53 protein-coding genes (1 of these 53 cut by a window edge) are annotated in these 56032 nt (G+C 67.0%); 33 read left to right on the top strand and 20 right to left on the bottom strand.

Annotation, left to right across the window (positions count from 1 at the left end; genetic code table 11):
* From rpsP to AB4Z37_RS27875, 3 genes are all read right to left on the bottom strand, one after another.
* Positions 1–124: the start of a 30S ribosomal protein S16 gene (gene rpsP, locus AB4Z37_RS27885; RefSeq protein ID WP_441519968.1), read on the bottom strand. 194 nt of this gene lie to the left of the window's left edge; 124 of the gene's 318 nt are visible here — the first part of the coding sequence; it begins with the start codon at positions 122–124; its stop codon lies off the left edge, out of view.
* 47 nt (positions 125–171) lie between these two features.
* On the bottom strand, positions 172–1707 hold the full coding sequence (ffh, locus tag AB4Z37_RS27880; protein ID WP_441519967.1) for a signal recognition particle protein: 1536 nt from the start codon (positions 1705–1707) through the stop codon (positions 172–174).
* Positions 1708–1986: 279 nt separating this feature from the next.
* The gene (locus AB4Z37_RS27875) at positions 1987–2337 is read right to left on the bottom strand and encodes a DUF6614 family protein (RefSeq protein WP_441519966.1); all 351 of its coding nucleotides are present in this window, start codon (positions 2335–2337) and stop codon (positions 1987–1989) included.
* A gap of 90 nt (positions 2338–2427) precedes the next feature.
* Here AB4Z37_RS27875 and AB4Z37_RS27870 point away from each other — a divergent pair, with 90 nt between their 5' ends.
* Positions 2428–3402, top strand: a complete 975-nt coding sequence (locus AB4Z37_RS27870; protein WP_441519965.1) for an MBL fold metallo-hydrolase — start codon at positions 2428–2430, stop codon at positions 3400–3402.
* A gap of 41 nt (positions 3403–3443) precedes the next feature.
* On the opposite strand, the gene AB4Z37_RS27865 is transcribed toward AB4Z37_RS27870, so the two are convergent.
* Both AB4Z37_RS27865 and AB4Z37_RS27860 read right to left on the bottom strand, forming a co-directional pair.
* A complete protein-coding gene (locus AB4Z37_RS27865) occupies positions 3444–4169 on the bottom strand; it encodes an SIMPL domain-containing protein (RefSeq protein WP_441519964.1) in 726 nt (241 codons plus the stop codon).
* Positions 4170–4180: 11 nt separating this feature from the next.
* Entirely contained in the window at positions 4181–5020 is an 840-nt protein-coding gene (locus AB4Z37_RS27860; RefSeq protein ID WP_441519963.1) for a GyrI-like domain-containing protein, read from the bottom strand.
* Between the two features lie 214 nt (positions 5021–5234).
* Between AB4Z37_RS27860 and dapF the strand changes: the two genes are divergently transcribed.
* From dapF to AB4Z37_RS27845, 3 genes are read left to right on the top strand one after another with little or no spacing between them, the layout of a single operon-like run.
* A complete protein-coding gene (gene dapF / locus AB4Z37_RS27855; RefSeq protein ID WP_441519962.1) occupies positions 5235–6107 on the top strand; it encodes a diaminopimelate epimerase in 873 nt (290 codons plus the stop codon).
* Positions 6108–6120: 13 nt separating this feature from the next.
* Positions 6121–7392 (top strand): tRNA (N(6)-L-threonylcarbamoyladenosine(37)-C(2))-methylthiotransferase MtaB, encoded by a 1272-nt coding sequence (mtaB, locus tag AB4Z37_RS27850; RefSeq protein ID WP_441519961.1) that lies wholly within the window; start codon positions 6121–6123, stop codon positions 7390–7392.
* An 11-nt stretch (positions 7393–7403) separates the two neighbouring features.
* On the top strand, positions 7404–7949 hold the full coding sequence (locus AB4Z37_RS27845; RefSeq protein WP_441519960.1) for a 2'-5' RNA ligase family protein: 546 nt from the start codon (positions 7404–7406) through the stop codon (positions 7947–7949).
* Here the strand turns inward: AB4Z37_RS27845 and AB4Z37_RS27840 are convergent.
* Entirely contained in the window at positions 7900–8619 is a 720-nt protein-coding gene (locus AB4Z37_RS27840; protein WP_441519959.1) for an RluA family pseudouridine synthase, read from the bottom strand. The two genes, AB4Z37_RS27845 and AB4Z37_RS27840, sit on opposite strands and share 50 nt — an antisense overlap.
* Before the next feature lie 52 nt (positions 8620–8671).
* On the opposite strand from AB4Z37_RS27840, the gene ftsY reads away from it, so the two are divergent.
* From ftsY to AB4Z37_RS27820, 4 genes are all read left to right on the top strand, one after another.
* Positions 8672–9613 (top strand): signal recognition particle-docking protein FtsY, encoded by a 942-nt coding sequence (gene ftsY / locus AB4Z37_RS27835; RefSeq protein WP_441519958.1) that lies wholly within the window; start codon positions 8672–8674, stop codon positions 9611–9613.
* Positions 9614–9683: 70 nt separating this feature from the next.
* On the top strand, positions 9684–10286 hold the full coding sequence (locus tag AB4Z37_RS27830) for a septation protein A (RefSeq protein WP_441519957.1): 603 nt from the start codon (positions 9684–9686) through the stop codon (positions 10284–10286).
* A 38-nt stretch (positions 10287–10324) separates the two neighbouring features.
* The gene (locus AB4Z37_RS27825; RefSeq protein WP_441519956.1) at positions 10325–11581 is read left to right on the top strand and encodes an aminopeptidase; all 1257 of its coding nucleotides are present in this window, start codon (positions 10325–10327) and stop codon (positions 11579–11581) included.
* 119 nt (positions 11582–11700) lie between these two features.
* The gene (locus AB4Z37_RS27820; RefSeq protein ID WP_441519955.1) at positions 11701–12600 is read left to right on the top strand and encodes a sterol desaturase family protein; all 900 of its coding nucleotides are present in this window, start codon (positions 11701–11703) and stop codon (positions 12598–12600) included.
* Between the two features lie 46 nt (positions 12601–12646).
* Here the strand turns inward: AB4Z37_RS27820 and AB4Z37_RS27815 are convergent, their stop codons facing one another.
* Positions 12647–13000: a ComEA family DNA-binding protein gene (locus AB4Z37_RS27815; RefSeq protein ID WP_441519954.1), complete on the bottom strand. Its 354-nt coding sequence runs from the start codon at positions 12998–13000 to the stop codon at positions 12647–12649.
* 486 nt (positions 13001–13486) lie between these two features.
* Between AB4Z37_RS27815 and AB4Z37_RS27810 the strand changes: the two genes are divergently transcribed.
* Entirely contained in the window at positions 13487–14419 is a 933-nt protein-coding gene (locus AB4Z37_RS27810; protein ID WP_441519953.1) for a phosphatase PAP2 family protein, read from the top strand.
* A gap of 27 nt (positions 14420–14446) precedes the next feature.
* On the opposite strand, the gene AB4Z37_RS27805 is transcribed toward AB4Z37_RS27810, so the two are convergent.
* The 6 genes from AB4Z37_RS27805 to ccmA all read right to left on the bottom strand — a co-directional run bounded on the left by AB4Z37_RS27805 (position 14447) and on the right by ccmA (position 18576).
* The gene (locus tag AB4Z37_RS27805) at positions 14447–15064 is read right to left on the bottom strand and encodes a DsbE family thiol:disulfide interchange protein (protein ID WP_441519952.1); all 618 of its coding nucleotides are present in this window, start codon (positions 15062–15064) and stop codon (positions 14447–14449) included.
* The gene (ccmD, locus tag AB4Z37_RS27800; RefSeq protein ID WP_441519951.1) at positions 15061–15228 is read right to left on the bottom strand and encodes a heme exporter protein CcmD; all 168 of its coding nucleotides are present in this window, start codon (positions 15226–15228) and stop codon (positions 15061–15063) included. Before ccmD ends, AB4Z37_RS27805 begins: the two co-directional genes overlap by 4 nt.
* Positions 15229–15236: 8 nt before the next feature.
* Positions 15237–15968 carry a heme ABC transporter permease gene (locus tag AB4Z37_RS27795; RefSeq protein WP_441519950.1) on the bottom strand — a complete coding sequence of 244 codons (732 nt, stop codon included), beginning with the start codon at positions 15966–15968 and terminating at the stop codon, positions 15237–15239.
* 114 nt (positions 15969–16082) lie between these two features.
* Positions 16083–17150, bottom strand: coding sequence for an amidohydrolase family protein (locus AB4Z37_RS27790; protein WP_441519949.1), 1068 nt, complete (start codon positions 17148–17150; stop codon positions 16083–16085).
* Positions 17151–17305: 155 nt separating this feature from the next.
* On the bottom strand, positions 17306–17965 hold the full coding sequence (gene ccmB, locus AB4Z37_RS27785) for a heme exporter protein CcmB (protein ID WP_441519948.1): 660 nt from the start codon (positions 17963–17965) through the stop codon (positions 17306–17308).
* Positions 17962–18576 carry a heme ABC exporter ATP-binding protein CcmA gene (ccmA, locus tag AB4Z37_RS27780; protein ID WP_441519947.1) on the bottom strand — a complete coding sequence of 205 codons (615 nt, stop codon included), beginning with the start codon at positions 18574–18576 and terminating at the stop codon, positions 17962–17964. Before ccmA ends, ccmB begins: the two co-directional genes overlap by 4 nt.
* A gap of 364 nt (positions 18577–18940) precedes the next feature.
* Here ccmA and acnA point away from each other — a divergent pair, with 364 nt between their 5' ends.
* From acnA to AB4Z37_RS27765, 3 genes are all read left to right on the top strand, one after another.
* Positions 18941–21661: an aconitate hydratase AcnA gene (acnA, locus tag AB4Z37_RS27775; RefSeq protein ID WP_441519946.1), complete on the top strand. Its 2721-nt coding sequence runs from the start codon at positions 18941–18943 to the stop codon at positions 21659–21661.
* Between the two features lie 129 nt (positions 21662–21790).
* Complete coding sequence (locus tag AB4Z37_RS27770; protein WP_441519945.1) at positions 21791–22573, top strand: DUF1223 domain-containing protein; 783 nt, start codon at positions 21791–21793, stop codon at positions 22571–22573.
* A gap of 596 nt (positions 22574–23169) precedes the next feature.
* The gene (locus AB4Z37_RS27765) at positions 23170–23541 is read left to right on the top strand and encodes a DUF2794 domain-containing protein (protein ID WP_441519944.1); all 372 of its coding nucleotides are present in this window, start codon (positions 23170–23172) and stop codon (positions 23539–23541) included.
* Positions 23542–23553: 12 nt separating this feature from the next.
* Here the strand turns inward: AB4Z37_RS27765 and AB4Z37_RS27760 are convergent, their stop codons facing one another.
* A complete protein-coding gene (locus AB4Z37_RS27760) occupies positions 23554–24078 on the bottom strand; it encodes a GNAT family N-acetyltransferase (protein ID WP_441519943.1) in 525 nt (174 codons plus the stop codon).
* 99 nt (positions 24079–24177) lie between these two features.
* Positions 24178–24969 carry a Bax inhibitor-1/YccA family protein gene (locus tag AB4Z37_RS27755; RefSeq protein ID WP_441519942.1) on the bottom strand — a complete coding sequence of 264 codons (792 nt, stop codon included), beginning with the start codon at positions 24967–24969 and terminating at the stop codon, positions 24178–24180.
* 429 nt (positions 24970–25398) lie between these two features.
* On the opposite strand from AB4Z37_RS27755, the gene AB4Z37_RS27750 reads away from it, so the two are divergent.
* On the top strand, positions 25399–26442 hold the full coding sequence (locus tag AB4Z37_RS27750; RefSeq protein WP_441519941.1) for an esterase: 1044 nt from the start codon (positions 25399–25401) through the stop codon (positions 26440–26442).
* Between the two features lie 33 nt (positions 26443–26475).
* On the opposite strand, the gene AB4Z37_RS27745 is transcribed toward AB4Z37_RS27750, so the two are convergent.
* Both AB4Z37_RS27745 and AB4Z37_RS27740 read right to left on the bottom strand, forming a co-directional pair.
* Positions 26476–29061: an ABC transporter permease gene (locus AB4Z37_RS27745; RefSeq protein WP_441519940.1), complete on the bottom strand. Its 2586-nt coding sequence runs from the start codon at positions 29059–29061 to the stop codon at positions 26476–26478.
* On the bottom strand, positions 29058–29798 hold the full coding sequence (locus AB4Z37_RS27740) for an ABC transporter ATP-binding protein (protein WP_441519939.1): 741 nt from the start codon (positions 29796–29798) through the stop codon (positions 29058–29060). The genes AB4Z37_RS27745 and AB4Z37_RS27740 overlap by 4 nt, the downstream gene beginning before the upstream one ends.
* Here AB4Z37_RS27740 and AB4Z37_RS27735 point away from each other — a divergent pair.
* The 12 genes from AB4Z37_RS27735 (at position 29797) to AB4Z37_RS27680 (ending at position 44230) form a co-directional block, all read left to right on the top strand.
* Positions 29797–30510, top strand: coding sequence for an arylesterase (locus tag AB4Z37_RS27735; RefSeq protein ID WP_441519938.1), 714 nt, complete (start codon positions 29797–29799; stop codon positions 30508–30510). The two genes, AB4Z37_RS27740 and AB4Z37_RS27735, sit on opposite strands and share 2 nt — an antisense overlap.
* Before the next feature lie 256 nt (positions 30511–30766).
* Entirely contained in the window at positions 30767–31303 is a 537-nt protein-coding gene (gene thpR, locus AB4Z37_RS27730; protein WP_441519937.1) for an RNA 2',3'-cyclic phosphodiesterase, read from the top strand.
* 246 nt (positions 31304–31549) lie between these two features.
* Positions 31550–32749, top strand: a complete 1200-nt coding sequence (zapE, locus tag AB4Z37_RS27725) for a cell division protein ZapE (protein WP_441519936.1) — start codon at positions 31550–31552, stop codon at positions 32747–32749.
* 166 nt (positions 32750–32915) lie between these two features.
* Positions 32916–33884 (top strand): malate dehydrogenase, encoded by a 969-nt coding sequence (mdh, locus tag AB4Z37_RS27720; protein ID WP_441519935.1) that lies wholly within the window; start codon positions 32916–32918, stop codon positions 33882–33884.
* Positions 33885–33933: 49 nt separating this feature from the next.
* A complete protein-coding gene (gene sucC, locus AB4Z37_RS27715; protein ID WP_441519934.1) occupies positions 33934–35130 on the top strand; it encodes an ADP-forming succinate--CoA ligase subunit beta in 1197 nt (398 codons plus the stop codon).
* 4 nt (positions 35131–35134) lie between these two features.
* Positions 35135–36019 carry a succinate--CoA ligase subunit alpha gene (gene sucD, locus AB4Z37_RS27710; RefSeq protein WP_441519933.1) on the top strand — a complete coding sequence of 295 codons (885 nt, stop codon included), beginning with the start codon at positions 35135–35137 and terminating at the stop codon, positions 36017–36019.
* A gap of 300 nt (positions 36020–36319) precedes the next feature.
* Entirely contained in the window at positions 36320–39271 is a 2952-nt protein-coding gene (locus AB4Z37_RS27705) for a 2-oxoglutarate dehydrogenase E1 component (protein WP_441519932.1), read from the top strand.
* A 180-nt stretch (positions 39272–39451) separates the two neighbouring features.
* A complete protein-coding gene (odhB, locus tag AB4Z37_RS27700; RefSeq protein ID WP_441519931.1) occupies positions 39452–40693 on the top strand; it encodes a 2-oxoglutarate dehydrogenase complex dihydrolipoyllysine-residue succinyltransferase in 1242 nt (413 codons plus the stop codon).
* A gap of 4 nt (positions 40694–40697) precedes the next feature.
* Positions 40698–41342, top strand: a complete 645-nt coding sequence (locus tag AB4Z37_RS27695) for a LysE family translocator (protein ID WP_441519930.1) — start codon at positions 40698–40700, stop codon at positions 41340–41342.
* 10 nt (positions 41343–41352) lie between these two features.
* On the top strand, positions 41353–42099 hold the full coding sequence (locus AB4Z37_RS27690) for an SDR family oxidoreductase (RefSeq protein ID WP_441519929.1): 747 nt from the start codon (positions 41353–41355) through the stop codon (positions 42097–42099).
* Positions 42100–42135: 36 nt separating this feature from the next.
* A complete protein-coding gene (lpdA, locus tag AB4Z37_RS27685; protein WP_441519928.1) occupies positions 42136–43539 on the top strand; it encodes a dihydrolipoyl dehydrogenase in 1404 nt (467 codons plus the stop codon).
* Positions 43540–43696: 157 nt separating this feature from the next.
* Positions 43697–44230 (top strand): hypothetical protein, encoded by a 534-nt coding sequence (locus tag AB4Z37_RS27680; RefSeq protein WP_441519927.1) that lies wholly within the window; start codon positions 43697–43699, stop codon positions 44228–44230.
* Positions 44231–44436: 206 nt separating this feature from the next.
* On the opposite strand, the gene AB4Z37_RS27675 is transcribed toward AB4Z37_RS27680, so the two are convergent.
* Together AB4Z37_RS27675 and AB4Z37_RS27670 are read right to left on the bottom strand one after the other, a co-directional pair.
* Entirely contained in the window at positions 44437–45027 is a 591-nt protein-coding gene (locus AB4Z37_RS27675; RefSeq protein ID WP_441519926.1) for a DUF4337 domain-containing protein, read from the bottom strand.
* A 119-nt stretch (positions 45028–45146) separates the two neighbouring features.
* Positions 45147–46163, bottom strand: a complete 1017-nt coding sequence (locus tag AB4Z37_RS27670; protein ID WP_441519925.1) for a tyrosine recombinase XerC — start codon at positions 46161–46163, stop codon at positions 45147–45149.
* A gap of 113 nt (positions 46164–46276) precedes the next feature.
* Between AB4Z37_RS27670 and AB4Z37_RS27665 the strand changes: the two genes are divergently transcribed.
* From AB4Z37_RS27665 to AB4Z37_RS27655, 3 genes are all read left to right on the top strand, one after another.
* Positions 46277–48466, top strand: a complete 2190-nt coding sequence (locus AB4Z37_RS27665) for a primosomal protein N' (RefSeq protein ID WP_441519924.1) — start codon at positions 46277–46279, stop codon at positions 48464–48466.
* 68 nt (positions 48467–48534) lie between these two features.
* Positions 48535–49014 carry a hypothetical protein gene (locus AB4Z37_RS27660; RefSeq protein ID WP_441519923.1) on the top strand — a complete coding sequence of 160 codons (480 nt, stop codon included), beginning with the start codon at positions 48535–48537 and terminating at the stop codon, positions 49012–49014.
* The gene (locus AB4Z37_RS27655; RefSeq protein ID WP_441519922.1) at positions 49011–49457 is read left to right on the top strand and encodes a hypothetical protein; all 447 of its coding nucleotides are present in this window, start codon (positions 49011–49013) and stop codon (positions 49455–49457) included. The genes AB4Z37_RS27660 and AB4Z37_RS27655 overlap by 4 nt, the downstream gene beginning before the upstream one ends.
* Positions 49458–49634: 177 nt before the next feature.
* Here AB4Z37_RS27655 and AB4Z37_RS27650 read toward each other — a convergent pair whose 3' ends face one another.
* Complete coding sequence (locus tag AB4Z37_RS27650; protein ID WP_441519921.1) at positions 49635–50006, bottom strand: septal ring lytic transglycosylase RlpA family protein; 372 nt, start codon at positions 50004–50006, stop codon at positions 49635–49637.
* Positions 50007–50916: 910 nt separating this feature from the next.
* Between AB4Z37_RS27650 and AB4Z37_RS27645 the strand changes: the two genes are divergently transcribed.
* The 5 genes from AB4Z37_RS27645 (at position 50917) to AB4Z37_RS27625 (ending at position 55829) form a co-directional block, all read left to right on the top strand.
* Complete coding sequence (locus AB4Z37_RS27645) at positions 50917–51477, top strand: F0F1 ATP synthase subunit delta (protein ID WP_441519920.1); 561 nt, start codon at positions 50917–50919, stop codon at positions 51475–51477.
* Complete coding sequence (gene atpA / locus AB4Z37_RS27640) at positions 51477–53006, top strand: F0F1 ATP synthase subunit alpha (RefSeq protein WP_211967809.1); 1530 nt, start codon at positions 51477–51479, stop codon at positions 53004–53006. Before AB4Z37_RS27645 ends, atpA begins: the two co-directional genes overlap by 1 nt.
* A 32-nt stretch (positions 53007–53038) precedes the next feature.
* Positions 53039–53914: a F0F1 ATP synthase subunit gamma gene (locus AB4Z37_RS27635; RefSeq protein WP_441519919.1), complete on the top strand. Its 876-nt coding sequence runs from the start codon at positions 53039–53041 to the stop codon at positions 53912–53914.
* A gap of 70 nt (positions 53915–53984) precedes the next feature.
* Complete coding sequence (atpD, locus tag AB4Z37_RS27630; protein ID WP_441519918.1) at positions 53985–55412, top strand: F0F1 ATP synthase subunit beta; 1428 nt, start codon at positions 53985–53987, stop codon at positions 55410–55412.
* Between the two features lie 6 nt (positions 55413–55418).
* Positions 55419–55829 carry a F0F1 ATP synthase subunit epsilon gene (locus tag AB4Z37_RS27625; RefSeq protein WP_441519917.1) on the top strand — a complete coding sequence of 137 codons (411 nt, stop codon included), beginning with the start codon at positions 55419–55421 and terminating at the stop codon, positions 55827–55829.
* The last annotated feature ends 203 nt before the right edge of the window (positions 55830–56032 follow it).

Here is a 56032-nt window from a genome sequence, read left to right as displayed (position 1 = left end):
GGTTGAAGTGGCCAAGACGCTCGATGAAGCGGCCATCGCGCGGGAAACGCGAGTCGGCGACGACGACGTGGTAGACGGGACGCTTCTTGGTGCCTGCGCGGGCGAGGCGGATCACGACGGACATGGGTCTCTCCTTAAGTGTCTGTTCGATGAATGGGTGTGAAACGGCAGTTACTTCTTCTTGCCAATGCCCGGAAAACCTCCGAGGCCCGGCAATGTCGGTTTTCCGAGCCCCGGGAGGCCCGGCAGTCCGGTCGGCGAACCGCCCGGAAAATCCTTCGGCAGCGACGGCATGCCCTGCGGCAATCCGCCCGGCATCTTCTCCGCCATCGCCTTGAGCTGGTCGGGCGACGGCATGCCGCCGCCAAAGCCCATCGCCTGCGCGAGGCCGGCGAGCGGGCCGCGCTTGGCGCCGCCCATGGCCTTCATCATGTCGGCCATGTTCCGGTGCATCTTGAGCAGCTTGTTGACGTCCTCGACCTTGGTGCCGGCGCCGGCGGCGATGCGCTTCTTGCGGCTGGCCTTGAGGATGTCGGGATTCTTGCGCTCCCCGCGGGTCATCGAATCGATGATCGCGACCTGGCGCTTCACCACCTTGTCGTCGAGATTGGCGGCGGCGAGCTGGTTCTTCATCTTGGCGATGCCGGGCATCAGCCCCATCAGGCCGCCGAGGCCGCCCATGTTCTGCATCTGCAGCAACTGGTCGCGCAGGTCGGCGAGGTCGAACTGGCCCTTGCGCATCTTCTCGGCGGCGCGGGCGGCCTTCTCGGCGTCGATGTTGGCGGCGGCCTTCTCGACCAGCGACACCACGTCGCCCATGCCGAGAATGCGGCCGGCGATGCGGCTGGGATGGAAGTCTTCCAGCGCGTCGGTCTTTTCGCCGACACCGATCAGCTTGATCGGCCGGCCGGTGACCGCGCGCATCGACAGCGCGGCGCCGCCGCGGCCATCGCCGTCGACGCGGGTCAGCACGATGCCGGTGAGGCCGACGCGCTCGTTGAAGGCGCGGGCGACGTTGACGGCGTCCTGGCCGGTCAGGGAGTCGGCGACCAGCAGCACCTCGTGCGGCTGGCCGGCGGCCTTCACCTGCGCGGCCTCGACCATCATCTCTTCATCGAGCGTGGTGCGGCCGGCGGTGTCGAGCAGCACGACATCATAGCCGCCGAGCTTGGCGGCCTGCAGCGCACGGGTCGCGATCTGCGGCGGCTGCTGGCCGGCGACGATCGGCAGGGTGTCGACGCCGACGTCGCGGCCGAGCACGGCGAGCTGCTCCATCGCGGCCGGACGGCGTACGTCGAGCGAGGCCATCAGCACCTTGCGCTTGTCGCGCTGGGTGAGGCGGCGGGCGAGTTTCGCGGTGGTGGTGGTCTTACCCGAGCCCTGCAGACCCACCATCATGATGGCGACCGGGGCCGGGGCGTTGAGGTCGATGGTCTGGCTGTCGGATCCCAGCGTCTCGACCAGCTGGTCGTGGACGATCTTGACCACCATCTGGCCGGGGGTCACCGACTTGACGACGGTGGCGCCGATCGCCTGCTCGCGGACCTTGTCCGTGAAGCTGCGCACGACGTCGAGCGCGACGTCGGCCTCGAGCAGCGCGCGACGAACCTCGCGCATGGCCGCGTCGACGTCAGCCTCCGTCAGCGCACCGCGCCGCGTCAGCCGGTCGAGAATGCCGCCAAGCTTTTCCGACAGATTGTCGAACACGTCTGCCTTCCCGCTGCCTCGACCCGTGGAGCGTCAGGCCCCGACGGATACATGATTGAAGATCCCGTCTCGCCCCGCCGCGTGTCGTCGCACAAAACACGTTGACGCCCGAGGGCGCACAGCGCTGTCGGGCGTTGACCTCCGGCCTCATGGACCGGGCGGCGGGTCGAAAAGAAGATCTTTCCGAAAGTGGGCGGACTTAAAGCGGCTATGGGGCGGAAAGTCAATGCCCGGTGTGCCGCCGTCGTCGCCCGGCATCCAATTAAGGGATTGATCGGATTAGAATTTTTCCTCACCACGGTGCCGGATCGGATCCGGAAAGTCGCGGTAGAGGGCAAATTTCACGTTCTGGACCAGGGCGTTGACGCCAAAGTGCAGGCTTTCGACCGGCTCCCGGCGGGACCCGACAAGCGCAAAGGCGCGGTCGAGCTGGTCCAGGCTGTCGAACTCCATCATCAGGTGAAACTCGCCGACATCGGCGCCGCTGAGGCCGAGCTTGCGGCGCATCAGCCGCCAGCCCACCAGCAGCCCCTCGGCCTGCAGCCGGCCGAGATAGGCGGCAAGGTTGTCGCTGAAGGTCGTGTCGCTCACCCCCGGCTTGAGATCGAACCAGGCGTTGTAAATCGTCATCGGCGGCACCATGTCGGAACGGGACCCGTCACCTTAGAGGTGGGCGGGCTCACTGATCCACCCGTTTCCCGCCTCGCTTCGGACGTCTCGATGCCGCGTTACCAGGGCCCCGTCACCGACCATTTCAACGGCAGGCATTTCTTCGATCCCCACGGCAGTCCGCCGAAACGGCTGCGCGAGGTCTGGCAATGGCAGCGCACCCGCAAGCCGGCGCCATGGCCGGCCTGGCATCCGTCGCCATTCAGCGATACGCCGCCGGCGCGGATCAATGGCGCGGCGGCGCGGTTTTCGTTCGTCGGCCACGCGTCGTGGCTGATCCAGGCCGGTGGGCTCAACATCCTCGTCGATCCGGTGTGGTCGGAGCGCGCCTCGCCGTTCAAGTCGCTGGGGCCGAAGCGGGTCAATGATCCGGGTATCGCGTTTACAGCACTGCCGCCGATCGACGTGGTGCTGGTGTCGCACGGCCACTACGACCATCTCGATCTCGTCACGCTGTCGCGGCTGAACGCCGCGCATGCGCCGCGGGTGATCACGCCGCTCGGCAACGACCTGACCATGCGCGCGCATGACCGGGCGATCCGCGCCGAGGCCTATGACTGGGGCGATCGGGTGCATCTCGGTGCCGGCGTCGCGGTGCATCTCGTGGCGACACGGCACTGGACCGCGCGCGGCCTGTTCGACCGCAACCGCGCGCTGTGGGCGAGTTTCGTGCTGGAGACGCCGGCGGGCAAGGTCTATGCGGTCGGCGATTCCGGCTATGGCGACGGCGTGCATTTCCGCCGCGTGCGCGAGCGCCACGGATCCTTGCGCATCGCGCTGCTACCGATCGGCGCCTATGAGCCGCGCTGGTTCATGCGCGACCAGCACATGAACCCGGAAGATGCGGTCAGGGCGCTGGCTGATTGCGGCGCCGAACAGGCGCTCGCCCATCACCACGGCACGTTCCAGCTCACCGACGAGCCGATCGTCGAGCCGGCCGAGCAGCTCGACCTCGCGCTCGACGCGGCTGGCGTGCCGCGCGAGCGGTTTCGTGCGCTGAAGCCGGGCGAGGTGGTCATGATCTGACGCGCCGGCCGCGGCCGGCGCGCTGTCGTGGCGGGCAGGCCTTACTGCGGCTTGATGGCGTAGGAGACGCTGACGGCGATGCGCAGCGTCTCGGAGCCCGGCGCCACCGGGGTCGCGGCGACATCGGCCGCCATCTTGCGCGCGTACATCGGCACCGGCCCGGGCGCGCCTTCCTCGGCAATGCTGAGCGGTTCGCCCAGCGTGACATTGGCCGCCTTGGCGTAGATCTCGGCCTTGCGGCGGGCATCGGCGATCGCACGGGCGCGGGCGTCGTCGAGCAGCTTGGAGGCCTGCGACACCGAGAAGCTGATGCCGCTGATCTCGTTGGCGCCGGCGCCGACCAGCGCATCGATGGCGCCGGCCACCTTGGTGACGTCGCGCAGCGTCAGCGTTACGCGGTTGGTGGCGCGGTAGCCGGTGATCTGTACCGGGCCATTGCCGTTGCGGTTCGCCGTGCTCTGCGGCTGCAGCGACAGGCGCGAGGTCTGGATGTCGTTGTCGGCGATGCCGGACGCCTTCAGCGCCGCCAGCACACCGGCCATCGCCTTGTTGTTGGCGTCCGCCGCCTCGCGCGCGGTCTTCGCCTCGGTGGTCACGCCGCCGTCGATCTCCGCACGGTCGGGCACCACCGACAGCGTGGCGTCGCCGCTGACCGTGATCGAGGGCGGCGGCACGCTGTCCGCGCGGGCGGCGGTCGCAAATCCCGTCGCGCCGGACAGGGCCGCGGCGCAGAGCAGGGCGAGCGGGAGGGAGGTCGAACGCGTCATGTGTGGGGCACTCACTTCAGGGGGACGAAAACGTTGATGACGAGCTTGTCTTCCGCCGTCTTCAGCGGATCGGTGACATACTCTTCAATGAAGGTGTCCTTGGCTTCCAGCCGCTTGTCGTCGAGGTGGTTGGTGATCGCCTCGTAGGTGTTGTCCATGTTGTCGTAGGAACCGCGATGGACGAACTTCAGCACCTTGCCGTCCGGCGATTTGCCGACGGTGACGTCCTTCGGCAGGCCCTTCGGCTCCTGGTCGACCGGAAGCTCGGCAAGGAAGGAGAAGCCGGTGTCGTCGGTTGAGGTGTAGACGATCAGCGCCGAGCCGGTCGGCTTGACGCCCTGCTTGTCGAGGGTGGAGGTCAGCGACTTCAGCGAGTCGATCAGGGTGTCGAAGGCGGAATCCCAGTTCGCCTTGCCCTTGATCATCACCACGGTCTTCGGCGTCAGCGTCGTTTCCTCGCCGAACGGATCGGCGACCTGCACCTTCTCGGCGGGCGACGGAGCAGGAATCTGGACGGTGGCCGGCGGCGATGCGGGGGCCTGGGCGGCGGGTGGTGTGGCCGGTGTCGGGGCAGGCGCGGATGCGGCAGGGGCCGGCGGCGCGGTCCCGGCTGCCGGCGCTGCGGGCGGGGTCGCAGGGGCGGCTGGTGTGGCGGCAGCGCCGGCCGCAGGCGTGGCAGGCTTGTCCGCCGGGGGCGTCACGGCAGGTGTGGCGGGCGCGGGGGTTGCGGCCGGCGGGGAGGCCGGCGTCGCGGGCGGCGACTGGGCCCAGCCCGCGGTCAGACTGAGGGATATCGCCGCGGCCGGCACCAGCGTGGTGAGTGCAAGATGACGTAGGCGGGCGCGGTTCATTCCATGTCTCCCCAGATGGCGTGCCGAATGGCGGCGGACCCTATCATGTGAACTGCGCCCTCGTCCCATGACAGATATGTCATGACAACATGGCGGCAAAAAGCAGGCCGTCGCCGCGAGCCCGCGGCGGAATCCGCCGGGACTGGCCAAGTGCGGCCGTCTTCGCCATATAGAGGCCCAGCAGCGCCTGATTGCGGGCGCCCCAAGGGATGTCATGAGCGCGCTCGCCAACCACAGCTTCGTCAAGATGAACGGCATCGGCAACGAGATCGTCGTCCTCGACCTGCGCGATTCGGCTGTTGCGGTCAGCGCGGCGGAGGCGCGGGCGATCGCGGCGCCGGCCGGCGTGCCCTACGACCAGTTGATGGTGCTGATGCCGCCGCAGCTGCAGGGCACGGAAGCGTTCATCCGCATCTACAACAACGACGGCTCGGAGGCGGCGGCGTGCGGCAATGGCATGCGCTGTGTCGCGCGGCGCGTGTTCGAGGCGACCGGCAAGAGCGCGCTGACGTTCCAGACCCGGGCGGGCCTGCTGAACTGCTGGCAAGGGCCGGCCCCGGGCACCTACACCGTCGACATGGGAGCGCCGCGGCTCGGCTGGAAGGACATTCCGCTCGCCGAGGAGTTCCGCGACACCCGCGCCATCGAGCTGCAGATCGGCCCGATCGATGCGCCGGTGCTGCACACCCCGTCGGTGGTCAGCATGGGTAATCCCCATGCCATCTTCTGGGTCGAGGACGTCAACGCCTATGACCTCGGCCGTTTCGGGCCGCTGCTGGAAAACCACCCGATCTTTCCCGAGCGGGCCAACATCACGCTCGCCGATGTCGTCGATCGCGACCATATCGTGATCCGCACCTGGGAGCGCGGCGTCGGCCTCACCAAGGCCTGCGGCTCCGCCGCCTGCGCCACCGCTGTCGCGGCCGCGCGGCTGCGGCGTGCCAACCGCAAGGTGAGGATCACGCTGCCGGGCGGCGACCTCGTGATCGAATGGCGCGAGGGCGACGATCACGTGCTGATGACCGGCGCTGCCGATTTCGAGTTCGAGGGCCGGTTCGATCCGGCGCTGTTCGCCAACCTGGCGTGAAATCTGGCATGAGATGACCATCGACGTCGTCACGTTCGGCTGCCGCCTCAACGCGTTCGAATCCGAGGTGATTCGCCGCGAGGCGGCCGGTGCGGGCCTCGCCGACACCATCGTGGTCAATACCTGTGCCGTGACCAACGAGGCGGTGGCGCAGGCGCGCCAGCACATCCGCAAGCTCAAGCGCGCGCGGCCGCAGGCCCGCATCGTCGTCACCGGTTGCGCCGCACAGACGCAAGGGCCGATGTTCGCCGCCATGGCCGAGGTCGACCGGGTACTCGGCAACGACGACAAGATGCAAGCGTCCGCCTGGCGCGCGACCCGCGCAGCGTTCGCAGCGCCCGCATTCGGTGTCGCGGCGGCGCCGAAGATCGCGGTGTCCGACATCATGGCGGTGCGCGAGATGGCGCCGCATCTCGTCGACGGTTTTGGCGCCGGCCAGCCGCGCGCCTTCGTGCAGGTGCAGAACGGCTGCGACCATCGCTGCACATTCTGCATCATTCCGTTCGGCCGCGGCAATTCGCGCTCGGTGCCGATGGGCGCGGTGGTCGATCAGGTGCGCACGCTGGTCGCGGCCGGCCATGCCGAGATCGTGCTCACCGGGGTCGACCTCACGAGCTATGGCGCGGACCTGCCGGGCACGCCGAAGCTCGGCTCGCTGACGAAGCAGATCCTGCGCCACGTGCCGGAGCTGCGGCGGCTGCGCATCTCCTCGATCGATTCGATCGAGGCCGACCGCGACCTGCTCGACGCCATTGCCGACGACGCGCGGCTGATGCCGCACCTGCACCTGTCGCTGCAGGCGGGCGATGATCTGATCCTCAAGCGCATGAAGCGGCGGCACTCCCATGCCGATGCGGTCGCGTTCTGCGCCCAGGTGCGGCGGCTGCGGCCCGACATGGTGTTCGGCGCCGACATCATCGCAGGCTTCCCGACCGAGACCGAGGCGATGTTCGCGCGCTCGCTCGACCTCGTCGACGCCTGCGACCTCACCTTCCTGCATGTGTTTCCCTACTCGCCGCGTCCGGGCACCCCGGCGGCGCGGATGCCGCAGGTCGAGGGTCGCGCCATCCGCGACCGCGCGCGGCGGCTGCGCGAGGCGGGCGATCATGCGCTCGGCCGCCGGCTCGCCGCCGATGTCGGCATGACCCGTACCGTGCTGATCGAGAGCGCGAGCCAGGGCCGCACCGAGCACTTCCTGCCGGTCGCGATCACCGGCGCGACACCCGGCACGATCCGGCCGCTGACCATCTCCGGGCATGACGGCGCCCGGCTGCGCGCCGCCTGAAGGTCTGAAGGATGGCTTACGCGATCAGCCTGCTGCTCGACGACAACGCCGCGGACAGGATTCGCTGGCATTGGCAATTGCTCGCCGCCACCGGGTTGTCGCGTTCGATGCTCGAACTCGGCTATGCGCCGCACCTCACGCTCGCGGTCTGTGATCAGCTCGATGTCGCCGCGGCCGAGCATGCGCTGGAGCAGCTGTTCGCCGGCCGGTCGGTGATCGACGTCGCGCTGACCGTCGTTGAGACCTTCGCGGCGAGCGGCGTGATCTTCGCCGCACTCGCCGAATCCGCCGAGCTGCGGCAGCTGCAGGCCGAGGTGGTGGCGGCCCTGCCTGGCGCGGTGCGGCCGGACTACCAGCCGCATGCCTTTACACCGCATGTCACGCTGGCGACGGGGCTCTCGCCGACCTCGCTGCAATTGGCGCGGCAGCTGTTCGAGCAGTACTGGGGTTCGTTCGCTGGACGTTGTGAGATTGCCGAGCTTGCTGAGTTCGTGCCGGTGACGTCGCTCAGGCGCTGGGTGCTGGCTCCAGCGCGTCCGTCCAGCCGCACGCCTTGAGCCGTTCCTGCAGATGGGCCGGCACCGGCGCGACGACTTCGACCGGCGGCTTGTTCTTCGACAGCGGGATGACAATGGCGCGGGCATGCAGGTGCAGCGACGGCTCGCCGAAGCGCGGGCCGTTGCCATAAATATTGTCGCCGACGATCGGCCAGCCCATCGCCGCACAATGCACGCGCAACTGATGGGTGCGGCCGGTGATCGGTTCGAGCTCCAGCCATGTCAGATTGTCGCTGCGGCCGCGCACCCGCCAGGTCGTCTGCGACGGCAGGCCGGCGGGATCCGGTTTCTGCCACCAGCCGCGCTCCTCGCTGCGCGGCGCCAGCGCGATGTCGATCTCGCCGGCATCATCGGTCGGGCCGCCCTCGACCACGGCCCAATAAGTTTTCGTCACCTTGCTGTGCTTGAACAGCAGGCCGAGCGACGCCGTGGCTTTGCGATGCCGCCCCAAAACCAGGCAGCCCGAGGTGTCGCGGTCGAGCCGGTGCGCCAGCACCGGCGGGCGTGGCAGGCCGAAACGCAGGGCATCGAACGACGCTTCCAGGTTCGGCCCGCCCTTGGGGCCGCGATGCACCGGAATTCCCGCCGGCTTGTCGATCACCAGCATGAGGCCGTCGCGATGAAGCACGCGGGCCTGGATCTGTTCCGGGGTGAGCTGCGGTGTATCCATGGAGGAATGGTGACTTTCGTTTGGTCCGGGAAACGGCTAACACGGCGGGATCATGAGCGATAGCACAGAGCAACCCAAGCAGAGCTGGTGGCGGCGGCTGTCCAGCGGCCTGAAGCGGACGTCGAATTCGATCGGCAGCGCGGTCGCCGACCTCGTCACCAAGCGCAAGCTCGACCGCGCCATGGTCGAGGACATCGAGGACGTGCTGTTGCGCGCCGATCTCGGAACCGAGGTGGCGGCGCGGATCGCGGGTGCGGTCGGTCATGGCCGCTACGACAAGGCGATCTCGGCCGACGAGGTCACGACGGTGGTCGCCGCCGAGGTCGAGAAGGTGCTGGCGCCGGTGGCGAAGCCGCTCGAGATCGATGGGGCGCACAGGCCGTTCGTCATTCTGGTGGTCGGCGTCAACGGTTCGGGCAAGACCACCACCATCGGCAAGCTCGCGGCGAAGTTCGCACAGGAAGGCCGCAAGGTGATGCTCGCCGCCGGCGACACCTTCCGCGCCGCGGCGATCGAGCAGCTCAAGATCTGGGGCGAGCGCACCGGCGCGCCGGTGGTGGCGCGCGAGCACGGCGCGGACGCCGCGGGGCTGGCGTTCGACGCGCTGACCGCGGCGAAGACCGACGGCCGCGATATCCTGCTGATCGATACCGCCGGCCGGCTGCAGAACAAGGCCGAGCTGATGAACGAGCTCGAGAAGGTGGTGCGGGTGCTGCGCAAGGTCGACGCCACAGCGCCACACGCGGTGCTGCTGGTGCTCGACGCCACCGTCGGCCAGAACGCGCTGTCGCAGGTCGATGCCTTCCAGAAGACGGCCGGTGTCACCGGTCTCGTCATGACCAAGCTGGACGGCACGGCGCGTGGCGGCATCCTGGTGGCGCTCGCCGAGAAGTACAAGCTGCCGGTCCATTTCATCGGGGTCGGCGAGGGCGTCGACGATCTCGCTCCGTTCACCGCGGCGGATTTTGCCCGCGCGGTCGCGGGACGGGACTGACCGGCGCGACCGGCGGCGGGCACACCGCGGCCGGTGACCAAACCATGCTCATGACAGGCGCAATCGATCAATGAACAAGAACGTCCCGCATCCGCTGTTCAAGCTCGCCACCGAACTCGGTCCGCTGGTGGTGTTCTTCATCGCCAACGCCAAGGGAAACCTGTTCATCGCCACCGGCGCCTTCATGGTTGCCTTCGTTGTGGCGATGGCGGCGTCGTACATCGTCACGCGGCATGTGCCGCTGATGACCCTCGTGTCCGGTGCCATCGTGCTGGTGTTCGGCACGCTGACGCTGGTGTTCCACGACGAGACCTTCATCAAGGTCAAGCCGACCATCATCTACGGCCTGTTTGCGGTGACGCTCGGGGGCGGCCTGCTGTTCGGTCGCTCCTTCATCGCCATCATGTTCGACCAGGTGTTCAACCTGACCCCGGAGGGCTGGCGTCAGCTGACGCTGCGCTGGGCACTGTTCTTCCTGTTCATGGCGGTGCTCAACGAGGTGATCTGGCGGACCCAGAGCACGGACTTCTGGGTCAGCTTCAAGGCGTTCGGCGTGGTGCCGCTGACCATGATCTTCGCCATGCTGCAGATGCCGCTGGTCAAGCGCTATCATCTGGAACCCGCCACCGCCGAGGCCAGTGACACCGAGCGCGGCAAGACCGGCAAATCCTGAATCGCTTCAACCGCTCATTCAAGGTCGAGAGAACGTCCATGACCATCGAAGCCGCCCGCACGCCTCTGCTCTCTCACGACGAACGCCTCGATCGCCTCGCCGAAGTCGCCATCCGGGTCGGGCTGCAGCTGCGCGCCGGCCAGGAGCTGGTGATGACCGCGCCGGTCGATGCGCTGCCGCTGGTGCGGCGGATCACCGCGCAGGCCTACAAGGCCGGTGCGTCGCTGGTCACGACGCTGTTCTCGGACGACGAGGCGACGCTGTCGCGCTTCCGCTATGCGCCGGACGGCAGCTTCGACAAGGCGAGCAACTGGCTTTACGACGGCATGGCCACGGCGTTCCGTAACGGCGCCGCGCGGCTCGCGGTGGTTGGCGAGGATCCCTCGCTGCTGTCGGAGCAGGATGCGCAGCGGGTGGCGCGCGCCAATCGCGCGCGCTCGGCCGCGTACAAGCCGGCGCTCGAGCTGATCGTCAATTTCGACATCAACTGGAGCATCGTGTCCTATGCGACGCCGGCCTGGGCGCAGGCGGTGTTCCCGAACGATCCGCCGGAGGTCGCGCTGGCGCGGCTGTGGGATGCGATCTTCGCCGCCTCGCGTGTCGATGGCACTGACCCGGTCGCGGAGTGGGCGCGGCACAACGCCGCGCTCGACAAGCGCACCGGCTATCTCAACGGCAAGCGCTATGCGGCGCTGCATTTCCGCGGGCCGGGCACCGACCTGACGGTCGGCCTCGCCGACGACCACTGGTGGGAGGGCGGCGCCTCCACCGCGAGGAACGGCATCGTCTGCAACGCCAACATCCCGACCGAGGAGGTGTTCACCACGCCGCACCGGCTGCGGGTGGACGGCATTGTGCGCAGCACCAAGCCGCTGTCGTATCAGGGCACGCTGATCCAGGATATCGCGGTGCGGTTCGAGGGCGGTGCTATCGTCGAGTCGCAGGCGCGCACCGGCGCCGACGTGCTGGCGAAGGTGCTCGCGACCGACGAGGGCGCGCGGCGGCTCGGCGAGGTGGCGCTGGTGCCGCATTCGTCGCCGATCTCGAACAGCGGCATCCTGTTCTACAACACGTTGTTCGACGAGAACGCGGCGAGCCACATCGCGCTCGGGCAGGCCTACACCAAGTGCATCCGTGACGGCGACAAGCTGTCGCCGCCGGAACTCGCGGAGAAGGGCGCCAACACCAGCCTGATCCACATCGACTGGATGATCGGTTCCGGCGAGATCGACGTCGACGGCATCGCCGCCGATGGCCAGCGCGAGCCGCTGATGCGCGGCGGCGAGTGGGCGTGATCCCAATCTGTCGCGAAGGCTAATGCTTTCTTAATCGCCGCCGGGGCAATCTGCCGCCGCGCCTGCCCGACGCGGGCGCTGGCGCGCCCCTTCGGCTGCGCGCCCCGGAGGCCCGGCCGATGTCGATCACTGCCTATCTCCAGCCGCTGCTCTGGGCCGTGGTCTTCACGCCGGCCGAATACCTGTTCTGCGCCTATCCGCTGGTGCTGTTCAGCCGCGAGCGCCGCCAGAACATCCTGCTGCTGCTGTTCAACCTGACCGTCACCGCACTGCTCGGCGGCGCCGTTGCGGGGCTGGTCTATCTCGCCGTCGATGCCGTGGTGCCGGCCGGGTTCAGTACGCCGGTGGCGGCGTGGCCGTTCTGGCTGCAGGTGGTCGCGTGCGTCGTGCTGGCGGATTTCGGCATCTATGTCAGCCACCGCCTGATGCACACCCCGCTGCTGTGGCGCTTCCATGAGGTGCATCACAGCGCCGAGGAGATGAACTGGATGGTGGCTTATCGCTTCCATCCGGTCGACCTGACCATCACCGGCATCTTCACCTCGGTGCCGCTGCTGGTTGTCGGCCTGCCCCTGGAGGCGATCGCGGCCGCCAAGGCCGTGCACGGCGTGCAGGCGATGCTGAGCCACGCCAATGTCAGCTGGGGGTTCGGCCCGCTGCGGCGGATCGTCGTCGATCCGCGCTTCCATCACTGGCATCACGCCAACGAGCGCGACGCTTATGATCGCAATTTCAGTGCGCTGCTCGTGGTCTGGGACTGGCTGTTCGGCACGCTGTACGTGTCGGAGCGGCCGCGGGCCGCGGTGTTCGGTGCCGGCGACATGGCCCGGCGCGGCTTCTTCCATCTGCTGGTCGATCCGTTCAGGCCGCCCGCTGCACCACCCGCCGGCGACGCGGCGCCTGTGCTGGCGAACGCGCCGGCACTGGCGCCGACTGAAACCGTCATGACGGATAGCGCCACGGCGACGAGCGAGGCGCGACAAACGGCTGGCCCGGCGGTGGTGACCGCCGGGCATTGACGTTCACGGGCGTGGCGCGCTGCTGCGACGCCATCCCTGTCGGTCATCAGCTCTTCTGCTTGGCGATGATCTTGTCCTTGATGCCGTCATAGGTCTTCTGGGGCAGAATGTTCTTCTGCACCAGCTCGTCCTTGCCCTTGTAGGGCCGGCCCTTGATGATCGCGGCCGAGTAGGCCTTGCCGATGCCGGGCAGGGCATCGAGTTCATCGGCGGTCGCCGCGTTGATGTCCAGCAGGTCGGTCTTGGCCGCTGCCGCCGGAGCCATCTTGCTTGCGGGGGCCGGTGCGGGCGCAGGCGCCATTTTCGACGTGCCGGTGGCGGGAGCCGCGGTCTGGGCCATCAGCGGCGAGGCCGCGATCAGACCGAGGGCGGTGATTGCTGCAAGCGTGAAACGACGCATCAGAGTTGTCCCTCCAGAGGACCAGAAAAGAGGGCGAAGGGTTTGCTGAGTGCTTCGCCCGAAGTGCCGCCGCCACGATGGCGCCGACACCCGTAGCGAAACGCCGCTTTGGGGCGGCGCCGTGGCCGCCAGATGAACCGCAGATAAATGTGCGAAATATTTTAGGAGCTTAGCGCGCATTTCCGGATATTGCGGGGCCTCGTTCCCGACCTGCGCGATGGTCCGCGGGATGTCGCCGGCGTGGCCGGACCTCACGGCTTCCCGGTCGAAAGCGGGCTCGCCCTTAAAAGCATGTTTAGGAATGCGCCCTATCTCCTGCGGGCTGGGATCGCAGCTTCAGGTCGCGCCATGTCTTCGGTCTTTGATGTCGCAGAGCGTGCCAGGGCGGCGGCCGACAAAGGGGGCACCTCCGATTCCTCCGGCCTGCGCGATGTCGTCGGCCGCTGGCTGATGTTCAGCGACTGTGGCGCGGCTGCGCAGCGTCACATGGCGATCGTCTGGTGCTGCGTCGTGGGATGCATTGTCGCCGATGCGGCATGGCTGCCGAACTCCAGGCTCTCCTTCGCGCCATCAAACTGGATCAGTCTCCTGCAGGGCATCGGCGGCTGCGTGCTTGCCGGAGCTTTTTTCACGATCGCATTCAGCCGTGTCAGCGGCGACGCGCGGCGTCCGGCCGTCGTGCTGCGCCGTGCGCTGGCGGCAACGGAGCTGATGTGGCGGACGGCGCTGCCGATCGGCGCGCTGCTGACGGCTGGCGTGTCTCTGAGTTACCTCGCGACGGCGGCAGACCTGCCGCTGCAGGATGCCGTGCTGGCCCGCATCGACCGTGCCCTCGGCTTCGACTGGCCGCGCTTTCTGGATCTGACGAACGCCAGCCCGGTGCTCGCGACAGCGCTGGTCAGGGTCTATGAAACGATCGGTGAGGTCGCCAAGCTGGTGATCGTCTGGTTGGCTTTGACCCGGCGCGGCGAGCGTATTGCGGAATTGCTCGCCGTTCTCAGCCTCAGCGCGGTCGGACTGTGCATCGGCACCTGCCTGTCGCCGGCGGCGGGTGCTTTCGCATATTACGATCCTGCGCCGCAGCTGTTCGGGAATTTCGCCGCGTCGGGGGAGATGTGGCCTTTTGCTCGCACGTTCGCGATGCTGCGCGACGGATCACTTTCGGTGATCGATCTCTCCGCGCTTCAAGGCGTGGTCAGCTTCCCCTCGTTCCACACCATGCTCGGCGTCATGACCGTCTATGCGCTGCGCGAGACGCGCTGGCTCATGATCCCAGTCTTGCTGCTGAACGGAACGATGATCGTGTCGACGCTGCCTGTCGGAGGCCATCATCTTGCCGATGTCCTGGCCGGTGCGGGACTGACGTTCGCAGCGATTGCGCTGGTGCGCCGCATGGCGCGGAATCAGGCCATCGGCTGACGCGGTGAGCGCACAGCTATCGCAGGCTTAGGCTCCCGCACCGATGGCCTTGAGAATCTCGGCTTTCAGGACGCCGTCGATGTTCTCGGGGGTGATCGGGCCGACCAGCTTGTAGGCGATGCGGCCGTCGCGGCCGACCACGAAGGTTTCGGGGACGCCGTAGACGCCCCATTCGATCGAGGCGCGGCCGTTGGGATCGACGCCGACGCGGTTGAACGGATTGCCGTAGCGGCCGAGGAAGCGCCGCGCGTTGTCGGGCGCGTCCTTGTAGTTGATGCCGATCACCTGCAGGCCCTTGGCCTGCAGCGTCTTGTCCTTGCCGAGCGCGAGCAGCAGCGGCGCTTCGTCATGGCAGGGCACGCACCACGACGCCCAGACGTTGACCAGGCTGACCCGGCCCTTGAGCGCGGCGGGATCGAGGCCGGGCACCGCCGTGCCGCCATCGGTCAGGCCCTCCAGCGGCGCCAGTGCGGTCTGCGGCGCGGGACGGCCGATCAGGGCGGAGGGAATGCGCGAGGGATCGCCGGAGCCGAGGCGGAACCAGAAGATCGCGGCAAGGCCCGCGAACACCACCAGCGGCGCGGCGACCAGCCAGGAGCGTCGGCGCGCGGAAGGGGTCGGGCTTTGCGGCGGGGCCGTGGTCATGCCGCCTCGCGTCCCGAGCGCCGCGTCACGCCGCTCGCCTCGAGGTCGCGCAGGGTCGCCTGCTGGCGGCGGTGGTCGGCCATCACCCAGACGATCAGTGCCAGCACCACCAGGGCGGCGACCGCGTAGGATCCGACAATGAAGGTGGCATAGGGGCCGAGCATGGCGGCGCTCACACGGGCTGCTGGCTGGCCTGCAGCATCTGCAGGGTGCGGACCCGTCGCCGCAGGATCTCGTTGCGCATCGCCGCGATGTGCAGTGTGACGAACAGCAGCGTGAACGCCACCGCCATGATCAGCAGCGGCCGCAGGAACGCAGGATCGAGGGTCGAACCGCCCATCCGCAGCACCGAGGCGCCCTGGTGCAGCGTGTTCCACCAGTCGACCGAGAACTTGATGATCGGCAGGTTGACGGCGCCGACCAGCGTCAGCACCGCGGCGGCGCGGCCGGCGCGGGAGGGATCCTCCACCGCATGCCACAGCGCCATCAGGCCGAGATACATCAGGAACAGGATCAGCACCGAGGTCAGCCGGGCGTCCCATTCCCAGTAGGTGCCCCACATCGGCCGGCCCCACAGCGAGCCGGTGACGAGGGCGAGGAAGGTGAACGCGGCGCCGAGCGGCGCGGCGGCCTTGGCGGCGACGTCGGCGAGCGGATGGCGCCACACCAGCGTGCCGAGGGAGGCGACGCTCATCACGCCCCACACGAACATCGACAGCCAGGCATTGGGCACATGGATGAACATGATCTTGACGGTCGCGCCCTGCTGGTAGTCGTCGGGCGCCACGTAGGACTGCTGCAGGCCGACCAGCAGCAGGATCACGGTGGCGGCGGCCAGCCATGGCAGCGCTCGCCCGGCCAGCGCCAGGAAACGAGTGGGGTTCGCGAGATCGATCAGAGCCATGGGCGGCCTTATAGCAGAACGGCCGGCAATGTCAGGCGCGGCGCAATGACGTTGCGGTGACGGATTTGGGTGGACGGGATGCGCCGCGGTGCTTCCGAAGCGAAACGCGATCCATCATCCGCGCAACCGCGGCAACAGGCCGAGCGCATTGTCGCGCTCGATCCGGCGCAGGTCTGGCGCCAGCACCTTGCAGCCGGCGAGGCCGGTGACATGCTCGAGGCTGGTGCGATACGGAAAATCGGTTCCGAACAGGATCTGCGTCGGCTCGACCAGCTGGCGCAGGGCGCCCATCGCCGCGGGATTGGACGACTGCGCAGTGTCGTAGAAGAAGCGCTGCAGCGGCGCCCGCACGCCGCCCGGCAGCATCTTGGCGGCCTGCGGCATCCGCGCCAGCACCTCGAAGCGCTCGATCAGGAACGGCATCGCGCCGCCGGCATGGGAAAAGATGAACCGGATGTCCGGCCAGCGCTCCGCGGCGCCGGAGAAGATCAGGCTGGCGATGGTGCGCGTGGTGTCGGTGCCGTATTCGATCACGCTGTCAGGGATGTAGGGAATGAGGTTGCCGCAGCAGGCGGTGGTGTTCGGATGCACCGAGACCACGGCCTTGCGGCGGTTGAGCTCGTCGAACACCGGCACGAACAGCGCATCGCCAAGCCATTTGCCGTCATAGCTGGTGAACACCGAGACGCCGTCGGCCTTCAGCGTGTCGAGGGCGTAGGCGATCTCGCCGAGCGTGGCGTCGGCATTGGGCAGCGGCAGTGCCGCGAACGAACCGAAGCGGCCGGGATTGTCGGCGATCAGCCGCGCCATGTAGTCGTTGCAGCCGCGCGCCAGCCTGGCGGCGGCAGCGGCATCGCCGAACCACAGGCCGGGCGTGGAGATCGACAGCACCGCGGTCTGCACGCCGGCGGCGTCCATGTCGTCGAGTGATTTGGCGAGCGACCAGTTTGCAGCCGGCACCGGCAGATGCGCCTTGCCGGTGATGGCGGTGACGTAGTCCGGCGGCGTCAGGTGATGGTGCACGTCGATGCGGAACGGCACTGTCGCGGTCTGCGCGCGGGCGGCATGGTGCAGGCCGACGGCGCTCGCCGCGAACGCCGCGCCGCCCGCCAGCATCTGGCGGCGGCTGAGGCAGCAGCCGCAAGTGGCGGCCGTGGGGCGGCGGACAGCGGAATCGGTCATCGTATCGTGGTCTCTGCGGGCGTTCGGCGGGCGGTCCGGCACGGACCGGAGAGGCTCTGGTGCAGGCACAGTCGGGTGTTTTTGCGGCACAAGGTTGTGCCCCGTCAATGAACAACGCAGGATAGGGTCTTAAGTCCTGCTCTTAAGTCCAGCCCTCAATCCAATCCCTGGCGCAGCGAGGCGGCCGCGGCGACCGGCCCGACCACGAGGCCGACCAGCGACAGCGCGGCGAGGATCGACAGCGGCGCGCCGAACTCCGCCCCGGGGGTGGCAACAGCGCTGGAGGCGGCGACGCCGAAAATCAGCACCGGGATCGACAACGGCAGCACCAGCACCGCGAGCAGCAGGCCGCCGCGGCGCAGGCTCACCGCGAGGGCGGCACCGATCATGCCCGTCAGGGTCAGCGCCGGCGTGCCGATCAGCAGCGTCAGCGCCACCGCGCCGGTGGCCGCCAGGTCGAGGTTGAGCAGCAGGCCGAGCACCGGGGAGGCGACGATCAGCGGCACGCCGGCGGCGATCCAGTGCGCGATCGCCTTCGCAAGGCACGCCAGTTCCAGCGGCTGGCGCCCCATCAGGATGAGGTCGAGCGAGCCGTCCTCATGATCGGCGGTGAACAGGCGGTCGAGGGTCAGAAGGCTGGCCAGCAGCGCGCCGAGCCACAGGATCGCCGGGCCGAGGCGGCGCAGCAGCGCCAGGTCGGGGCCGAGCGCGAACGGGATCAGCACCACCACGGCGAGAAAGAACAGCACGCCGGTCAGCGCGCCGCCACCGGCGCGCAGGGCCATGCGAAGGTCGCGGCGGATCAGTGCAATCATGCGGCGCGGCCGATTCGCTGTTCGCGCGCGGTGATGCCGAGCGGGCCGTGGGTGGCGGCGATGACGAGGCCGCCCTGCGTCAGATGGCCGGACATCAGCCGTGCGATCAGCGCCTGGCCATCGGCGTCGAGCGCCGAGGTCGGCTCGTCCAGCAGCCACACCGGTCGTTTGACCGCGATCAGGCGGGCCATCGACAGCCGCCGCCGCTGCCCTGCCGACAGGGTCGCGGCCGGCAGCCGGGCGATATGGGCAAGGCCGGCGGTGGCGAGGCTGGCATCGAGCGTGTTGCGTTCGCCGCCGAGGAAATCCAGCCAGAAGGCGAGGTTTTCCTGCACGGTCAGGGTCGGTTTGAGCGCATCGCGGTGGCCGAGATAGTGGATCTGCTCGGCCAGCGAGAGATCGGTCGCAGGATTGCCCTCGATGGCGATTCGCCCCTGCGCGGCCGGCAGTAGCCCGGCGATCAGGCGCAGCAGCGACGACTTGCCGGCACCGTTGTGGCCGGTGACCGCGAGCGCTTCTCCTGCGGTCACCTCGAAATCCAGCCCGGCAAACACCTCGCGCCCGCCGCGAATGCAGGTCAGGCCGGTGCCGGAAAGACGCGTGATGCTCATCGCCGCCTTTCTAAGCAGGATGCCGGCAAAAGGGTATCGGTTTCGAGCTGCGGGCCGACGCGCCGCAGCGGCCGTACCGCTGACGACGATGCGCCGATGGGATTGGACTTCGACATTGCGGGCAGCGGAGGACCAGAAACAGCGGCGAGCCATATCTGGTTCGTATGGCAAACGCATTCGTATTAGTCTTGGCGACTACTTTAAAAACATTATAAACCGGGGTCGACGGTGCCTTGAGTTGTGCTGGTGGGAGGCTTTTTGTGTCCTCCGATCCCCCCGCATGCTAGGGTATCAAGATACCTCAGACTGCCCCCGAGACTACCCCACGGGTGTCCTTCCCACGTCCCAATCAGGATTGCCTCACATGAGTTCGCTTGACAGCTTCAAATGCCGGAAGACCCTCAAGGTCGGCGCCAAGACGTATGTCTATTACAGCCTGCCGACCGCGGAAAAAAATGGTCTCAAGGGTATTTCGCGGCTGCCGTTCTCGATGAAGGTGCTGCTGGAGAACCTGCTGCGGAACGAGGACGGCCGCTCGGTCAAGAAGGAAGACATCCTCGCGGTGGCGAAGTGGCTCAAGAAGCGCAAGCTCGAGCATGAAGTCGCCTTCCGCCCGGCGCGTGTGCTGATGCAGGACTTCACCGGCGTGCCGGCGGTGGTCGATCTCGCGGCGATGCGCAACGCGATGCAGTCGCTCGGCGGCGACGCCGAGAAGATCAACCCGCTGGTTCCCGTCGACCTCGTCATCGACCACTCGGTGATCGTCAACTTCTTCGGCAACAACGCCGCCTTCGGCAAGAATGTCGCCGAAGAGTACAAGCAGAATCAGGAGCGCTACGAGTTCCTGAAGTGGGGCCAGAGCGCGTTCTCGAACTTCTCCGTCGTGCCTCCGGGCACCGGCATCTGCCACCAGGTCAACCTCGAATACCTCGCCCAGACCGTCTGGACCAAGAAGCAGAAGATGACTGTCGGCCGCAAGACCGGCACCTTCGAGGTCGCCTATCCGGACACGCTGGTCGGCACCGATTCGCACACCACCATGGTCAACGGCCTCGCCGTGCTCGGCTGGGGCGTCGGCGGCATCGAGGCGGAAGCCGCGATGCTCGGTCAGCCGCTGTCGATGCTGCTGCCGGAAGTCATCGGCTTCAAGCTCAAGGGTGAGCTGAAGGAAGGCGTCACCGCCACCGACCTCGTGCTCACCGTCACGCAGATGCTGCGCAAGAAGGGCGTGGTCGGCAAGTTCGTCGAGTTCTTCGGCCCGGGCCTCGACCATCTCTCGGTCGCCGACAAGGCCACCATCGGCAACATGGCGCCGGAATACGGCGCGACCTGCGGCTTCTTCCCGGTCGACAAGGAAACGATCGATTACCTGAAGATCTCCGGCCGCGCCGCGCCGCGTGTCGCGCTGGTCGACAAGTACGCCAAGGCGCAGGGCCTGTTCCGCACCGCCAAGACGCCGGATCCGGTGTTCACCGAGACGCTGGTGCTCGACCTTGGCGACGTCGTGCCGTCGCTCGCCGGTCCCAAGCGCCCCGAGGGCCGTGTCGCGCTGCCGGCGGTCGCCGAAGGCTTCGCCAACGCGATGGCGGGCGAGTACAAGAAGGCCGACGACGCCGCCAACCGCTACGCCGTCGAAGGCCGCAAGGACGACCTCGGCCACGGCGACGTCGTGATCGCCGCGATCACCTCCTGCACCAACACCTCCAACCCGAGCGTGCTGATCGGCGCGGGCCTGCTCGCCCGCAACGCCTTCGCGAAGGGCCTCAAGGCCAAGCCGTGGGTCAAGACCTCGCTCGCCCCGGGCAGCCAGGTGGTCGCCGAGTATCTCGCCAATTCGGGCCTGCAGAAGGATCTCGACAAGGTCGGCTTCAACCTCGTCGGCTTCGGCTGCACCACCTGCATCGGCAACTCGGGCCCGCTGCCGGAAGACATCTCGAAGTCGATCAACGACAACGGCATCGTCGCCGCCGCCGTGCTGTCGGGCAACCGCAACTTCGAAGGCCGCGTGTCGCCGGACGTGCAGGCGAATTACCTGGCGTCGCCGCCGCTGGTCGTTGCCTACGCGCTCGCCGGCACGGTGACCAAGGACCTCACCAAGGAGCCGATCGGTACCGGCAAGGACGGCAAGCCCGTCTACCTCAAGGACATCTGGCCGACGACGAAGGAGATCAACGCCTTCATCAAGAAGTTCGTCACGTCGAAGATCTTCAAGAAGAAGTATGCCGACGTGTTCAAGGGCGACACCAACTGGCGCAAGATCAAGACCACGGCCAGCGAGACCTATCGCTGGAACATGAGCTCGACCTACGTGCAGAACCCGCCTTACTTCGAAGGCATGAAGCAGGAGCCGGAGCCGGTCACCGACATCGTCGATGCCCGCATCCTCGCGATCTTCGGCGACAAGATCACCACCGACCACATCTCGCCGGCGGGCTCGATCAAGCTGACGTCGCCGGCCGGCAAGTACCTGTCCGAGCACCAGGTGCGCCCTGCCGACTTCAACCAGTACGGCACCCGCCGCGGCAATCACGAGGTGATGATGCGCGGCACCTTCGCCAACATCCGCATCAAGAACCAGATGCTGAAGGGCGCCGACGGCAACATCCCGGAAGGCGGTCTGACCAAGCACTGGCCGGACGGCGAGCAGATGACGATCTACGACGCGGCCATGAAGTACCAGGAAGAGAAGGTGCCGCTGGTGGTGTTCGCCGGCGCCGAGTACGGCAACGGCTCGTCGCGCGACTGGGCGGCCAAGGGCACCCGTCTGCTCGGCGTCCGCGCCGTGGTCTGCCAGAGCTTCGAGCGCATCCACCGCTCGAACCTCGTCGGCATGGGCATCCTGCCGCTGACCTTCGAGGACGGCACCTCCTGGCAGTCGATCGGTCTGAAGGGCGACGAGCAGGTCACGATTCGCGGCCTGCAGGGCGACCTCAAGCCGCGCCAGACGCTGGAGGCGGAGATCGTCTCGGCTGGCGGCGCGGTCAAGCGCGTGCCGCTGCTGTGCCGCATCGATACCCTGGACGAGCTGGAATACTTCCGTAACGGCGGCATCCTCCAGTACGTGATCCGGCAGCTCGCGGCCTGATCGGCTCAAGACGCCCTCACCGCGAAGTGAGTGGCAGGTGAATGGAAGGCGGCTTATGAAAAAGCCGCCTTCTTTTTGAGGGGGGCAGGGACATTGGTGGAGAAGGCGCTCCCCGCGTCTGACGTTCGGATGGGCATCATCACCGTCGAAGACCGCAAATTGCCGCTGCAGGATCTCGCGTCGCTGCGCTTGTCGGCGCTGTTCGGCGTCTGCCTCGCCATCCTGTTCGGCGCGCGGGCGCAGGCCGACCCCCGCGCGGTCGTCGAACTGTTCACCTCGCAGGGCTGTTCGTCATGCCCGGCGGCGGACAAGGTGCTGGGTGAGCTCGCCAAGGACCCGTCGATTATCGCGATCAGCATGCCGATCGACTACTGGGACTATCTCGGCTGGAAGGACACGCTGGCCAACTCGCGCTTCTCCGCGAAGCAAAAGGCCTATTCCCACATGCGCGGCGACCGTGAGGTCTACACGCCGCAGGTGGTGGTGAACGGCGCGATGCATGTGCTCGGCAGCGATCGCTCCGGCATCGAGGACGCGGCGACACGCACCCGCGCCGAAGGCGGCGTGATGTCAGTGCCGGTGTCGATCAAGCAGGCCGACAAGCAGCTCAATGTCTCGGTCTCCGCCGGCAACAGCGCAGCGGAGCGCGGTGAGGTGTGGGTCTGCGCGATCTCGCGCTCGGTGCCGATCCGGATCGGGCGTGGCGAGAACCGCGGCCAGGAGGTCACCTACTACAACGTCGTGCGCAACTGGCTGAAGGTCGGCGACTGGACCGGCAAGCCCGGCAGCTGGACCGTGCCGCTGGAAAACATCAAGGGCGACGGCGTCGACGCCGCGGTGGTGTATGTCCAGGACGGCAGCCGCGAGAAACCGGGCCTGATGCTCGGCGCCGCCTATACGGCGCTGCACTGACCTCGCCGGGCGTGTTGCCGCGCACCGTGCGTTCACGTCGATCATCGAACAGCGTCGGACACAGCGGCTGTGGTGCACGAGCATCGCAGCGTGTGACGCGTCGTGGCGGCGATGACGTCAGTCGTGATGAGATGAAGAGCGAGATGAGATGAAGAGCGGGCCCCGCCGATCGGCGCGGGCGCATGCCGCGTCAACGCAGGCAATGCGAAAAACAACAAGCTGAAAACAAAAAAGGCCAACTCGCGTTGGCCCGAAGTTCACCTTTCAAGGTCCTGCGAATAGGCCCGGCTCCGACGACCCCGGGGGGCTGGGGGCTGAGGAATCCGGTGCCGAAGGAACCGGGCCAACGCAGTATCTTCTTATCGCCAGTCACAGCGGCATCGGCTTGACCGAAATTGGGCGCTTTCATGATTTAGCTGACATCGCCGTGAGTGCACGCAAGTGAGCGACTAACTCCCGGTGATGAAAGGATGTTTCACCGATCCGGCGATCGGTGGCGACGCCTTGCCGCAGCGCTGGCGATGTTGTGATGCGAAGGGCTTGCAGAGCAGCGCGGCCGGACCGATCATGTCGAACGGATGACAGGAGAGCGCAGCATGGACCTGATCGCGGGGGATACCGAGCCTGGCGAGAGCCGCGGGACGGAGCGCACAGCCGCATCCGTCCCGTCTCAAAGCCGGGTCACGTTCAATCGCCTGGAGCTCAATCGCATTCTCAACCTGTACGGGCGCATGGTCGCCGAAGGTGAGTGGCGCGACTATGCAATCGATTTTCTGAAAGACTGTGCGGTGTTCTCGATCTTCCGGCGCGCATCGGAGGTTCCGATCTACCGCATCGTGAAAGATCCCAAGCTGGCGCGCCGCCAGGGTGCCTACAGCGTCGTCGCCCAGGGCGGGCAGATCCTGCGCCGCGGGCACGAGCTCGATCGCGTGCTGCTGGTGATCGACCGCAGGTTGTCGCTGGTCTGACGATACGCGCGGTTATGGCGCGGTGCTGGCGCCGGGGCCGAGTTCCCGCTGCATCATCACGGTGTCCAGCCAGCGGCCGAACTTGAAGCCGACATTGCGATGGACGCCGACCATCTCGAAGCCGGCGCGCGTGTGAACGCCGATCGAGGCGGCGTTGGCCGAATCGCCGATCACCGCGATCATCTGGCGGAAGCCGCGCTCGGCCGACGTCTCGATCAGCGCGGTGAGCAGCTTCAGTCCGATGCCGCGGCGCCGCGCCTCCGGCGGCAGGTACACCGAGTTCTCGACCGTGAAGCGATAGGCCGGCCGCGGCCGGTAGGGGCCCGCATAGGCGTAGCCCATCACCTGCCCGTCTGCGATCGCGACGACATAGGGAAAGCCCGCGCCGGTCAGGTTGCCGAAGCGGGTGGTCATGTCGGCGAGATCGGGCGGGGTGAGCTCGAAGGTCGCGGTGCCGGTGCGGACCGCGTGATCATAGATCGCCGTGATGGCGGGAAGGTCGGCCGCGGCGGCCGGCCGGATCAGGACATCGGACATGCGGCTACTGTGAATCGCCGGCGCTCAAAAGAAAAGCCCCGGCGCTGAGGCCGGGGCTTTGTGTGTCCGAGGAATTTTCCGATTCCAGTCGTGTCCGGATCAGTCGCGCTGTCCGAGCAGCTGCAGCAGCAGCGTGAACAGGTTGATGAAGTTCAGGTACAGCGACAGCGCTCCGGTGATCGCCGCCCGCTCCGCGACATCGCCGCCGGCGCTGGCGTAGCCGTAGATGTACTCGTTCTTCAGGCGCTGGGTGTCCCAGGCGGTGAGGCCGGCGAACACCAGCACGCCGATCACCGACACCACGAACTGCAGCGCCGATGAGGCGATGAACAGGTTCACCAGGCTGGCGATGATGATGCCGAACAGGCCCATCATCAGGAACGAGCCCATGCCCGACATGTCACGCTTGGTGGTGTAGCCGTACAGGCTCAGCGCACCGAACGAGGCGGCGGTGATGAAGAACACGCGCACGATCGAGGTGTGGGTGTACACCAGGAAGATCGACGACAGCGACAGGCCCATCAGCGCCGAGAACGCCCAGAACAGCATCTGGGCCGTTGCCGGCTTCAGCCGCTGGATGCCGAAGGAGATGACGAACACCATCACCAGCGGGGCGAGGATGAACAGCCACTTCAGCGGGCTGACGAACATCGCGACACCGAACGACGTCAGCATCGCGTTGCCGACACGGCCGGCGGCGGCGCCGGCGTCTGTGGTCACGGCCGCCATGTACACGCCGAGCGCGGCAAGGCCGGTGATGGCCAGGCCGATCGCCATGTAGTTGTAGATCTTCAGCATGTATGCGCGCAGGCCAGCGTCGACGGCCACGGCATCTGCCCGCCCGGCGGCCCGGCCGAACGGCGAAGCATAGTTACGGTCCAAGTCCGACATGGTCGAAACCTCGTTGTTGTCCGGCGCACACTGGGTCAGGGCTGCCGGGGCGAAATGTATCCCAGATGCAGTCGTCCGGTGATATTAATTTTGCGTTAGCAAAACGGTCGGTCGGCCCGGCATCTGTCCCATCGGATATGTGGGAAAATAATACATCTGGCGCAACCTTCCATGCGCGGCTGAATGTCGCGAAACCGCGGAAAAGCCGACCGCGATACCGCACTCGGCTGCTTCAAATTGTCGTCGGCACGCCGTTCGAACCCGCCGGCAGAACCTGAACGCGGCGATGCGGCCGCGCCGCCGGCCCCCATGCAAACCGTGAATTAGTCCCACGTGCAACTCGGCATTGCGGCCGGCCTGCCAAGCCGGCAGATTTGCGACAACGGCCGATGCGATTGGCCGGGACAAAGGGGCAAGGGGGAGGATCACGTGTTGCGAGGACATCTCACCGCCGCGATGGCGTTCGCGGCGATGTTGGCGGCCAGCTCAGCGCGGGCCGAGGAGCCGATCACGCTGCGGGCAATGGGCTCGTTTCATGTCGGCGGCCGCCTGGTGGAGCTGACCGGCAAGCCGGTGAAGGAGATGGCGTTGACCCCCGGCGGCGTGCCAGCGCGGTTCGACCCCAACGGCACCTACCAGGTCGAGCAGATGTACGTGCAGTACTTCCTGCCGGCGCGCGAGGTCGGCACGGTGCCGATCCTGTTCTGGCATGGCGGCGGCATGACCGGGGTCAATTTCGAGACCACGCCGGACGGCCGGGAGGGCTGGCTGAACATGTTCGTGCGCAAGGGCTGGGGCGTCTACGTCTCGGACGCGGTGGAGCGCGGGCGCGCAAGCTGGGCGCAGTATCCCGACATCTTCAAGGGCGAGCCGCTGTTCCTGACCACCAGCAACCCGTTCACGCGCTTCCGCATCGGCGACGGACCGGACAGCTACGATCCGGATCCGGCCAGGCGACGGCTGCTGCCTGGCAGCCAGTTTCCGAACGACGGTTATGAGAATTTCGTCAAGCAGATCGTGCCGCGCTGGACCACCACCGACGACGCGACGCTCGCGGCCTATCTCGCCGAGATCGACCGGGTGTGTCCCTGTGTGATCCTGTTTCACAGCCAGGCCGGCCAGTTCGGCTTCAAGGCGGCCCAGGCGCGGCCCGGCAAGGTGAAAGCCCTGGTCGCGGTCGAGCCCGCCGGTGTCGGCGATCCGGCGAAGGTGGATGCGCTGAAGGGCATTCCCACCCTGATGATCTATGGCGACTTCATCGCCGAGGACGCGCGCTGGCCGAAGATCCGTGCGAGCGGTGTCGCCTTCGCGGAGGCGATCCGCGGCGCCGGCGGCCATGTCGATGTCGTCGACCTGCCGGCCATCGGCATCAAGGGCAACTCGCACATGATGATGATGGACAGGAACAACGCCGAGGTCGCCGGCGTGATCGAGGCGTGGCTGGCGAAGAACGGCCTGACGCGCGCGCCGTGAACTTGTCAGCTTGGCGTCAGGTTGGTGTGACGGCTACAGGTTGCGCAGCACCGGCGCCGGCTTCTGGTTGAGCGCCGACAGTGTGCCGAGCAGCCCGAGGCCGACGGTCACCGCCAGCGCCGCCAGCACCACCAGGGCGGCGCTGCCGGCCTGCCAGGTGAAGCTTAGCGTCATCAGGCGGGTGACGATCAGCCAGGCCGCGACCGAGCCCGCGATCACCCCGAACACCGCGGTGGCAAGGCCGATCAGCAGATATTCGAGTGCGTAGGCGCCGATCAGGCGTGCCCGCGTGGCGCCCAGCGTCTTCAGGATCACCGCGTCATAGACGCGGTGGCGATGGCCGGCCGCGAGCGCTCCGCCCAGCACCAGCACCGCGGCGACCAGGGTGATGCCGCTGGCGCCGCGAATCGCCAGCGCGAGGTTCTCCACCACGTCGCCGACGGTGCGCAGCGCGTCGCGCACGCGCACGCTGGTGACCATCGGATACTTCGCGGCGACCGCCTTGATGATCGCGGCGTCGCCGGCGGCGCTGGGATGCGGCTCCGACAGGGTGGCGAGATGGGTGTGCGGCGCGCCGGCGAAGGTCTTCGGCGTGAACACGAGGACGAAGTTGATGCCGAGACTCTGCCAGTCGACGTCGCGCAGGTTGCTGATGGTCGCGGTGATGTCGCGGCCCAATACGTTCACGGTCACGGTGTCGCCGAGCTTGAGGCCGAGGCCGTCGGCGATCTTCTTTTCCATCGAGACCAGCGGCGGGCCGTTGTAGTCGCTCGTCCACCAGCTGCCCTCCACCACCGTGGAGCCTTGCGGCACCTCGTTGGTGTAGGTGAGGCCGCGGTCGCTCTGCAGCACCCATTCGGCCTTGCTGGTGGGCTTGAGGTCCTCGGCCTTGACGCCATTGGCGGCGGTGATGCGTCCACGCAGCATCGGCACCCGCTCGACATGGGCGCCGGGCGCGACGGACTGCAGGAAGTCGCCGAAGCGGCCGGCCTCCGGTGCGGGAATGTCGACGAAGAAGAACGACGGCGCGTGGTCCGGCAGGGCAGCCAGGAACTGGCGGCGCAGATTGCCGTCGATCTGGGCAATGGTCACCAGCACGGTCAGCCCGAGGCCGAGGGAGAGCACCACCGACGGCGTCAGTGCGCCGACACGGTGGATGTTGCCGATGGCGAGCCGCAGCATGGTCGTGCGCGGGCGCGGCAGGCTGCGCGCGATCAGCATCACGAGGCCCGCGACCAGTCGCAGCAGCACGAACACCACCACGGACGCGGCCACGAAAACCGCGGCCACCAGCTTGTCGTAGGCGAGCCCGATCGCGATGGCGACCAGCAGTGCGACGATGACGGTCATCAGCAGCAGGTAGCGCCGGCGCGGCCAGCGCCACTCGCTCGCCGTGGTGTCGCGGAACAGCCGCGCCACCGGGACGTCGTGCACGGTGGCGAGTGGCCACAGGCCGAAAGCGAGCGCAGTCAACAGCCCGTAGAGCAGCGACAGGGCGAGCTCGCCGAGATGCAGCGACGGCTCGATCGGCAGCGGCAACAGCCGGCCGAAGCCGTGGGCGATGACGAATGGCAGCGCCGCGCCGACGGCGAGGCCGATCAGCGAGCCGATCACCGCCAGCACCACCACCTGCATCAGGTAGATCGCGAACACGTCGCGGCCGGGCGCGCCCAGCGATTTCAGCGTCGCGATGGAATCGCGGCGGCGGTCGATGTGGCTCTTCACCGCATTGGCGACGCCGACACCGCCGACCAGCAGCGCGGCGAGGCCGACCAGCGTGAGGAATTGGGTGAAGCGGCCGATCGAGCGTTCGAGCTGCGGCGAGGCGTTGGCGCGCGAGCGGATGTCCCAGCCGGCCTCCGGCAGCGCGGCGCGGGCGTCCGCGATCAGCGCCTCGGCCGCGCGGTCGTCGCTGCCGGCCTCCGGCAGCTTCATGCGGTAGGTCCAGCGCACCAGGCTGCCGGGCTGCAGCAGGCCGGTGGCGCGCAGGCCGTCGACGCCGATCAGGAAGCGCGGCCCGAAGCCGACGCCGCCGGCGAGCTTGTCCGGCTCGGCGTCGATCGCGGTGGTGATGATGAAATTCGCGCCCGCGATGCTGACGCGGTCGCCGACCTTGAGGTCGAGGCGGGCCAGCAGGGTAGGGTCGGCGGCGGCGCCATAGACGCCATCCCGCGCGGCAAGCGCGTCGGCGATCGGCATGGCCGGCGACAGCGTCGGGTGCCCCAGCATCGGATAGTTGCCGTCGACCGCCTTGAGTTCGACGAGGGCGAGTTCGCCGCTCTGCGCACGCACCATGCCGCGCAGCGTCGCCGCCACCGAAACGCGGCCGTGGGTGTCGAGGAAGGTGCGTTCCTGGGGCGTCGCCTCGCGCTGGATCAGCGCGAACGCGACGTCACCGCCGAGCAGTGTGCGGCCTTCACGGGCGAGGCCATCGGCCAGGCTCGCCGCCACCGAGCCGACACCGGCGATCGCCATCACGCCGAGCGCGATGCAGGCGATGAAGACATAGAAGCCGCTGAGGCCGCCGCGCAGCTCGCGCAGCGCATAGCGCAGCGCCAGCGGGCCGATCCAGGGACGGGGCGGCGCCGTGGCCGCGGTGCGGTCGAGGGCGAGGGTCATGATGCGGGCGCCGTCTCGCTGCGGTGGCGGCCCATGACGGCGTCCTCGGCGTGGCCCGAGCGCAGCCGCACCACGCGGTCGCAGCGCCGCGCTAGGGTGGCGTCGTGGGTCACCAGCACCAGCGTCATGCCGCGCTCGCGATGCTTGGCGAACAGCATGTCGACGATCTGCGCGCCGGTGGTCTCGTCGAGATTGCCGGTCGGTTCGTCGGCGACCAGAATGGCCGGATCGGGCGCGAGCGCGCGGGCCAGCGCCACGCGCTGCTGCTCGCCGCCGGAGAGCTGCGCGGGATAGTGGTGCAGCCGTTCGCCGAGGCCGACCGCGGCGAGCTCGCGCGCGGCGCGGTCCGTGGCATCGGTGCGGCCGGCAAGCTCGAGCGGCACCGCGACATTCTCCAGCGCGGTCATCGTCGGGATCAGGTGGAACGACTGGAACACGATGCCGATCTGGCGGCCGCGGAAGCGCGCCAGCCCGTCCTCGTCGAGCCCATTGAAAGACACGCCGTTGACCACCACTTCGCCATCATCGGGCCGTTCCAATCCGGCCATGACCATGAGCAGCGTGGACTTGCCGGAGCCCGACGCGCCGATCAGGCCGACGGCCTCGCCCGCGCCGATGCGCAGGCTGACGCCTTTGAGGATATGCACCCGCGCGGCGCCCTCGCCGAGCGAGAGGTTGACGTTGGTGATGGAAATGGTGTCCGGAAGGAGCGGCGAGGGTGCGATGAGACTGTCCATGAATCCGTCATATGGGCGTTTTTGCCGCGTGGTCGAGGGGCCGCGGCGCAGCTTTCTCGCAGCCGTGATGGCAGCGGCGTTGGGAGCTTTGATGGCAATGGCGGGGCCGGCGCTGCCGCAGGCCGCGGCGCCGGGCGCGGCAAAACCGCTCAGGCTCGTGGTGCTGGGTGATTCGCTGACCGCCGGCTATGGCCTGCCGGCCTCCGCGGCATTCCCTGTTCGTCTTCAGAAAGCTTTGAAAGACAAAGGGATAGAGGTCGAGGCGATCAATGCCGGGGTGTCCGGCGACACCTCGTCCGGGGGCCGTGATCGGCTCGACTGGTCGATCCCGGACGGCACCCAGGCGGTGATGGTCGAGCTCGGCGCCAACGACGCCCTGCGCGGCATCGATCCTGCGGTCACCCGTGCAGCGCTCGACGAGATCATCACGCGGCTCAAGGCGCGGGGCATCGCGGTGATGCTGTGCGGCATGTATGCACCGCGCAACTACGGCCCGGACTATGTCGCGAAGTTCGATCCGATCTACCCCGAGCTTGCGAAGGCGCACGACGTGCCGCTGTATCCGTTCTTTCTCGATGGCGTTGCGGGCAACGCCAAGCTGACCCAGCCGGACGGGCTGCATCCGACGGCCGAGGGCGTCGATGTCATTGTCGAGCGCATCCTGCCGACAGTGCAGGCCTTCCTCGGCAAGGTCGCTGCGGCCAAGAGCTGAAGCGCAGAGGCGCGCGCGTTTCGATCGCGGGGAGTTGTCGGGAACCAGGGCAGGAACACGGCGCGCAGCGCGCCATGATCCGCTGCTCGGATGCGCCGGATGCCGGCGCAACCAGGCGTTCGCGATCGCTTGTCCAGGCCACACAACCTGCATCGTCGCGCGCGAGAAAACGCCGCCTCTTCGCACTGTCATCCGGCTGGGTTACTAATTGGATGTCAGTGATTCGCTGTCGGCCTCTGCATCGAGGACTTCTGAGATGCCGCGTCTTTTCGCCGGACTGGAAATCCCCCCTGACATTGGCAGGTCCCTCTCCGACCTGCGCGGCGGCCTCCCCGGAGCCCGCTGGATCGACCCCGAAAACTATCACGTCACCCTGCGCTTCATCGGCGATATCGATGGCCTTGCCGCCAACGAGATCGCCTTGACGCTGTTCCGCGTCAACCGCAGGCCGTTCGATGTGACGGTGCAGGGGCTGTCGAGCTTCGGCGGCAAGAAACCGCGCGCGGTGGTCGCCTCGGTGGTGCCGTGCCGACCGCTGATGGAGCTGCAGGCCGAACTCGAGCGGCTGATGCAGCGCATGGGCCTCGATCCGGAGGGGCGCAAGTTCACGCCACATGTCACGCTGGCGCGGCTGCGCGACGCCTCCAACCGGGATGTCGCGGACTATCTCTCGGTGCGCGGCTACTTCCCGAGCCGGGTGTTCACCGCCTCCCGCTTCGTGCTGTTCTCGTCACGCTCGTCGGTCGGCGGCGGGCCCTATGTGGTCGAGGATTCCTATGCGTTGAGCGCATAGAGCGGGCGCCGGTTCCGCCGCGGTCTCCAGGGCAGGGCGCTATCTCCCTGTTTCCAATCATATTTTTTGCCGGAAGCCGGCCTGGAACAGATGTCGGCACGGTAGGCGCGCGTGGCAGCCTCTTGCATTTTCTTCAATTGTTTGGCGGTAAGAAGCCGCTTCCTCCGGCTGCAATGAGCGTGCTCGCTGGTTTGGGCATGATCGTTCGCATTCCCGTCGCCTCGTTTCGGATTCTGCCCTCTGCCCATGGCTGCCGCTCCCTCCCCTCCCTTTCGAGATCAGTACCGGTCGCTGATCGCTGCCGGCGAGATCGAGCCGGATCCCGCACAGGCGGAAGCGGTCGAGGCCTATACCGCGCTCGACATGCGGCTCGACGGCTACAAGCCCGTCCACAAGAACGGTTTCCTCGGCCGGCTGTTCGGCGGCGACAAGAAGAACGGCAGGAACGGCGATGCGCCGCGCGGCCTCTACGTCCATGGCGAGGTCGGCCGCGGCAAGACCATGCTGATGGACCTGTTCTTCCATGCGAGCCCGGTGGCGCATAAACGCCGCGCGCACTTCCACGAGTTCATGGCCGATGTGCACGAGCGCATCTACGGCTTTCGCCAGAAGATTGCGCGCGGCGAGATCGCCGACGCCGATCCGGTGCGGCTCACCGCGCAGACCATCTTCGAGGAAGCGTGGCTTTTGTGCTTCGACGAATTCCATGTCACCGACATCGCCGACGCGATGATTCTCGGCCGGCTGTTCGAGCGGCTGTTCGCGCTCGGCACCGTGGTGGTGGCGACGTCCAACGTCGCGCCGGAAGATCTCTACAAGGGCGGCCTCAACCGCGCGCTGTTCCTGCCGTTCATCGCGCAGATCCAGCAGCATATGTCGGTACTGCGGCTCGATGCGCGCACCGACTTCCGGCTCGAGAAGCTCGCGGGAGCCAGGATGTGGCTGGTGCCGGCGGATGGTGCCGCCGATGCCGCGCTCGACAGCGCCTTTCTCAAGCTGACCGGCGGCGCCAAGGGCGCGCCGAAGGATCTCATGATCAAGGGCCGGGTGCTGCATGTGCCGCGGTCCGCGCACGGCGTCGCGCGGTTCTCGTTCGCGCAGCTGTGCGAGCAGCCGCTTGCGGCGTCCGACTATCTGCGGCTCGCGCACGACTATCACACCCTGGTGCTGGATCACGTGCCGGTGATGGACTTTGCCCAGCGCAATGCAGCCAAGCGTTTCATCACCCTGATCGATACGCTCTATGACAATGCGGTGAAGCTGGTCGCCTCGGCCGACGCCGATCCGGTGTCGCTCTATCTCGCCACCGAAGGGGTCGAAGCCAACGAGTTCAAGCGAACGTCCTCGCGGCTGATCGAAATGGGCTCGGAATCCTATCTGGCGCTGGCGCACGGGCGGAAGGATTCGACCGCCAGCGGCACCAGCACCGGGCTGGTCGAAACCTGATATGCCAGCGCCGACGGGGGCACGCCGCGTGTCCATTTTCCGGGCAGGGCGCCGTCGAGCCGTATTATTGGGCCGCCACCGACTTGAACGGGTGCGGCGAAAGAGCTAACAGCCTTCCAGGATTTTCCTCCCTTCTCCTCCCACTGGGTTCAAAGGACAGACTCCCATGGCACGCAACAAGATTGCTTTGATTGGCTCCGGTCAGATCGGTGGAACGCTCGCGCACCTCGTCGGCCTCAAGGAGCTGGGCGATGTGGTGCTGTTCGACATCGCGGAGGGCGTGCCGCAGGGCAAGGCGCTGGACATCGCGCAGTCCTCGCCGGTTGACGGCTTCGATGCCTCGCTCACCGGCGCCAACTCCTATGAAGCAATCGCGGGTGCCGACGTCGTGATCGTCACCGCCGGCGTGCCGCGCAAGCCCGGCATGAGCCGCGACGACCTCCTCAGCATCAACCTCAAGGTGATGGAACAGGTCGGCGCCGGCATCAAGAAGTATGCCCCCGAGGCGTTCGTGATCTGCATCACCAACCCGCTCGACGCCATGGTGTGGGCGCTGCAGAAGGCCTCGGGCCTGCCGGCGAAGAAGGTCGTCGGCATGGCCGGCGTGCTCGACTCGGCGCGCTTCCGCTACTTCCTCGCCGATGAGTTCAACGTCTCGGTCGAGGACGTCACCGCGTTCGTGCTCGGCGGCCACGGCGACACCATGGTGCCGCTGGCGCGCTACTCCACCGTCGCCGGCATTCCGCTGCCGGACCTCGTCAAGATGGGCTGGACCTCGCAGGCCCGCCTCGACGAGATCATCGACCGCACCCGCAACGGCGGCGCCGAGATCGTCAACCTGCTGAAGACCGGCTCGGCGTTCTACGCGCCGGCGTCGTCGGCGATCGCGATGGCCGAGAGCTACCTGCGCGACAAGAAGCGCGTGCTGCCCTGCGCCGCCCATCTCGCCGGTGAATACGGCGTCAAGGACATGTATGTCGGCGTGCCGGTGGTGATCGGCGCCAAGGGCGTCGAGCGCATCGTCGAGATCGAGCTCGCCGGCAAGGACCGCGAGGCGTTCGACAAGTCGGTCGCTGCCGTGCAGGGTCTCGTCGACGCCTGCAAGAAGATCGCTCCGGACCTGCTCGGCAAGTAAGCCGTCTGGTTCGTCACTCATGCGGGTTTAATGTCTTCAGGGGCAATCGATGAATATTCATGAGTATCAGGCAAAAGCGTTGCTGAAGGAGTTCGGCGTGCCGGTGTCGCGCGGCGTGCCGATCTTCAGCGCGTCCGAGGCCGAGGCTGCCGCCAAGGAGCTCGGCGGCCCGTTGTGGGTGGTGAAGAGCCAGATCCACGCCGGCGGCCGCGGCAAGGGCAAGTTCAAGGAAGCGAGCGCCGGCGACAAGGGCGGCGTCCGCCTCGCCAAGTCGATCGACGAGGTCAAGGCCTTCGCGCAGCAGATGCTGGGCAACACGCTGGTCACCATCCAGACCGGCCCGCACGGCAAGCAGGTCAACCGCCTCTACATCGAGGACGGCTCCGACATCGAGAAGGAGCTCTATCTCTCGGCGCTGGTCGACCGTGAGACCTCGGAGATTTCGTTCGTGGTCTCGACCGAAGGCGGCATGGACATCGAGGAGGTCGCGCACAAGACCCCTGAGAAGATCATCACCTTCTCGGTCGATCCGGCCACCGGCGTGATGCCGCATCACGGCCGCACCGCGGCGCAGGCGCTGGGACTGAAAGGCGATCTCGCCAAGCAGGCCGAGCAGCTGATCGCGCAGCTCTACACCGCGTTCGTCGCCAAGGACATGGCGATGCTCGAGATCAACCCGCTGATCATCACCAAGCAGGGTCAGCTGCGCTGCCTCGACGCCAAGGTGTCGTTCGACTCCAACGCGCTCTATCGCCATGCCGACGTGGTCGCGCTGCGCGACACCACGGAAGAGGACGCCAAGGAGATCGAAGCGTCGAAGTACGACCTCGCCTATATCGCGCTCGAAGGCACCATCGGCTGCATGGTCAACGGCGCGGGCCTGGCGATGGCCACCCTCGACATCATCAAGCTCTACGGCGAGAGCCCGGCCAACTTCCTCGACGTCGGCGGCGGCGCCTCGGAGGAGAAGGTCACCGCGGCGTTCAAGATCATCACGGCCGATCCGAACGTGAAGGGCATCCTGGTCAACATCTTCGGCGGCATCATGAAGTGCGACGTCATCGCGCGCGGCGTGCTGACCGCGGTGAAGTCGGTCGGCCTGACCGTGCCGCTGGTGGTGCGCCTCGAAGGCACCAATGTCGAGGAAGGCAAGAAGATCATCCGCGAGTCCGGCCTCAACGTGCTGCCGGCGGACGACCTCGACGATGCCGCGCAGAAGATCGTGAACGCCGTGAAGGGGAAGTGAGCCGATGTCCGTCCTGATCGACAAGAACACCAAGGTCATCACCCAGGGCTTCACCGGCAAGAACGGCACCTTCCACTCCGAAGGCGCGCTGGCTTACGGCACTAAGCTGGTCGGCGGCACCTCACCGGGCAAGGGCGGCTCCGTCCACCTCGGCCTGCCGGTGTTCGACACCGTCGCGGAAGCCCGCGAGAAGACCGGCGCCGATGCCAGCGTGATCTATGTTCCGCCGCCGGGCGCGGCGGACGCGATCTGCGAGGCGATCGCCGCCGAGATCCCGCTCATCGTCTGCATCACCGAGGGCATTCCGGTGCTCGACATGGTGCGGGTGAAGCGGTCGCTGTCGGGGTCGAAATCGCGCCTGATCGGGCCGAATTGCCCGGGCGTCGTCACCGCCGGCGAGAGCAAGATCGGCATCATGCCGGCCAACATCTTCAAGCCGGGCAGCGTCGGTATCGTGTCGCGCTCCGGCACGCTGACCTATGAAGCGGTGTTCCAGACCTCCCAGGAAGGCCTCGGCCAGACCACGGCGGTCGGCATCGGCGGCGACCCGGTCAAGGGCACCGAGTTCATCGATGTGCTGGAGATGTTCCTGGCCGACCCGAAGACCACGTCGATCGTGATGATCGGCGAGATCGGCGGTTCGGCCGAGGAGGACGCCGCCCAGTTCCTCAAGGACGAGGCCAAGCGCGGCCGCAAGAAGCCGATGGTCGGCTTCATCGCCGGCCGTACCGCTCCTCCCGGTCGCCGCATGGGCCACGCCGGCGCCATCATCTCCGGCGGCAAGGGCGATGCCGAATCCAAGATTTCGGCCATGGAAGCGGCCGGGATCGTGGTGTCGCCGTCGCCGGCCCGCCTCGGCCACACCCTGGCGGAGCTGCTCCGCAAGTAAGCCCGCGCCTGCGGCAAAAGGCGCGCCAACGAGACATGAGGCCCCGGCAACCGTCCGGGGCCTTTTTGTTGGGCAGGTCATCAGCCCTGCTGGTCTGCAACAGCTGGAAAATACGCGGCCTGTCAGGCGCTTGGAATCCAGCATGCGCGACTTAAAAAGATGAATTTCAAATCAGATCTTCGTTCTTTTAGGCGCGTACATTCGCCCCAAATAGGGTAAAGGATGCTTCATCAGCCTGCGCGGTCCCGCCGGGCTCATCCGACTATTTTTCCGCGCGATACAATAAAATCAGGACGCATCATGTCTCGCCAGGACGCGAATGCCGCTTTCGCTCTTACCTCCTTCCTCTACGGCGGCAACGCCGCCTACATCGACGAAATCTACGGCCGCTATGAGAAGGACCCCGCGTCCGTCGACGTCGAGTGGCAGGAATTCTTCAAGAGCCTGAAGGATCAGCCGGCGGACGTCGCCAAGAACGCCCAGGGGCCGTCCTGGGAGAAGGCCAACTGGCCGGTGACCCCTGCGGACGAGCTGACCTCGGCGCTCGACGGCAACTGGACCCAGGCCGAAAAGGCGATCGGCGGCAAGCTGCAGGCGAAGGCGCAGGCCAAGGGCGCGGAGCTGAGCGCCGCCGACGTCCAGCAGGCGACGCGCGATTCGATCCGCGCCCTGATGCTGATCCGCGCCTACCGCATGCGCGGTCACTTCTACGCCAATCTCGATCCGCTCGGCATCGAAGCGCCGAAGGACCATGAGGAGCTCGATCCGCGCTCCTACGGCTTCACCGACGCCGATTACGACCGTAAGATCTTCCTCGACCACGTGCTCGGCCTCGAGTTCGGCACGCTGCGCCAGATCGTCGCGATCTGCGAGCGCACCTACTGCCAGACGCTCGGCGTCGAGTTCATGCACATTTCCAATCCGCAGCAGAAGGCCTGGATCCAGGAGCGGATCGAGGGGCCGGACAAGGAGATCAGCTTCACCCGCGAGGGCCGTCGCGCCATCCTCATGAAGCTCATCGAGGCGGAAGGCTTCGAGAAGTTCTGCGACCTCAAGTTCACCGGCACCAAGCGCTTCGGCCTCGATGGTGGCGAATCGCTGATCCCCGCGCTCGAGCAGATCATCAAGCGCGGCGGCAATCTCGGCGTGAAGGAGATCGTGCTCGGCATGCCGCACCGCGGCCGCCTCAATGTCCTCACCCAGGTCATGGCCAAGCCGCATCGCGCGCTGTTCCATGAGTTCAAGGGCGGCTCGGCCAATCCGGACGAGGTCGAAGGCTCCGGCGACGTCAAGTATCACCTCGGCGCCTCGTCCGACCGCGAGTTCGACAACAACAAGGTTCACCTGTCGCTGACCGCCAACCCGTCGCATCTCGAGATCGTCGATCCGGTGGTGCTCGGCAAGGTGCGCGCCAAGCAGGACCAGCAGGGCGATCCGCCGGACCAGCGCACCTCGGTGCTGCCGCTCCTGATGCACGGCGACGCCGCGTTCGCCGGCCAGGGCGTGGTCGCCGAATGCTTCGGCCTGTCCGACCTCAAGGGCTACCGCACCGGCGGTTCACTGCACTTCATCGTCAACAACCAGATCGGCTTCACCACCTATCCGCGCTACTCGCGCTCCTCGCCGTATCCGTCGGACGTGGCGAAGATGATCGACGCGCCGATCTTCCATGTGAACGGCGATGATCCGGAAGCGGTGGTGTTCGCCGCCAAGGTCGCGATCGAATTCCGGCAGAAGTTCCACAAGCCGGTCGTGATCGACATGTTCTGCTATCGTCGTCACGGCCACAACGAGGGCGACGAGCCCGCGTTCACCCAGCCGGTGATGTACAAGAAGATCGGCTCGCACCAGACTACGCTGGAAATCTATGCCAAGCGCCTGGTCGCTGACGGCGTGATCACCGAGGGCGAGGTCGAGAAGGCCAAGGCCGACTGGCGCGCCCGGCTCGATGCCGAGCTCGAGGCCGGCTCCGGCTACAAGCCGAACAAGGCCGACTGGCTCGACGGCAAGTGGGCCGGCTTCAAGGTCGCCGACCTCGACGAGGATCCGCGCCGCGGCGTCACCGGCGTCGAGGCCGACAAGCTCAAGGACATCGGCCGCAAGATCACCAGGGTGCCGGACGGTTTCCGTGTCCACCGCACCGTGCAGCGTTTCCTCGAGAACCGCCTCAAGGCCATCGATGGCGGCCAGGGCATCGACTGGGCGACCGCCGAAGCGCTGGCGTTCTGCACCCTGATGGAGGAAGGTCACCACGTCCGTCTGTCCGGCCAGGACAGCGAGCGCGGCACCTTCTCGCAGCGCCACTCGGTGCTGTTCGATCAGGAGGACGAGAGCCGCTACACGCCGTTCAATCATCTGTCCGAGAAGCAGGGCCACTACGAGGTCATCAACTCGTTGCTGTCGGAAGAGGCGGTGCTCGGCTTCGAGTACGGCTACTCGCTGGCCGAGCCCAACGCGCTGACCATGTGGGAGGCGCAGTTCGGCGATTTCGCCAACGGCGCGCAGGTGGTGTTCGACCAGTTCATCTCCTCGGGCGAGCGCAAGTGGCTGCGCATGTCGGGCCTCGTCTGCCTGCTGCCGCACGGCTATGAGGGCCAGGGTCCGGAGCACTCCTCCGCCCGCCTTGAGCGCTACCTGCAGATGTGCGCCGAGGACAACATGCAGGTCGCCAACTGCACCACGCCGGCGAACTACTTCCACATCCTGCGCCGGCAGCTGAAGCGCGAGATCCGCAAGCCGCTGATCCTGATGACGCCGAAGTCGCTGCTGCGCCACAAGCGGGCGGTGTCGACGCTCGCCGAGCTCGCCGCGGGCACCTCGTTCCACCGCGTGCTGCACGACGATGCGGAGAAGGGCGGCGACCTCAAGCTGGTCGGCGACGACCAGATCCGCCGCGTCATCCTGTGCAGCGGCAAGGTCTATTACGACCTCTACGAGGAACGCGAGAAGCGCGGCGTCAACGACGTCTACATCCTCCGCGTCGAGCAGCTCTATCCGGTGCCGATGAAGACGCTGGTGCAGGAGCTCGGCCGCTTCAAGAAGGCCGAGGTGGTGTGGTGCCAGGAAGAGCCGCGCAACATGGGCGGCTGGCATTTCATCGAGTCCTATCTCGAGTGGGTGCTGAACCAGATCAACGCGCCGAACCGCCGCCCGCGTTATGTCGGCCGCGCTGCGTCGGCCGCGACCGCCACCGGTCTGATGTCGAAGCATCTGGCGCAGCTCAAGGCGTTCCTCGACGACGCGCTGGGTTGAGGCAGAAGGTTGTGCGGCAGTCCGCGCGGCGAGAGTCCCTCCCGCCGCGCGGCGCCGCTGACGGCACTGCGACGTTCAATTCCTGGAATTCGAGGTCCTGGTTGCCAGGGCTTCGCCCGCCTTCAGATTTGAGACGCCGGCCCCGGGCCCATCCGGACGCCGCGCAAAAGGGAAAACACCATGACTGAAATCCGTGTTCCGACGCTCGGCGAATCCGTCACCGAGGCGACCATTGGCCGCTGGTTCAAGAAGCCGGGCGAGGCCGTCGCCGTCGACGAGCCGTTGGTGGAACTGGAAACCGACAAGGTGACCATCGAGGTGCCGGCGCCGGCCGCCGGCACGCTCGGCGAGATCGTCGCCAAGGACGGCGAAACCGTCGCCGTCGGCGCGCTGCTCGGCCAGATCTCCGATGGCGCCGCCAGCGCCAAGCCGGCAGCGGCCGCTGCTGCCCCCGCCAAGGCGGCGCCCGCGCCGGCCGCCGCCGCTCCGGCTCCGGCCGCGCCGAAGGCGCCGCCGGTTGACGCGCCGCTCGCGCCCTCGGTGCGCAAGCTCTCGGCCGAGAGCGGCGTCGATGCCTCGACCGTGCCGGGCTCGGGCAAGGACGGCCGCGTCACCAAGGGTGACATGCTCGCCGCGATCGAGCGCGCCGCGTCCGCGCCGACGCCGGTCAGCCAGCCGGCCGCCGCCGTCCAGGTGCGCGCGCCGTCGCCGGCCGACGACGCCGCGCGCGAAGAGCGCGTCAAGATGACCCGCCTGCGCCAGACCATCGCGCGCCGGCTCAAGGACGTGCAGAACACCGCCGCGATGCTGACGACCTTCAACGAGGTCGACATGAGCGAGTTGATGAAGCTGCGCTCGCAGTACAAGGACCTGTTCGAGAAGAAGCACGGCACCAAGCTCGGCTTCATGGGCTTCTTCGCCCGCGCCGTGGTGCAGGCGCTCAAGGACGTGCCCGCCGTCAACGCCGAGATCGACGGCACCGACCTGATCTACAAGAACTACTACCACATCGGCGTCGCCGTCGGCACCGACAAGGGTCTCGTCGTGCCGGTGGTGCGGGACTGCGATCACAAGTCGCTCGCCGAGATCGAGAAGTCGATCGCTGAATTCGGTCGCCGCGCGCGCGACGGTCAGCTCAAGATCGAGGAGATGCAGGGCGGCACCTTCACCATCTCCAACGGCGGCGTCTATGGCTCGCTGATGTCGACGCCGATCCTCAACGCGCCGCAGTCCGGCATTCTCGGCATGCACAAGATCCAGGAGCGGCCGGTCGTGATCGGCGGCAAGATCGAGATCCGGCCGATGATGTATCTGGCGCTGTCCTATGATCACCGCGTGATCGACGGCAAGGAGGCGGTGACCTTCCTGGTGCGCATCAAGGAGAGCCTGGAGGATCCGGCGCGCCTCGTCATGGACCTGTGATGTGATGCTCCTGTCGCCGGAGTTCCTGACCCTGTTCGGCGTGTTCGTGCTGGCCGCGATCGTGCCGGGCGCGGACTTCGCCTGTGTGCTGCGCGAGAGCGTCAGCTTCGGGCGACGGGCCGGGATCCTGTCGGCGCTGGGAGTGAGCTCGGCGATCATGGTCCACGTCGCCTACACGGTAGCGGGCGTGGGCCTGATCATCGCCCAGTCGATCGTGCTCTTCACCATCGTGAAATGGTGCGGCGCGGCCTACCTGATCTATATCGGGTCGCGCTCGCTGATGGCGCGCCGCCGCCTGACGGGCGGCGGTGAGGCGCTATCGGCATCCGCGCCGGCGCAGGGGCGACGACATGCGGCGACGTCCTACGGCGTCGGCTTCCTCTCCAACCTGCTCAATCCCAAGGCGACGCTGTTCTTCATGTCGCTGTTCGCCACCATTGTCTCCCACGACACGCCGATTGCGACCCAGTTCGCCTACGGTGCGACGCTCGCCGTGTTCCTGGCGCTGTGGTTCAGCTTCGTCGCGGTGTTCCTGACCACGCGCGGCGTGCGCGCGGCGTTCGAGCGCATGGGACACTGGATCGATCGCGTCACGGGTCTGGTGCTGATCGCGCTCGGCGTGCGGATCGCCCTGCAGCGCGCGAGCTAGGGGAGGCGAGGTGATGGACCGTGTCGCGATCATCACCGGCGGGAGCCGCGGCATCGGTCGCGCCACTGCACTCGCCGCGGCGCGGCGCGGCTGGCGGGTCTGCATCGCCTACGCCACCAACGCGGCGGCCGCCGGCGCGGTGGTCGCCGAGATCGAGGCAGGCAAGGGCGCGGCGATCGCGGTGCGCTGCGACGTTGCGCATGAAGCCGACATCGTTGCCCTGTTCAGGGCCGCCGACGGCTTCGGCCCGCTCGGGGCGCTGGTCAACAATGCCGGCGTGGTCGGCGTTACGGCGCGTCTCGACGACATGAGCGCCGAGCGCATCCAGCACATCATGACCGTCAATGTGGTCGGCAGCCTGCTGTGCGCCCGCGAGGCGGTGCGGCGGATGTCGACGCGGCACGGCGGGCAGGGCGGCGTCATCGTCAACCTGTCGTCGGCGGCGGCGCGGCTCGGCTCCGCCAACACCTATGTCGACTACGCGGCGTCGAAAGGCGCCATCGACACATTTACGCGCGGCCTTGCCGACGAGGTCGCCGCCGAGGGCATCCGGGTCACGGGCGTGCGCCCGGGCCTGATCGATACCGAGATTCACGGCAGCGGCGGTGATCCCGAGCGCGCGCATCGGCTGAGCTCCAGCGTGCCGATGCGGCGGGTCGGCACTGCCGATGAAGTTGCGAGCGCCATCGTCTGGCTGATGTCGGACGAGGCGTCCTATGTCACTGGTTCAATTCTCGACGTGTCCGGCGGGCGTTAGGCGTCCGCGGCGTCATCACTTGCTACAGGAGAACTCATGGCGAGCTACGACCTCATTGTCATCGGCACCGGCCCCGGCGGATATGTCTGCGCAATCCGTGCGGCGCAGCTCGGCCTGAAGGTCGCTGTCGTCGAGAAGAACCCGACGCTCGGCGGCACCTGCCTCAACGTCGGCTGCATGCCGTCCAAGGCGCTGCTGCACGCCTCCGAGCTGTTCGAGGAGACCGAGCACTCCTTCGCCAAGATGGGCATCGGCGTCAGCAAGCCGAAGCTCGACCTGCCGGCGATGATGAATTTCAAGCAGGAAGGCATCGACGGCAACGTCAAGGGCGTCGATTTCCTGATGAAGAAGAACAAGATCGACGTGCTGCGCGGCACCGGCCGCATCCTCGGCGCCGGCAAGGTCGAGGTCAGGGCCGCCGACGGCAAGGCCGAGACCCACGACACCAGGAATATCGTCATCGCCACCGGCTCCGACGTCACCCGCCTCAAGGGCATCGAGATCGACGAGAAGCGTGTGGTGTCGTCGACCGGCGCGCTGTCGCTCGACAAGGTGCCGGAGAAGCTGCTGGTGATCGGCGCCGGCGTCATCGGCCTCGAGCTCGGCTCGGTGTGGCGCCGCCTCGGCGCAAAGGTGACGGTGGTCGAATTCCTCGATCGCATCCTGCCGGGCATGGACGGCGAGATCGCCAAGCAGTTCCAGCGCATCCTCGAGAAGCAGGGCGTCAGCTTCAAGCTCGGCGCCAAGGTCACAGGCGTCGACGCCTCGGGCAAGACGCTGAAGGCGCAGGTCGAGGCCGCCGCTGGTGGCAGTCCGGAAACCATCGAGACCGACGTGGTGCTGGTCGCCGTCGGCCGCGTGCCCTACACCGAGGGCCTCGGCCTCAAGGAAGCGGGTGTCGCGCTCGACAACCGCGGCCGGGTGCAGACCGACGCGCATCTCGCCACCAGCGTTCCCGGCATCTACGCCATCGGCGACGTCATCGCCGGGCCGATGCTGGCCCACAAGGCCGAGGACGAAGGCGTGGCGGTGGCCGAGATCATCGCCGGCCAGGCCGGCCATGTGAACTACGACGTCATCCCGGGGGTGGTCTACACCACCCCGGAGGTCGCCGCGGTCGGCAAGACCGAGGAAGAGCTCAAGCAGGCCGGCGTCGCCTACACCGTCGGCAAATTCCCGTTCACCGCCAACGGCCGCTCCAAGGTCAACCAGACCACCGAAGGCCTGGTGAAGATCCTCGCCGACGCCAAGACCGATCGCGTGCTCGGCGTGCACATCGTCGGCCGCGAGGCGGGCGAGATGATCCATGAGGCGGCCGTGCTGATGGAATTCGGCGGTTCGGCGGAGGATCTGGCGCGGACCTGCCACGCCCATCCGACCCGCTCGGAAGCCATCAAGGAAGCCGCCCTGGGCGTCGCCAAGCGCAGCATCCATATGTAGCGGCTAAACGTCACGGCCCGTGCCGCGGGCCGCTCTGCCTCCTTTGCGCCGCAGTGTCGCAGTGAGGTCGGGCTGTCCGGGCGCGGTCGTGTCGATGCTGCGGTCTCGTATCGCAGCAGCAGACACGGCGGTCCGGGGCAATGCCGGGGAAAGTGTCATGCGCCGCCTGTTGAAGCCGTTCTGGTTCCTGCTGGCCCTGCTGTTTCTGGTTGAAGCATGGTTGTGGGACCACCTGGTCCCGCTGATCCGCTGGGTTGTGGACGCCATTCCGTGGCGTGCCCTCAAGGTGCGTCTCGCCGAGGCGATCGATCATCTGTCGCCGCAGGCGACCCTGGTCGTGTTCCTGATTCCGGCGGCGATCTATTTCGGGCTCGAGCTCATCGCGCTGTGGCCGCTCGCTTACGGCCGCTGGCTGCTGGCGCTGATCGTGCTCGGCGTGGCCAAGGTGATCGGCGCCGCCATCACCGCCTTTGCCTTCGATGTGACGCGGGACAAGCTGCTGCAGATGAACTGGTTCCGGCGCGGCTACGACACCGTCATCGGCTGGCGCGATGTCGCACACCGTCTGGCGGATCCGCATCTGCGGGACATCCGCGCCTGGCTTGCCGAGCTGCGCCCCGCCGCGCGGTCGCGGTTCGCCCGCTTCGTGCAGCGGCTGCGCCGCCGTGCCCAGGCGACCGTCTCCAAATAACTCACCCATTCGGCGGGCGTTCGTCGCCCGCTTGAGCGCAAAGATGTGCGGGACGATCTCGCCGCATCAACCCTGGATGCCGCTGCGCTCATCCGGGCTGCGGCGCTGTGCCTGCCCCGTCATCCGAGGCTCGCTCGCACCTCAGGGGTGACGAATCAGGTGACGCCGACCTCAGTCCTCTGAGGCCGGGCCGACGAGGACCGTCGTCAGAGCAGGTGCACCGCGTGCGGCGCGAACACGCCGATCAGGGTGAAGGCGATGCCCCCGAGCGCGAGCAGGCCGGAAATCCAGGCCAGCGCGATCATGCCGGTGATGATGGTGGCGGATGCCAGCACGATGGCGATCTGGAAGGCGGCGGAAGCCACCTCGAAGTGATGATATTTGGCGAGCGAAGTGTCGCGCTCGTGCTCGGCATGCTTGGCGCGCTCGGCGAGCTGCTCGGTGCCTTCGTTGGTTTCCGGCTCCGAGCGGTAGCGCGCCGCGGTCTTCTGCCAGTCGTCGATCTGCTTCTGCGCTGCCGCCTTCTGGGCCTCGTCGGTCAGGGTGGGGGCGGTGATCTTCAGCCCCTCGGCTGCGGTCTGCACCGCGGTCCGGCGAATGGTCTTGGCCTGGAAGAACGACCACAGGTTGGAAGCTTCGACGTTCTTGCTGATCGATTCGGTCTGCGCGCCCTTGCCGAGTGTTTCCGACAGCGCCAGACACAGCGCGATCACCGCGATCAGCAGTGCAATCTTCTTGTTCTCGCCGGAAGCATGCTCGGCATGCTCCGCGTGCTCCATGCTCTCATGTGCACTCATGATAACCCCTCCTGCCAAGTGCCGTCCCGCGCCCCACGTTTGACCGAACGGGCAGGGCTTCGCAAGAGGCAAGTCAGCGGCTGGCCGGCCGAAGCGCGGCGCTGCCAGTCATTGCGGTGTCATGCGCGGGGGTGCGTGGTCTTGTAGACGTCCATCAGCCGCTCGGCGTCGATGCCGGTGTAGATCTGGGTGGTGGACAGCGAGGCATGACCGAGCAATTCCTGGATCGCCCTGAGGTCGCCGCCGCGGCTGAGCAGGTGGGTGGCGAAGGAGTGGCGCAGCGCATGCGGGGTCGCGCTGTCGGGCAGGCCAAGGGCGCCGCGCAGGCTCGCCATCGCCAGCTGGATGATGCGCGGGCTGAGTGGCCCGCCCTTGGCGCCGACGAACAGCGCCCCTGCCGGCGCCAGCGCGTAGGGGCACACCGCGACATAGTCGGCGATCATGGTCAGCACGTTCTGCAGCACCGGCACCATGCGAGTCTTGTTGCCCTTGCCGGTCACCACCAGCACATCGCCGGCGCCGGGCGCCGGCACGTCGCGCCTCTTCAGCCCCAGCGCCTCGGAGATGCGCAGGCCCGAGCCATAGAGCAGGCCCAGCACCGCGGCGTCGCGGGCGAGAATCCAGGGTTCGCGGTCCTCGCCGGCCCGCAGGTCGACGTCGACGATGCGGCGTGCCGTCGACATCTGCAGCGGTTTGGGCAGGCTCTTGCTGATCTTCGGTGCGCGGATCGCCGACAGCGCACCGACCTTGCCCTTGCCTTCACGCTCCAGGAAGCGCGCGAACGAGCGCAGACCGGCGAGCGCCCGCATCAGCGAGCGCCCGGCGATGGCATCGGAACGCCGAGCGGCCATGAAGGCGCGCACATCGGTGGCCTCGAGCCGGGCGAAGCGCGTCAGGGTGAGTTCGTCCCCCCAGTGCTCGGTGAGGAAGACCAGAAACTGGCGCAGGTCGCGGGCGTAGGCCTCGAGGGTCTTGGGCGACAGCCGCCGTTCGGCGCGCAGGTGCGACAGCCAGCGCGTCATCTCGCCGAGCAGGTCCGGCGCCGCGCAGGTCAGGGGGGCGGTCTCCGGCGAAGCGGTGTCCTTGGTCACGTGGCGGTTCTCCTGCCTCGCGGCGGGCGTTGATCCTCGGGGCATCATCGGAGCGGTTGGTTCAGTCCAGGTTAACCGCGCCGGGCGCTGGCCGCGGCCAGCGGAGGATTCTAGATTGGGTTGTCTATTGCCTCCCAGGTCCGCCGATTCGCCCCCTCATGGCTTCCCCCGTCAGTTCCATCCGCTTTGTCGATGTCCTGGTGCCGGTGGCGCTCAACCAGACCTATTCCTATCGCATTCCCGCCGGCATGACGCTGGCGGCCGGCGACGTCGTCGGCGTGCCGCTCGGCGCGCGTGAGGTGCTCGGCGTGGTGTGGGCCGACAACGCCCATCCCGAGCCGCGCCTGCACAATCGCCTCAAGGACGTCGCCGAGAAGGTCGATGTGCCGCCGCTGCGCGGCGAGCTGCGCTCCTTCATCGACTGGGTCTCGACCTACACCCTGTCGGCGCGCGGCATGGTGATGCGCATGGCGCTGCGGATGGGTGAGAACCTCGGGCCGGAGCGGGTGCGGCTCGGTGTCCGCCTCGTCGGCACCCCGCCGCAGCGCCTCACCCCGGCGCGCCGGCGGTTGCTGTCGGTGCTCGACGACGGCCTGCTGCACGCCAAGTCCGAGGCCGCCAGGGAGGCCGGCGTCAGCGTCGGCGTGGTCGATGGCCTTGTCGACGAGGGCACGCTGGCGGTCGAGGTGATGCCGAAGCCGCCGCCGCCCCCGGCGCCCGATCCGTCGTTCGCCCAGCCGGATTTCTCACCCGAGCAGCAGGCCGGCGCGGAGGCGTTGCGGACCATGGTCGCGAACGGCGCGTTTCAGGTGGCGCTGCTCGACGGCGTCACCGGCTCGGGCAAGACCGAGGTGTATTTCGAGGCGGTGGCGGAGGCGGTGCGGCGCGGCCGCCAGGCGCTGCTTCTGATGCCGGAGATCGCGCTCACCGGCCAGTTCCTCGACCGTTTCGCGGCGCGGTTCGGCGTGCGGCCGCTCGAATGGCATTCGGAGCTGACGCCGCGCACCCGCGCCCGCAACTGGGCGGCGATCGCCTCCGGCGAGGCCCATGTGGTGATCGGCGCGCGCTCGGCGCTGTTCCTGCCCTATGCCGATCTCGGCCTCATCATCATCGATGAGGAGCACGAGCAGGCCTACAAGCAGGACGACGGTGCGCACTACCATGCCCGCGACATGGCGGTGGTGCGCGGCCATATCGCGAAGATTCCGGTGGTGCTGGCGTCGGCGACACCTTCGGTCGAGAGCGAGGTCAATGCCCGCAAGGGCCGCTACCAGCGCGTCGCGCTGCCGTCACGGTTCGGCGGCCAGCACATGCCGCATATCCAGGCCATCGACCTGCGGCGCGCCGGGCCGCCGCGCGGCCGCTTCATCTCGCCGCCGCTGGCGGAGGCCGTGCGCCACGCCATCGAGCGGCGCGAGCAGGCGCTGTTGTTCCTCAATCGCCGCGGCTATGCGCCGCTGACGCTGTGCCGCGCCTGCGGCCACCGCTTCTCCTGCAACATCTGCGACGCCTGGCTGGTCGATCACCGCTTCCGCCAGCGTCTCGTCTGCCATCACTGCGGCTTCTCGGTGCCGCGTCCCCATGTCTGCCCGAGCTGCAATGCCGAGGAATCGCTCGCCGCCATCGGGCCGGGCGTCGAGCGGCTGCAGGAGGAAGCGGCGCAGCTGTTTCCGGAGGCGCGCAGCATGGTGCTGTCGAGCGACCTCATCACCTCGATCGAGACCATGCGCGCCGAGCTCACCGAGATCGCCGAGGGCCGCGTCGACCTCATCATCGGCACCCAGCTCGTCGCCAAGGGGCATCACTTCCCGCGGCTCAACCTCGTCGGCGTCATCGATGCCGATCTCGGCCTCGGCAATGGCGATCCGCGCGCTGCCGAGCGCACCTTCCAGCTGCTCAACCAGGTCATCGGCCGCGCCGGCCGCGAGCAGGGCCGCGGCATCGGCTATTTGCAGACCCACCAGCCGGAGCACCCGGTGATCAAGGCGCTGATCGCCAACGACCGCGAGGCGTTCTACGACAACGAGATCGAATCGCGCGAGCGCACCGGCTATCCCCCGTTCGGCCGCCTCGCCAGCCTCATCATCTCCGCCGGCGACCGGCCGACTGCGGAGGGCTTCGCGCGGCGGCTCGCGGCGATGGCGCCGGTCGACGACCAGGTGCAGGTGCTGGGACCCGCCGAGGCGCCGCTCGCGGTCATCAAGGGCCGCTACCGCTTCCGCCTGCTGGTGAAGTCGCTCCGCGCATACGACCTCTCCAGCTATCTCCGCGACTGGCTGGCCGCGGCGCCGAAGACGACAGGCAACCTCAAGCTCGAGGTCGATGTCGACCCGCAGAGCTTTCTGTGATCTGATCAACCCGTGGTTGCGCGAAGCCGGCCTACCGAGCCTGTGCGCGAATCCGCGGGGAGCGTTTCTTGAAAATCAAAATCAAATCCATCCTGATCTGGACCGGCGCGACGTTCCTGGCGGCGCTGGCGCCGATCTTCGTCCTGTCCGCGACGCTAGACTTCATGGCCCCGCTACCCGAGATGTCGGTGTCGTCCTTCTTGATCAGGTTCTTCTTCTATTCGGGAGTGGTGCTTCCCTTCACCCTGTTGACTGCCGTCGTCCTCGGATTACCGGCCGCGCGCTTTTGCCTCGCGAAGCGTTGGACACACTGGATCGCCGCGGTCATCGGCGGCGCTCTTATCGGCGCGGTCGCGGCGTTTCCAACGGTGTGGTTCTACGCGGGCTTTTTCGGACTTCAAGCGTGGCACAGCTACGCGATGTTCGCTGCGGCTGTCGTCGGCTTCGGTGTGCTTGGCGCGCTGGTGTTCTGGGGAACGCTCAAGCTGTCCGGCGAACTCACGCCGGGACGCCCGGGTCCCGCGGTGGTTTCAGGGGAAGGAGTGTGAGGGGCAGGTTCGACACCATTCTGATCCGGGGGATCGCCACGTTTCTTGCTGCGCTGGTGCCGGTCATCATCTTTGCGGCAAACGCTCTCATGACGGCGCGATATGATTCGCTGACGATCGTCAGCTTTTGTGTGGCCGTCGGGTTTCCTGCGGCGCTGACATTGGCTGTGATCGTTGGGCTCCCTGTCGCGCTGTTCTGTCTGGCGAGACGCTGGACGCACTGGATCGTTGCGATGTTCGGTGGCTTTCTGATGGGCCTGATCATCACGTTCCTGATGATGTGGCTCTTCGACCAGTTTCCCGCGATCAGCGATCCCTTGAGCGACTGTCTTTCCGGCGGCCTGCTTGGCTTGTCGGGTGCGCTGGCGTTCTGGAGCACGCTCAAGCTGTTTGGCGAACTCGAGCCGCGAGGTAGGGACACGGCCGGTCAAGCGCCGGCCTGATCGATCCACGGCAGGGTGGAGCTGTGGTCCAGCGGCCTCATGGGTGAGGATGACAGGATCAGCGCATGAAAACGCCTGCCATCGCTCCCACGATGGCAGGCGCTCGGGACTTCGCGGAAGACCCGTACCCCTGAACGCTACGCTACGCTACTGAACTGGAATGATGCGCTGGTGCGCTTACTGGACTTCTGCGACGACGCGGCCGACGCCGCGGCCCGTCAGGCCGACCGCGCGTGCCGCGCCGGTCGAGAGGTCCAGGACCCGGCCACGGATGAACGGGCCACGGTCGTTGACGGTGACGACGACACTGCGGCCGGCATGGGTCACCTTGAGACGGGTGCCGAACGGCAGGGAACGGTGGGCGGCCGTCATGGCGTTCTGGTTGAAGCGCTGGCCCGAGGCGGTGCGCCGGCCGGCTTCGTTGCCATAGTAGGAGGCCATCCCCGAGAAGGTGTGGCCCGAGCTGATCGAGGCGTGGGCCTCACGCCAGTCGCGGCGCGACTTGGCGTCTGCGGCGGACATGCCGCCGGCAAGCACTGACGCGGCCATCGCGGCGGTCATGACTGAGCGAAGCCGCCACGGCGGGAAGTTAAGATTTCGAATCATCAAGTTACCCCTCGGATCGTATTGCAGCGTATTACGTCAGGATGGCTGGCTATAACCCGCGACCCCATAGGCATAGGAACGGTTCACCCGACAATGGGGCGTAAACGCGGCGCTGGAAATTGTTCCCTAAACGATGAGGTTTTTTGTTCAAATCTGGAAATAATATTTTTAACTTGGACTAATCTTGAAATTAAGAAATCGTTAACCGTCAGTTTTGGACGAATACTGAAGAAGAAAGACTTCATTAAAGTTTCACAAGAACAGTGAGGCTTCGTTGCATCACGGCGCGTTATGCGTCGACCGCAATGCATCATGATCTGGGCGCGGGGCTGTGTGGGTTCGGGCGGGGTGAAATGCCCCTTGCCGTGTGCCGGGGATCGGCGCGGGCGCTTTCGCGGTCGCGGGAACACGTGGCCCGGGTTTGATCCCGAAGACGGCGGTCCCGGTAAGGGGGCGCGCGATCGGGAAGGGGGCCGGTCGTGGCCGGGTCCCCCAAGGTCATGGGTCTGGCGACCGCCCCACCTGGGGTTGGGCGGGCCCGAACATCGCCAGGGCCGATTCAGCCGAAAGATGGATGTCGCGGTGCAGTGCATTGCGGCCCGCGAAATTCACGCGCCGGGCGAAGGGCTTCACCCGGCCGGCGCCAGCGCGACAAACCATCACGAGGCGCGCCGCGTCATGTTGCACCTGCGCGCCGCGTATGTTAGCAAACCGCGATTTTTAGCGGCGGCGGCGCTTGCCTGTCGCCCGGAAATAGAAGTCCCGCTTGAATTCCAAGGACTTTGATCGCCGGTCACCCCGTGAGACGACGATCCCTGTGCTTGGCCTTTCGACAGCCAGATAGAGCTTATTCGTGGCAACAGAAGATCCGTCGGTTTCTGGAGTGTCCGGTCGCTATGCGACGGCGCTGTTCGACCTCGCGCGCGATGAAAAGTCCGTCGACGCCATCAAGGCCGATCTGGACAAGTTCAACGCGCTGATCACCGAAAGCGCCGACCTGGCGCGGCTGGTCCGCAGTCCGGTCTTTACCGCGGACGAGCAGGCCAAGGCGCTCTCGGCGGTTCTCGCCAAGGCGGGCATCGGTGGTCTCTCCGCCAAGTTCCTCGGTGTGCTCACCGCCAACCGCCGGCTGTTCGCCGTGGCTGACGTGATCCGCGCCTTCAACAAGCTGGTCGCCCGCTACAAGGGCGAGGTCTCGGCCGACGTCACCGTCGCTGAACCGCTCAGCGACAAGAACCTCGACGCCCTCAAGACGGCCCTCAAGTCGGTGACCGGCAAGGACGTCGCTCTCAACGTGAAAGTGGATCCCTCGATCATCGGCGGGCTTGTCGTCAAGCTCGGCAGCCGCATGGTCGACAGTTCGCTTCGCACCAAACTCAATTCGATCAAGCACGCGATGAAAGAGGCAGGCTGATGGACATCCGCGCCGCGGAAATCTCCGCAATTCTCAAGGACCAGATCAAGAATTTCGGCCAGGAGGCCGAGGTCTCGGAAGTCGGTCAGGTGCTCTCCGTCGGTGACGGCATCGCCCGCGTCTATGGTCTGGACAACGTCCAGGCCGGTGAAATGGTCGAGTTCGAGAACGGTACGCGCGGCATGGCGCTGAACCTCGAAACCGACAACGTCGGCATCGTGATCTTCGGCGCCGACCGCGAGATCAAGGAAGGCCAGACCGTCAAGCGCACCCGCGCGATCGTCGACACCCCGGTCGGCAAGGGCCTGCTCGGCCGCGTCGTCGACGCCCTCGGCAACCCGATCGACGGCAAGGGCCCGATCCAGGGCGCCGAGCGCAAGCGCGTCGACGTCAAGGCGCCGGGCATCATTCCGCGCAAGTCGGTGCACGAGCCGATGGCCACCGGCCTCAAGGCGATCGATGCGCTGATCCCGGTCGGCCGCGGCCAGCGCGAGCTGATCATCGGCGACCGCCAGACCGGCAAGACCGCGATCGCGCTCGACACCATTCTCAACCAGAAGCCGCTCAACGCGCAGCCGGACGAGAAGATCAAGCTGTATTGCGTCTACGTCGCGATCGGCCAGAAGCGTTCGACCGTCGCGCAGTTCGTGAAGGTGCTCGAAGAGCAGGGCGCGCTGGAATACTCCGTCGTCGTCGCCGCGACCGCGTCGGATCCGGCCCCGATGCAGTACCTCGCGCCGTTCACCGGCTGCACCATGGGCGAGTATTTCCGCGACAACGGCATGCACGCCGTGATCATCTATGACGACTTGTCCAAGCAGGCCGTCGCCTACCGCCAGATGTCGCTGCTGCTGCGCCGCCCGCCGGGCCGCGAAGCCTACCCCGGCGACGTGTTCTACCTGCACTCCCGCCTGCTCGAGCGCGCCGCGAAGATGAACGACGACCTCGGCGCCGGTTCGCTGACCGCTCTGCCGGTCATCGAGACCCAGGCGAACGACGTGTCGGCCTACATTCCGACCAACGTGATCTCGATCACCGACGGCCAGATCTTCCTCGAAACCGACCTGTTCTATCAGGGCATCCGTCCGGCGGTGAACGTCGGTCTGTCGGTGTCGCGCGTCGGTTCGTCGGCGCAGACCAAGGCGATGAAGAAGGTCGCCGGCAAGATCAAGGGCGAGCTCGCGCAGTACCGCGAAATGGCGGCGTTCGCGCAGTTCGGCTCCGACCTCGACGCCGCGACCCAGCGCCTGCTGAACCGCGGTTCGCGCCTCACCGAACTCCTCAAGCAGCCGCAGTTCTCGCCGCTGAAGATGGAAGAGCAGGTGTGCGTGATCTGGGCCGGCACCAACGGCTATCTCGATCCGCTGCCGCTCGCCAAGATCCGCGCGTTCGAGGACGGCCTGCTGTCGCTGCTGCGCGGCAAGCATGTCGAGATCCTCGATGCCATCCGCACCAGCCGCGATCTCTCGGATGATGTCGCCGGCAAGCTGAAGGCTGTCGTCGAAGGCTTCGCGAAGACGTTCGCGTAAAGCAGGCAAGGCGCCGAGAGGACTAAGCCGCAATGGCCAGCTTGAAAGACATGCGCGTCCGCATCGCCTCGACCAAGGCGACGCAGAAGATCACCAAGGCGATGCAGATGGTCGCGGCGTCCAAGCTGCGCCGCGCGCAGACCGCCGCCGAAGCCGCCCGGCCCTACGCCGAGCGGATGGATGCAGTGATCACCAACATCGCGGGCGCCGCCTCCGGAGCTGGCAACGGCCCGGCGCTCCTTGCCGGCACCGGCAAGGACAACGTGCATCTGCTCCTGGTGTGCACCGGTGAACGCGGCCTGTCGGGCGCGTTCAACTCCTCGATCGTGCGTCTGGCGCGCGAGCGCGCCAACGCCCTGATCGCTCAAGGCAAGACGGTGAAGTTCTTCTGCGTCGGCCGCAAGGGCTACGAGCAGCTGCGCCGCAACTTCGACAAGCAGATCGTCGAGAACATCGAGCTGCGCTCGGTGCGCCAGCTCGGTTTCAAGAACGCCGAGGACATCGCCAAGCGGGTGATCGCCCGTTTCGAGGCCGGCGAGTTCGACGTCTGCACGCTGTTCTACGCCCGCTTCAAGTCGGTGATCGCCCAGATCCCGACCGACCAGCAGATCATTCCGCTGGTCATCGAGAAGGCCAAGGATGGTGCTGCGTCGGCGGTCTACGACTACGAGCCGGCCGAGGACGAGATTCTCACCAGCCTGCTGCCGCGCAATCTCGCGGTGCAGATCTTCCGTGCGCTGCTCGAGAACAACGCTTCGTTCTACGGCGCGCAGATGAGCGCAATGGACAACGCGACCCGCAATGCCGGCGAGATGATCCGCAAGCAGACGCTGGTCTACAACCGGACCCGTCAGGCCATGATCACCAAGGAGCTGATCGAGATCATCTCCGGCGCCGAGGCGGTCTAACGCAATCGTACAGGACATTATCCGTCACGCTGACGGTCGTTGAATTCAAGATTTCGAGGAGAAAGTTCCCATGGCCCAGCCAGCCAATCAGCTCGGACGCATCACCCAGGTCATCGGCGCCGTCGTGGACGTGCAGTTCGAAGGCCATCTGCCGGCCATTCTGAATGCGCTCGAAACCAAGAACGCCGGCTCGCGCCTGGTGCTCGAGGTCGCCCAGCATCTCGGCGAATCGACCGTGCGCACGATCGCGATGGACACCACCGAAGGTCTGGTGCGTGGCCAGGAGGTGACCGACACCGGCAACCCGATCTCGGTGCCGGTCGGTGAAGCGACCCTCGGCCGCATCATCAACGTCGTCGGCGACCCGGTCGACGAAGGCGGTCCGATCGCAGCTGACGGCGTCCGCGCCATTCACCAGCCGGCTCCGGCCTATACCGAGCAGTCGACGGAAGCTGAAATTCTCGTCACCGGCATCAAGGTCGTCGACCTGCTGGCGCCTTACGCCAAGGGCGGCAAGATCGGCCTGTTCGGCGGCGCCGGCGTCGGCAAGACCGTGCTGATCCAGGAGCTGATCAACAACGTCGCCAAGGCGCACGGTGGTTACTCGGTGTTCGCCGGCGTCGGTGAGCGTACCCGCGAAGGCAACGACCTCTATCACGAGTTCATCGAATCGGGCGTCAACAAGAAGGGCGGCGGCCAGGGCTCCAAGTGCGCGCTGGTGTACGGCCAGATGAACGAACCGCCGGGCGCCCGCGCCCGCGTCGGCCTCACCGGCCTCACCGTCGCCGAGCACTTCCGCGACCAGGGTCAGGACGTGCTGTTCTTCGTCGACAACATCTTCCGTTTCACCCAGGCGGGCTCGGAAGTGTCGGCGCTGCTCGGCCGCATCCCGTCGGCGGTGGGTTACCAGCCGACGCTCGCGACCGACATGGGCGCGCTGCAGGAGCGCATCACCACCACCACCAAGGGCTCGATCACCTCGGTGCAGGCGATTTACGTGCCGGCCGACGACTTGACCGACCCGGCGCCGGCGACCTCGTTCGCCCACTTGGACGCGACGACCGTGCTCAACCGCGCGATCTCGGAAAAGGGCATCTACCCGGCGGTGGACCCGCTCGACTCGACCTCGCGCATGCTCTCGGCGATGATCGTCGGTGACGAGCACTACAACACCGCGCGCCAGGTCCAGCAGATCCTGCAGAAGTACAAGTCGCTGCAGGACATCATCGCCATTCTCGGCATGGACGAACTGTCCGAAGAGGACAAGCTGACGGTGGCCCGCGCCCGCAAGATCGAGCGCTTCCTGTCGCAGCCGTTCCACGTCGCCGAGGTGTTCACCGGCTCGCCCGGCAAGTTCGTCGAGCTCGCCGACACCATCAAGGGCTTCAAGGGCCTGTGCGAAGGCAAGTACGATCACCTGCCGGAAGCTGCCTTCTACATGGTCGGCACCATCGAAGAGGCAGTCGAGAAGGGCAAGAAGCTCGCGGAAGCGGCGTAATCAGCCATGGCCACGTTCCACTTCGATCTCGTTTCTCCGGAAAAGATCGCCTTCTCGGGTGAAGTCGACCAGGTCGACGTCCCCGGGCTCGAGGGCGACTTCGGGGTGCTGGCCGGACACTCGCCGCTGGTGGCGAGCGTGCGCCCGGGCATCCTCACCGTCACCGTGAACGGCAAGCATCAGAAGATCATCGTGCTCGGCGGCCTCGCCGAGGTGAACGCGAAGGGTCTGACCGTCCTTGCCGACACCGCCACCTCCATCGAGGAGCTCGATCGCGCCGCGTTCGCGCAGCAGATCGCCGACATGGAAGAGGGTCTCAAGGACGAGGAGCCGGGCGACGCGCTCGACCGCGCCATCTCGCGCCTCGACCACTACAAGACGATCCAGCAGCAGGTCACGTCCACCGCGATGCACTGACCGCCGGATCGGCGATACACAGGTTCAGGAAACCCGGTCTCGTGAGAGGCCGGGTTTTTTGTTTGACGATGACCCCAGCCCGACATTTCGCTGGACTGCGCTGAAGCCCGATACAGCAGGTTTATCAATAACTTACGCGCGTCCATCATATGCCGGTGCTTTCCGAAACCTGACCCGGCTTCCGCTCTCGCGGCCCCTATGTG

This window comes from Bradyrhizobium sp. 2TAF24, from assembly GCF_052115025.1.
GTDB lineage: Bacteria > Pseudomonadota > Alphaproteobacteria > Rhizobiales > Xanthobacteraceae > Bradyrhizobium_A.
Note: the sequence above shows the minus strand (reverse complement) of the source record. Positions and strands in the feature narration are given on the sequence as shown.

Coding starts and splice junctions, on each gene's coding strand:
- AB4Z37_RS27795 (WP_441519950.1), bottom strand. CDS start 15,968: ATGGCTCTGATCGATCTCGCGAACCCCACTCGTTTCCTGGCGCTGGCC.
- AB4Z37_RS27830 (WP_441519957.1), top strand. CDS start 9,684: ATGAACAAGAACGTCCCGCATCCGCTGTTCAAGCTCGCCACCGAACTC.
- AB4Z37_RS27875 (WP_441519966.1), bottom strand. CDS start 2,337: ATGACGATTTACAACGCCTGGTTCGATCTCAAGCCGGGGGTGAGCGAC.
- AB4Z37_RS27870 (WP_441519965.1), top strand. CDS start 2,428: ATGCCGCGTTACCAGGGCCCCGTCACCGACCATTTCAACGGCAGGCAT.
- ftsY (WP_441519958.1), top strand. CDS start 8,672: ATGAGCGATAGCACAGAGCAACCCAAGCAGAGCTGGTGGCGGCGGCTG.
- AB4Z37_RS27695 (WP_441519930.1), top strand. CDS start 40,698: ATGCTCCTGTCGCCGGAGTTCCTGACCCTGTTCGGCGTGTTCGTGCTG.
- AB4Z37_RS27625 (WP_441519917.1), top strand. CDS start 55,419: ATGGCCACGTTCCACTTCGATCTCGTTTCTCCGGAAAAGATCGCCTTC.
- AB4Z37_RS27760 (WP_441519943.1), bottom strand. CDS start 24,078: ATGTCCGATGTCCTGATCCGGCCGGCCGCCGCGGCCGACCTTCCCGCC.
- acnA (WP_441519946.1), top strand. CDS start 18,941: ATGAGTTCGCTTGACAGCTTCAAATGCCGGAAGACCCTCAAGGTCGGC.
- atpA (WP_211967809.1), top strand. CDS start 51,477: ATGGACATCCGCGCCGCGGAAATCTCCGCAATTCTCAAGGACCAGATC.
- thpR (WP_441519937.1), top strand. CDS start 30,767: ATGCCGCGTCTTTTCGCCGGACTGGAAATCCCCCCTGACATTGGCAGG.
- AB4Z37_RS27860 (WP_441519963.1), bottom strand. CDS start 5,020: ATGAACCGCGCCCGCCTACGTCATCTTGCACTCACCACGCTGGTGCCG.
- AB4Z37_RS27820 (WP_441519955.1), top strand. CDS start 11,701: ATGTCGATCACTGCCTATCTCCAGCCGCTGCTCTGGGCCGTGGTCTTC.
- AB4Z37_RS27680 (WP_441519927.1), top strand. CDS start 43,697: ATGCGCCGCCTGTTGAAGCCGTTCTGGTTCCTGCTGGCCCTGCTGTTT.
- lpdA (WP_441519928.1), top strand. CDS start 42,136: ATGGCGAGCTACGACCTCATTGTCATCGGCACCGGCCCCGGCGGATAT.
- ccmD (WP_441519951.1), bottom strand. CDS start 15,228: ATGCTCGGCCCCTATGCCACCTTCATTGTCGGATCCTACGCGGTCGCC.
- AB4Z37_RS27810 (WP_441519953.1), top strand. CDS start 13,487: ATGGCGATCGTCTGGTGCTGCGTCGTGGGATGCATTGTCGCCGATGCG.
- AB4Z37_RS27705 (WP_441519932.1), top strand. CDS start 36,320: ATGTCTCGCCAGGACGCGAATGCCGCTTTCGCTCTTACCTCCTTCCTC.
- odhB (WP_441519931.1), top strand. CDS start 39,452: ATGACTGAAATCCGTGTTCCGACGCTCGGCGAATCCGTCACCGAGGCG.
- AB4Z37_RS27650 (WP_441519921.1), bottom strand. CDS start 50,006: ATGGCCGCGTCAGTGCTTGCCGGCGGCATGTCCGCCGCAGACGCCAAG.
- AB4Z37_RS27735 (WP_441519938.1), top strand. CDS start 29,797: ATGAATCCGTCATATGGGCGTTTTTGCCGCGTGGTCGAGGGGCCGCGG.
- AB4Z37_RS27805 (WP_441519952.1), bottom strand. CDS start 15,064: ATGACCACGGCCCCGCCGCAAAGCCCGACCCCTTCCGCGCGCCGACGC.
- AB4Z37_RS27825 (WP_441519956.1), top strand. CDS start 10,325: ATGACCATCGAAGCCGCCCGCACGCCTCTGCTCTCTCACGACGAACGC.
- AB4Z37_RS27665 (WP_441519924.1), top strand. CDS start 46,277: ATGGCTTCCCCCGTCAGTTCCATCCGCTTTGTCGATGTCCTGGTGCCG.
- atpD (WP_441519918.1), top strand. CDS start 53,985: ATGGCCCAGCCAGCCAATCAGCTCGGACGCATCACCCAGGTCATCGGC.
- AB4Z37_RS27840 (WP_441519959.1), bottom strand. CDS start 8,619: ATGGATACACCGCAGCTCACCCCGGAACAGATCCAGGCCCGCGTGCTT.
- AB4Z37_RS27790 (WP_441519949.1), bottom strand. CDS start 17,150: ATGACCGATTCCGCTGTCCGCCGCCCCACGGCCGCCACTTGCGGCTGC.
- AB4Z37_RS27670 (WP_441519925.1), bottom strand. CDS start 46,163: ATGCCCCGAGGATCAACGCCCGCCGCGAGGCAGGAGAACCGCCACGTG.
- mdh (WP_441519935.1), top strand. CDS start 32,916: ATGGCACGCAACAAGATTGCTTTGATTGGCTCCGGTCAGATCGGTGGA.
- mtaB (WP_441519961.1), top strand. CDS start 6,121: ATGACCATCGACGTCGTCACGTTCGGCTGCCGCCTCAACGCGTTCGAA.
- AB4Z37_RS27815 (WP_441519954.1), bottom strand. CDS start 13,000: ATGCGTCGTTTCACGCTTGCAGCAATCACCGCCCTCGGTCTGATCGCG.
- dapF (WP_441519962.1), top strand. CDS start 5,235: ATGAGCGCGCTCGCCAACCACAGCTTCGTCAAGATGAACGGCATCGGC.
- AB4Z37_RS27745 (WP_441519940.1), bottom strand. CDS start 29,061: ATGACCCTCGCCCTCGACCGCACCGCGGCCACGGCGCCGCCCCGTCCC.
- AB4Z37_RS27755 (WP_441519942.1), bottom strand. CDS start 24,969: ATGTCGGACTTGGACCGTAACTATGCTTCGCCGTTCGGCCGGGCCGCC.
- zapE (WP_441519936.1), top strand. CDS start 31,550: ATGGCTGCCGCTCCCTCCCCTCCCTTTCGAGATCAGTACCGGTCGCTG.
- AB4Z37_RS27845 (WP_441519960.1), top strand. CDS start 7,404: ATGGCTTACGCGATCAGCCTGCTGCTCGACGACAACGCCGCGGACAGG.
- AB4Z37_RS27740 (WP_441519939.1), bottom strand. CDS start 29,798: ATGGACAGTCTCATCGCACCCTCGCCGCTCCTTCCGGACACCATTTCC.
- AB4Z37_RS27675 (WP_441519926.1), bottom strand. CDS start 45,027: ATGAGTGCACATGAGAGCATGGAGCACGCGGAGCATGCCGAGCATGCT.
- AB4Z37_RS27770 (WP_441519945.1), top strand. CDS start 21,791: ATGGGCATCATCACCGTCGAAGACCGCAAATTGCCGCTGCAGGATCTC.
- AB4Z37_RS27635 (WP_441519919.1), top strand. CDS start 53,039: ATGGCCAGCTTGAAAGACATGCGCGTCCGCATCGCCTCGACCAAGGCG.
- ccmA (WP_441519947.1), bottom strand. CDS start 18,576: ATGAGCATCACGCGTCTTTCCGGCACCGGCCTGACCTGCATTCGCGGC.
- sucC (WP_441519934.1), top strand. CDS start 33,934: ATGAATATTCATGAGTATCAGGCAAAAGCGTTGCTGAAGGAGTTCGGC.
- ccmB (WP_441519948.1), bottom strand. CDS start 17,965: ATGATTGCACTGATCCGCCGCGACCTTCGCATGGCCCTGCGCGCCGGT.
- AB4Z37_RS27765 (WP_441519944.1), top strand. CDS start 23,170: ATGGACCTGATCGCGGGGGATACCGAGCCTGGCGAGAGCCGCGGGACG.
- AB4Z37_RS27865 (WP_441519964.1), bottom strand. CDS start 4,169: ATGACGCGTTCGACCTCCCTCCCGCTCGCCCTGCTCTGCGCCGCGGCC.
- sucD (WP_441519933.1), top strand. CDS start 35,135: ATGTCCGTCCTGATCGACAAGAACACCAAGGTCATCACCCAGGGCTTC.